Here is a 56,384-nt window from a genome sequence, read left to right as displayed (position 1 = left end):
TGCGCTCGACCATCGCGAAGGAAGTTCGCGCCGCCGCGTTGCCCTGGGATTGGGTGAACAGGGTGGGGCGGCACACCTGACGCTGTTTCATCCGCTGGAGGATCACTACGGGTTCCCTCCGCTGGAGGCAGCGTCGATGGCGCTCGACACGCACAATGCGGCGGGGCGCTGGAACAAGGCGCTGCTCGACAATTCGGCACGGCCCTCAGGCGCGCTGGTCTATGCGCCCAAGGAAGGCGGCAACCTGACCGACGAACAGTTCGACCGGCTGAAAGCCGAACTGGAACAGGGATATTCCGGCCCGACACGCGCGGGGCGGCCACTGCTGCTGGAAGGCGGGCTCGATTGGAAGGCTATGGGGCTGACGCCGAAGGACATGGATTTCGTCGAGGCGAAGCATTCGGCAAGCCGCGACATTGCCCTGGCTTTCGGGGTGCCGCCAATGCTGCTCGGCATTCCGGGCGACAACACCTATGCCAACTACCAGGAAGCGAACCGCGCCTTTTACCGGCTGACGGTGCTGCCATTGGTGGCGCGCACGGCAAAGGACCTCTCGGCGTGGCTCGGGCCAGTCTTCGGTGACGGACTGCGGCTGTGGTTCGACGCGGACCGTATCGATGGTCTGAGCGGTGACCGCGACGCGCTGTGGACGCGCTTGGAAGCGGCTTCCTTCCTGACCGAGGACGAGAAGCGCGAGGCGGTGGGGTATCAGCCAAGGGGCAGGGAATAGGGCAGTAGGGCAGTAGGGCAGTAGGGGAAAGAGGTGGTGTCGGTGACCGCGCGGGCTTCCGCCGTCTCGGGTTCGTCCCGCTTCCTGCCCCGCACCTAAACACCTACTGCCTTACTGCCCTATCCCCCTAACCCCCTCACTTTTCACGATTGGAGCGGACGAACATGAACGACGACACCTGGCTGTGGGTAGCCAAGGGTGCCGGCGCCATCGCGGGTTCGGCGATTTCGCTGGCTTACATTTTGCCGCACGGACGCCGCGAGGCGGCGACGCGCTTTGCGGTCGGCGTGGTGTGCGGGCTGGTTTTCGGCGGCAGCGCCGGACTGAAGGTGGCGACGGAACTCGGCATCGCAAATGCGATCGGCTCGCTCGAACTGATGTTGATGGGCTCGGCTGCCGCCAGCCTGTGCGCGTGGTGGGCGCTGGGCTTCATCATGCGGGCATTTGTCCAGAGCTGGCCGCCCGGGCCAATTCAGGCGACGCAAAAAGGTGCGAATGAACAGGAGACGGCCGATGAGCGCTGACGCCTTGGCAAGAAGATGCGATCGCAAGTTCGTCGATGCCGTGCTGGGGGATGTCGAGCATGATGGCACTTTCTCAGGCTATGCCAGCCTGTTTGGCCGGGTCGATCTCGGCAAGGACGTGGTCGAGCGGGGCGCGTTTTCCAATTCGCTGCTGAGGCGCAAGGCGTCAGGCATTCGCATGCTGTTCCAGCATGATCCGAACGAGCCGATAGGGGTTTGGACCGAAATCAGGGAAGACCAGCGCGGCCTGTTCGTGCGCGGGCGGCTTAACAGCGATGTGGGCCGCGCCCGCGAAGTGCTGAGCCTGATGCGCAGCGGCGCGCTGGATGGACTGTCGATCGGCTTCAAGGCGATCAAGACGCGGCGTGACGTAGCGAACGGCGTGCGGCGTATATTCGAGGCCGATCTTTGGGAAATCTCGGTGGTGACTTTTCCCATGCTTCCCGGCGCACGGATCGAAACGGTGAAGGGCAGGCGCAACCGGTTGCTGCCCACTCTCAAGGAATTCGAAACCTGGCTGCGGCGCGATGCCGGGCTTTCCAGGAATGACGCGCGCACGGTCATGACCAAGGGCTTCGAAAGCCTCGTGCGCACGGTGGATGTCACTCCGGGATCTCCGAAGGACCTCGCCATGCGCATCCGCGCATTCACACGCATCATCAACAAAAGAGGACTGTCCATATGAACGCATTTGAGAGCCCTGAGCCGATCGAAACGAAATCGGCCAGCGGCGACTATCTCGACCTGAAGGATGCCTTCGGTGACTTCATGACCACGTTCGAATCCTTCAAGGAGAGCAATGACGAAAAGCTGGCGGAACTGGAAGGACGCCTGGGCGCCGATGTGCTGACCACCGAGAAGGTGGAGCGCATTTCGCGCGCGCTGGACGAGCAGAAGCGGGCCATCGACACCCTTGCCCTGAAGAAGATGCGGCCAGTGCTGGGCCGCGACGGGCAGCCAGCGCCGTCTGAGCATAAGAGCGCGTTCGAGGCCTATATGCGCCAGGGCGACGACCGCTTGCTGCGCTCGCTCGATGCCAAGGCGATGTCCTACGGGTCGGGCCAGGATGGCGGCTATCTGGTGCCGCCCGAGACCGAAACGGAAATCGGCAAGCGGCTTTCGACGCTGTCGCCGATCCGCGCGATCGCTTCGGTGCGGCAGGTTTCGGCGGCGGTGCTGAAGAAGCCGTTTTCGGTGAGCGGCCCCGCGGTCGGCTGGGTGGCCGAGACGGCGGCGCGCCCGCAGACCAATACGGCGACGCTGGCCGAACTGCAGTTTCCGACCATGGAGCTTTACGCCATGCCGGCAGCGACGGCGTCCTTGCTGGAAGATGCGGTGGTCGATCTCGACCAGTGGATTTCGAGCGAGGTCGAGGCGGCTTTCGCCGAGCAGGAGGGCGCGGCCTTTGTCTCTGGCGACGGCAACAGCAAGCCGAAAGGTTTCCTGAGCTACGACAAGGTTGCCGAAAGTGCCTGGGAATGGGGCAAGGTTGGCTACACGCTGACAGGGGTGGCCGGCGCGCTGCCGGCGGAGGACGCTTCGGACGTTCTGATCGACACGATCTATGCGCTGAAGGCGGGCTATCGGCAAAACGCCAACTGGGTGATGAACCGCAAGACGCAGGCGGCGATCCGCAAGCTGAAGGACGGCGACGGCAACTATCTGTGGCAACCGCCGGCGGCGCCCGGCCAGAAGGCCATGCTGATGGGCTTTCCTCTGGTCGAGGCCGAGGATATGCCCGACATCGGCAACGATGCGACGCCGGTCGCCTTCGGCGATTTCGGGCGCGGCTACCTGGTGGTCGACCGCGCAGGCGTCAGGGTGCTGCGCGATCCCTACTCCGCTAAGCCCTATGTGCTGTTCTACACCACCAAGCGCGTGGGCGGCGGCGTGCAGGACTTCGACGCGATCAAGCTGCTCAAGTTCGGCACCGTCTGAGCATAGGCGGCGCGGTTTGGGCCGCGCTGGCAAGTGCACGAAGCGGCCCCGGTATCACGCGCCGGGGCCACAACTTTTCCCCCTCGCTCCACAAGGCAATCGAATGACATTGATGCGAACCGTCGCTCCGGCGGTCGAACCCGTGACGCTGGCCGAGGTGAAGGCGCATCTGCGCCTCGACCACGCGTCGGAGGATGAACTTCTGGGCGGCCTGATCCGCGCCGCCCGCGAAGAGGTCGAACGTGCGACCGGCCTGGCGCTGATCGACCAGGACTGGCGGCTGGTGTTGGACGAATGGCCGGCCAATGGGTCGATCACTATTGCGCTGCATCCGGTGAAGACGATTACGTCGGTGACCTCATATGGCACCGAGGGCGAGGCTTCGCAGGTCGATCCGGCGAGCTATCAGGCGGATACGGTGTCGAGGCCGGCGCGGCTGCATTTCGAGGCGGTACCGAAGGCGCTGCGCGCCATGAACGGCATCGAGGTGGACTTCAAGGCAGGCTTCGGCGAGGCGGGAACCGATGTGCCGGACCTGTTGCGCCGCGCCCTCGTGCTTCTCGTCGCGCATTGGTACGAATTCAGGGCGAGCTTCGGGCCGAACGACCAGCCGGTGGGCTACCCCGCCGGTTATGAGCGGCTGATTGCCGGCTATCGCCTGCGGAGGCTCTGATGCAGGCGACGTTCCTCAATCCGGGTGTTTTGCGCACCGAGCTGGCGTTGGAAATAGCGGCGCGCGTCGCCGATGATCTCGGCGGCTTTTCCGAGAGCTGGGCCGAAGTGGCAACGGTGTTCGCGCGGATCGAGCCGCTGGCGGCGCAAAGCAGGTTCGGCGCTGACCAGACGCTTGAAACGGTGACGCACCGCATCACGCTTCGACATCGGGACGGCGTGGCAAGCGGCATGCGGTTCAGGCGGCATGCGCGGTTGTTCGATATCCTCACGGTTCACGATCCCGATGAAAGCGGACGTTATCTGGTGTGCAGGGTGAGGGAGAAAGGCGCATGAACCTGACCATGGCGATAACGCTGGACGGGCTGGTTCGCGCCTTGCGCTGGAAGGCCCACGACCTCGCCGAAAGCACCGAAAACGGCTACGCTGGCAGCCGCGATATCCCGCCCGTGGAGCCGTCGGCTCGCTTTGGGATCGATGGTGACCGGGCGGAAGGAGCAGGCGATGAACTCCGCAGCCGCTGACCTGCAAAAGGCGCTGTTTTTCGAACTCAATGACGATGCAACGCTGACTGCCCTTCTGGGCGGACAGAATGTGTTCGACCTGGCGCCGGACAAGACGGCGTTTCCCTATGTGACCTTTGGGCGGACCAGCATTTTCGACTGGAGCACCGGTACGGAAAGCGGCACCGAGCAGCTTTGCACGCTGCACATCTGGTCGAAGGCCAAGGGCAAGAAGGAAGCGTTCGACATCATGGCCGCGATGCGCGCCAGGCTCGATCAGGCACCGCTCGAACTCGGCGCGCATCATCTCGTCAATTTCCGTTTCGAGTTCGCAGAAGTGCTCTTCGACGAGGAGCAGGCCGTCTACCACGGGCTGCTGCGCTTCCGCGCCGTGATCGAAGACATCTGATCCGCGTGATCCGCGCGCGCGGATCATTTTCAATTTCCGGACAAGGAGACCGACATGGTCGCACAGAAGGGCAAGGACCTTCTTCTCAAGATCGATTCCGATGGGCTGGGCACATTCGTCACCGTTGCGGGTTTGCGCTCCAAGCGCATCGCCTTCAACAGCGAGACGGTTGACGTCACCGACGCGGATTCTGCCGGACGGTGGCGCGAATTGCTGGCCGGAAGCGGTGTGCAGCGAGCCGCCGTCAGCGGCTCCGGCATATTCAAGGATGCCCAATCCGACGCATTGATCCGCACGCGCTTCTTCGCCGGCGAGATCGGTAACTGGCAGATGGCAGTACCCGACTTCGGCGTCGTGACCGGTGCGTTCCAGATCACGTCGCTGGAATATACCGGCGCGCATGATGGCGAGGTAACGTTCGAAATGGCGCTCGAATCTGCCGGGCCCGTTACGTTTGCGGTGACGCCATGAGCGCCAACAGACGCCGAGGCGAAATATCCGCTGAACTCGATGGCAGGCAGGTCAGGCTTTGCCTGACGCTTGGCGCATTGGCCGAGCTTGAGGCGGCCTATGCTGCCGATGATCTTGGCATGCTGGTGGAGCGCTTCTCGACAGGCCGGCTTTCGGCGCTGGACATGATACGGATCATTGGCGCCGGCCTGCGCGGCGCGGGCGATGACGTCAGCGACGAGGCGGTCAAGACGATGCAGACAGCAGACGGCGCAGCAGGGTTCGCCGCCATCGTGACCGAACTTCTGACAACGACATTTGGGGCAGGCTCCGCCAAGGATCGGCCCGCAAACCCCTAGCAGCCGCAGCGGGCCGGGCAGCCTTTCCCTGGGACGAGGTCATGGCGGTTGGCTTCGGTCTGCTGCGGCTTTCACCAAGCGCATTCTGGGCGATGACGCCGATCGAGTTCGAGCGGGCGGCCCGACCCTTTTCAAAGCGGGTCGTGGCGCCTGCGCGGGCGGATATGGCCAGACTGATGCGCATATTTCCGGACAATTTAAGCAAGGAGGCGGGTCTTGGCTGAAGACGTGGTCGTGGCGATCAGGGCGGATACCGCGCCCTTTCAGGCTGCACTGGCAAATCTTGAAAAGCTGTCCGGAAGCTTCGGCGATCAACTGGCGGGCGCGCTCAAGGGCGCGACCGTAAATGGCAGGCAGCTTGATGACGTGCTGCGCAGGCTGGGCCTCAACCTGGCAGGGATGGCGCTGTCGCAAGGGTTGAAGCCGCTGACGAACCTGGCCGGGTCGCTGTTTGCCAACCTGTTCGGCGGATTGGCAGGAGCGCTGCCCTTCGCGAAAGGCGGGGTGACGGGTGCGCCAATTCCATTTGCCTCGGGCGGCGTGGTTTCGGCACCGACCTATTTCCCGATGGGCGGCCAGCTTGGCCTGATGGGCGAAGCCGGCAGCGAAGCGATCCTGCCGCTAAGACGCGGCGCCGATGGCAGCCTTGGGGTTGCCGCTTCGGCGGGAAGTACGCCGGTCAATGTAGTGTTCAACGTCAAGGCGCAGGATGCGGCGTCCTTCCGCAAATCCGAGGCGCAGATAACCGGCATGCTGGCGCGGGCGGTATCGCGCGGAACACGAACATTTTGAGGTGAATGGTGTCGGATCTGGCAAGCTTCCATGACGTTCTTTTTCCTCTCGGCGTGTCGTTCGGCGCGACGGGGGGACCGGAGCGGCGCAACGAGATCATTTCTCTGACTTCGGGACGGGAAAAGCGTAACAGCCGCTTCGCGAATTCACGCCGCCACTATGACGCCGGCACAGGGCTGCGGTCGCTGGACGATTTGCAGGAAGTGATCGCCTTCTTCGAGGCGCGGCGCGGCTCGCTGCACGCTTTCCGTTTTCGCGATCCGTTCGAGATGAAGTCCTGTGCGCCAGCACTGGCACCCTCAGCCATGGACCAATCGCTTGGCTTCGGAGATGGCACGGTTTCACGCTTTGCACTTGTCAAAGTGTACGGCTCGGGCGCCGACGCCTATCAGCGGTCGATCAGGAAGCCGGTTGCAGCAACGCTGCGCGTGGCAGTGGCCGGCCTGGAGCGCCCCGCTGCGGACTTTTCGTTCGATCAAACGACGGGCGAAGTCGTTTTCACCGAAGCCGCCAAGCCGGGCGCTGGTCAGCGGGTTACAGCCGGTTTCGAGTTCGATGTTCCGGTTCGCTTCGACACCGAGCGGATCGCCATCAGCCTCAAGGCTTTCAAAGCCGGGCAAATTCCGTCGATCCCTCTTGTCGAGGTTCAGCTATGACCGACTATCCGCAGGAACTTGCTGACCATTTCAACCGCGACGTGACGAGCATATGCCATTGCTGGCGGCTGACCAGGAAGGACGACGCAACGCTGGGCTTTACGGATCACGACCGTAAATTGTTCGTGGATGGCACGTTGTTCGAACCGGAAAGTGGCCTCAGTTCCAGCGAGGCGCGCCAGTCACTTGGCCTTTCCGTCGATACCTTGGACGTGGAGGGCGTATTGTCGTCCGAACGCATCACGGACGAGGACATCGCCTTTGGCGTCTATGATGGCGCGAAGGTCGAGACCTATCTTGTCAATTGGCGGCAGCCGGAGAAGTTCGCCCGCATCAAGGTTGCGACAATCGGCAAGATAACTCGTCGCGATGGCAGTTTCGTTGCCGAACTTGAAAGCCCGGCGCATCAACTGGATCAGTCGAACGGGCGTTATGTGACGCGAAAATGCGACGCGGAACTGGGCGATGCGCGCTGTCGTGTTCTGCTCGACCAGCCGGCTTTCAACGGGCTGGGCGAGGTGGCAGGGTTCGATGCGGCCGAGGAACTTCGTGTGTCCGGTCTGGCCGGGTTCGAGACGGGATGGTTTTCATTCGGTGCGCTGACATGGACGAGCGGAGCGCGGACGGGGCGTGCCGAGCGCATCGTTGACCATAGGCGTGACGGCGATGTGGTGTTGCTGGTTCTGCAACCCATATTCGGGCCGACAGTTCAGACAGGCGATGCATTCAAGGTCGTGGCCGGCTGCGACCACAGCTTTGCGACATGCAAGGCCAAGTTTGCCAATGCTTTGAATTTCCGTGGCTTTCCACACCTGCCGGGAAACGATGCAGCCTACGCCTATGTCTCCGATGGCGGCAATTTCGACGGCGGCCCGGTGGTGCCATGAACGTGGCAAAAACCATTGGTGCGCGACCGGAGGCAGACGAAATCGTTGCGGAAGCGTTATCCTGGTTGGGAACGCCATATCGGCATCAGGCGTACAGCAAGGGCGTGGGTTGCGATTGCCTCGGCCTGATCCGAGGTGTTTGGCGTTCGCTTTATGGCGATGAACTCGAAGTGCCGGCCGACTATGCGCCCGACTGGGCGGAAGCGAGTGGAGAAGAGCGGCTGCTTCTCGGAGCAGGGCGTAATCTCAAGCCCAAGCCGCTGGGTGCATTTGCTGCCGGTGACGTGCTGGTATTTCGCTGGCGGCCGCATTTGCCGGCCAAGCACGCGGGCATCGCGCTGAGCCAAAGCCATTTCGTCCACGCCTACCAGGGCGGTGGATCGGTGGTGAAGTCTGCGCTGGTCTCGCAGTGGCGACGGCGTCTTGCGGGCGTGTTCGTCTTTCCAAATTCTTGAACTTCCTACGCCGGAGCATTTCATGGCGACAATCTTGCTGCAGGCGGCGGGCGCCTATTTGGGCGGCTTTCTTGGTTCGGTCGGTGGTGCTGTGGGCTCTGCTGTCGGCGCCCTGGCCGGCTATGCAATCAACCGCGCGCTGATCAACGGCACGCAGCGGATCGAGGGTCCGCGATTGGCCAATGCGCGGCCATTCAGCGCCGAGGAAGGGGCTGCGATCCCGCGCCTCTATGGCACCGCGAGGCTCGGTGGCACGCTGATCTGGGCGACCCGTTTCGAAGAAAGCCGCACGACAAGGCGGCAAGGCAAGCTGGGGCCGAAGGTCACGGAATTTTCGTACTACGCCAATGCCGCGTTCCTGCTGTGCGAAGGGGAGATCGCCGGCATCCGGCGTGTGTGGGCAGACGGACGGGAAATCGACCGGGAAACTGTCGAGTTCAGGATCTATCGCGGCAGCGAAGATCAGCCGGCCGATCCGCTCATCGAAGCCAAGCAGGGCGAGGGCAATACGCCTGCCTATCGCGGCGTGGCCTATGTCGTGGTCGACCGGCTGGATATCGGCAGCTTTGGCAACCGTATCCCGCAACTGCAATTCGAAGTGATCCGCCCGGTGGGCAAGCTGCGCACGGCGGTCAAGTCGGTGGCGCTGTTGCCTGGCGCAACCGAGTACGGCCTTTCACCGAAGCTGGTGACGCGCCAGAAGCGACCGGGAGAACAGCAGGCGCTCAACCGCAACGTGCTTTTCGCCGGCACCGATATCGCGGCCTCGCTCGACGAATTGCAAATGACATGCCCGAACCTGAAGCACATTGCGCTGGTGGTGACATGGTTCGGCGACGATCTGCGCGCCGGGCATTGCCGAATCCGGCCGGCAGTGATCACGAGCAATGGCGGCGGGCTGTCGAGCAACTGGCTGGTGTCGGGGACGGCCAGACAAGGCGCGATGGTGGTCTCGCAACATGACGGCGGCGCTGCCTATGGCGGTACGCCCTCGGATCGCAGCGTGCTCGACGCCATTGCCGAGATCAAGGCGCGCGGATTTGGCGTGACGCTTTACCCCTTCGTCATGATGGATATTGCCGATGGCAATGGATTGCCGGACCCTTATGGCGGTTCGAGCCAGCCAAGCTATCCGTGGCGGGGGCGCATCAGTTGCGATCCCGCACCTTTGCAAGCAGGGACAGCCGACAAGACTGGAACTGCGCGGACACAGGTCGCGTCGTTTTGCGGCGCTGCGCTGCCATCCCAGTTTGCAGATGGCGGCGATACGGTCTTGTTTTCCGGAACGCCAAGTGATTGGGGCTACCGCCGTTTCATCCTTCACTATGCGCGTCTTGCGCTGAAAGCGGGTGGCGTCGAAGCGTTCCTGCTTGGCAGCGAGTTGCGCGGCCTGACCACGGTGCGCGACGATGAAGGGACCTTCCCGTTCGTCGGCCAACTGGCGGCGCTTGCCGCTGATGTGCGGGCTGTTCTGGGGCCAGCGGTGCGCCTTACCTACGGCGCCGACTGGAGCGAGTATTTCGGCTACCAACCGGCGGATGGCTCAGGCGATGTGCTGTTCCATCTCGATCCGCTATGGGCGCATCCGGCGATCGATGCGGTTGGCATCGACAACTACATGCCGCTTTCGGATTGGCGCGATGGAGACTATGCCGGTGGCAGCCCGGACGGTTTTGCCGGGCCGTATGACCCGGCGGGCCTGAAGGCAGCGATAAATTCCGGCGAGGGGTTCGACTGGTACTATGAGAGCGATGAGGCCCGCGCGGCGCGGCAGCGTTCGCCGATCACCGACGGTGCCTACGGCAAGCCCTGGGTGTTTCGTTACAAGGACATCGTCAACTGGTGGTCGAACGCGCATTTCGACCGGATCGGTGGGGTCGAGGCCGCGACGCCAACTGCTTGGGTGGCACGGGGCAAGCCCATCTGGCTGACAGAGGTCGGCGCGCCGGCGGTGGACAAGGGACCGAACCAGCCAAACATGTTTCCCGACCCGAAATCGGCGGAAAGCGGATCGCCCTACTTTTCCAATGGCGGTCGTTCTGACCATGCCCAGCGCAGCCTGATCGAAGCGCATATGGCGCATTGGGACCCTGCGACATTGGGTTTCAACGAAGCCGGCAATCCGGTTTCGAACGTGTATGGCGGCAACATGCTCGACCCGGAGCGGATATATCTTTGGGCTTGGGATGCAAGGCCGTTTCCGGCTTTTCCGCAGCGGACCGATTTGTGGTCGGACGGTGCGAACTGGTTTTCGGGCCACTGGCTGAACGGGCGGCTGGCAAGCCCGGACCTGGCTTCGCTGGTGAATGCCATCCTGGCCGATCACGGCCAGCCGCCGGCATTGGTCGAAGGCGTCGAGGGAATGGTCCACGGCTATGTCGTGGCCGATCCCTCTTCGGTGCGGGCCGCGCTGGAACCGCTGGTCGACCTCTTCGACCTTGCCGTGATCGAGACGCCGGATGGGCTTGCTTTCGAAAAGGCAGGCGCAGGGCGCTCGGGGGTCATCGAAGTAAATGAGTTGGCGAGCGAAGAAGGGGTGCCGCTGGTCGAGACGGTTCGCAATCCGGATCACGAGTTTCCGGCCGAGGCGTTGCTGACGTTTACCGATCCGATGGCGGAATATCAGGCCGGTACAGCCAGGACGCGGCGGCTAGGTGCGGTTGGCAGACGGCAACGGACGATCGTATTTCCGGGCGTGATCGAGAGCGGACAGGCGAGCGCCCTGATCGAGGACTGGCTGCAGCGGGCCTGGTATCAGCGCGAGGCTGTGAGTTTTTCCGTTGCACAGCCGAATGCGGACATCGTTCCGGGTGCGGTCGTGAGATTGCCGGGCTCAGGGAGCAGTTCGGACTTCCTGGTGACGGGCGTCGAGGACGGCCTCGTGCGACGGGTGTCTGCGCGGCAGATTGCCTTTGCGGCGCCGAGCCCCTGGCGCAGTGTGCTGAGCCAGCCACCGGCAGCTGCGCTGGTGTCCGCTGGCCAACCGCATGCGGTGTTTCTCGACCTACCGAGCGGTGTGGGAGAGGGCACGCCTGCCGAGCAGTTTCGTGTCGCGGTATGGCAAAAGCCGTGGCGCAGCCAGATCCTGTTTACATCCCCGGAATTGACCGGCTTCGCGCCAAGAGGGCTGGTCTTGCGGCCAGCGATGCTGGGCCGTTTGCTCGAACCGTTGGCACCCGGCGTCGAGGGGCGGATTTCCAGCGCGAAGTCTGTAGCGGTCGAGCTTTTCGACGCCGAGGTTTCAAGCGTCAGCCTGTTGCAGTTGCTGAACGGGGCGAATGCGGCGGCGGTTCGATCTCTATCCGGGGCTTGGGAAATCCTGCAATTTCAACAGGCCGAGGAGATTGCGCCGCAGCAGTGGCGCTTGACAGGCTTGCTCAGGGGGCAGCTAGGCACCGGCGACGCGATGGCTGTAGGTTCCGCTGCCGAAGCCGATTTCGTCATTCTAGACGATGGCGTTGTTCCCGCAGGGCTTTTGCCGGGAGAGGTGGGTCTTGAGCTCAACTGGCGGGTCGGCCCGTCCGGTTCGGATATATCCGGTCTTCAATTCGTGACGAGCCGGCAAATCGGAGGGCTACGGGCGCAATTGCCGCTTTCGCCGGTTCATTTGCGGGCAAGTCGGTCTGCCGGAGATGTGCTGCTGTCGTGGGTAAGGCGTGGCCGCATCGGGGCGGATAGCTGGGATGCCGCAGAAATCCCGCTGGGCGAGGAGCGCGAAGAATACAGGCTGGAAATCGCGGGGCCAGGCGGTCCCGTGGTGCGCACAGTGACGGTTGGCCAGCAACAATGGCTCTATCCTGCAGCCGATATCGCTTCGGATTTCGCCGTCTTGCCGCCCACGCTGGACATCACCGTTAGGCAACTGAGCACCTCGGTCGGGTGGGGAATCCCCGCCACCGCGCGCCTTGTGCTCATCTGAAATCGACCATCGACACAAGCAAAGGAGCCGCGCAATGATCGCGATAAAACCATGGTATCTTTCGCGTACGATCTGGGCGTCGATCGTGACCATATTGACCGGCGCTGCCGGCCTGACGGGCCTGCCACTTGACGGCTTGGATGGATCGGCGCTCGCCGACACCCTTCTTCAGGCTGTCAGTGCGATTTCCGGCCTGATCGCCGTCTTCGGCAGGTTGTCTGCCAAGGAGCGAATAGGCTAGGATTGGCTCACGGCATGGCTGGGCGGGAGCCATGCCGTTTCTGGCACGCATTTGCCAAGCCGGGTGGGGGAAAATGTTGAATAAGCATGGTGTTCATTCCGCGTTCAGCCGCAATTGGTTAGGACGTCGAGCATGAAAAAGTTTCGTCACCTCTTGAGATCGGTTCTGCCGGTGATTTGCGCATCCGCACTTGGGATTTCCGAGGCGATTGCGTTGCCGGTAGCCGCGCCTCAGCTGGAAAGCCCCGTCGTCAAGGTTGCCGCCGATTGCTACTCCATCGGCCAGCAGGTCGCCGCACAGGCTGGAGGAACGCTGGCCAAGGCCTCGGAAGCGAACAGGGGCGGCCAGTCGGTCTGCGTTATCGTCGTGCTGATCCCCGGCAAGGACGGGCAGCGCCCGCGCCGCACGGAAATCGTGGTGCCTCAGGGTTGAGCGGCCGCACGTTTCAATGGTTTTGGAATCGCCCTATAGCTGGCCGTGATTTCGGCTAACTGGCCTTTGATCGAAAGGGACCGGTCATATGCGTGTACTCGTCGTCGAAGATGACAAGGACCTGAACAGGCAAATCTCCGACGCCCTGATTGACGCCGGCTATGTGGTCGATCGGGCCTATGATGGCGAGGAAGGCCATTTTCTGGGCGATACCGAGCCATATGACGCTGTCATCCTCGATATCGGCCTTCCGCAGATGGACGGTATCAGCGTCGTCGAGCGCTGGCGGCGTGATGGCAAAAAGACGCCGGTGCTGATGCTCACTGCGCGCGACCGCTGGAGCGACAAGGTTGCGGGCATCGATGCGGGCGCCGACGATTATGTCGCCAAGCCTTTCCACATCGAGGAAGTGCTGGCGCGCTTGCGGGCGTTGATCCGGCGCGCGGCCGGCCATGCCTCGTCCGAACTGACTTGCGGTCCGTTGCGGCTGGATACCAAGGCATCGAAAGCCGACATCAATGGGGTGCCGCTCAAGCTGACCTCGCTTGAATTCAGGCTGCTGGCCTATCTCATGCATCACATGGGCGAAGTGGTGTCGCGCACCGAATTGGTCGAGCATCTCTACGATCAGGACTTCGACCGCGATTCCAACACGATCGAAGTGTTCGTGGGACGCTTGCGCAAGAAGATGGGCATGGACCTGATCGAAACGGTTCGTGGCATGGGCTACCGTATCCGTGAGCCGGAGCAATAAGTCGCCAAGCGCACCCTCAACACGCACGGGGAGTTTCGCGCCGCGTGTGTGGCTGCGCTCGCTGACGTTTCGGGTGATAGCCTTCTCGACTATTTGGGCGGTCGTTGCCTTGGTCGTCATCTTCACTTTGATAACCACGCTCTACCGTCAGGCGAGCGAGCGTGGTTTCGACAGCCTGCTTTCGGCGCATCTGTTCAATCTGATCGGCTCGGTCGGCGTGTCCGAGCCAGGGGTTCTGACAGGGGCGCCTGATCTCGGCGACTTGAGGTTTTCCGAACCTGAATCCGGCTGGTACTGGTCCGTGGAGCCTGCTTCCGACGGACTGACCGGCAACCTCAGCTCATCGTCGATGACCGGACCCGTACCTTCGCCAAGCGTTGCCGAGGTTCCATTCGATTCGGAGTTCCAGCGCAGATATCTGGCCGAAGGGCTGAATGGCGAGCAGCTGCAGGTTTTTGAAAGCGAATTCGTGCTGGATGCGAAGAACCGTATCGCCCGCTTCCGCGTGATGGGTAACGAGACGGAACTCGAACAGGAGATAAGTGCGTTTCAACGTCGGTTGCTGACTTATCTGTCGCTGTTCGGTTTCGGCATGATCGCCATCAATGCCATTGCCATCCTCTACGGATTGCAGCCGCTGCGACGTGTCCGCAACGCGCTGGCAATGGTGCGCCAAGGCACGGCCCAGCGGCTGGGAGGCCGGTTTCCGGCTGAAATCGAGCCGCTGGCCAATGAAACCAATGCACTGATCGAGAACAACAAGCGCATTGTCGAGCGATCTCGAACCCAGGTAGGCAACCTCGCTCATTCGCTGAAAACGCCGCTTGCCGTGTTGCTTAACGAAGGCCGTGCGCTTGGTGGGGACAAGGGCAAGCTGATAACCGAGCAGGCAACGTCCATGCAGCAGCAGGTCGAATATTACCTGCAACGCGCCCGCATGGCTGCCCAGCGCGACAGCGTCGTCTATCGCACGCCGGTCAAGCCGCTGGTGCAGAGAATGGTCCGCGTGATGGAGAAGCTTAATCCGAACATCGACCTCCGGTTAACGCTGCCGCAAGACGAGGTTATCTTTGCCGGCGAGCGCGAAGACCTTGAGGAGGTTCTGGGTAATCTGCTCGAGAACGCCATGAAATGGGCAAAGAGTGTGGTGGCAGTTTCCGTCGGGCTTGTTGCGGACGAAGAAGGAAATGCCAGCCTTTTCGAAATCAACATTGAAGATGACGGTCCGGGAATTCCAGAAGGCAAGGCGCGTGAAGCGCTTAAGCGCGGCAAACGCCTTGACGAAAGCAAGCCGGGCACAGGGCTCGGATTGGCGATCGTCGCGGATCTTGTCAACGAATACGGGGGCAAACTGGCATTGGAGCGAGCCACGCTGGGCGGGCTCAAGGCGGGCATCGTTCTGAGAAACGTGGAATGAGGTTCACGGTCAATTATGAAAGGCGCGCCGATTGCGATTTCTACAGTCGGCGTTCATCGGCCCGAATATAGTAACTATGGATTTCCAAAGGTTGTTTTCGACCTGAATGGCGCTTTTTAAGAAGCTTCCAGTAGGTCAAGATGATACGATTCGGACAAACTTCGGTCAAAGATCGAAACTATCGCGATGCGCGATCCGATGGCGCGGCAATGGGGACCTGTCTGGCATGAACTATCGCATGGTGCTTGTCGTTGGATTGCTTGCGCTTTCAGGCTGTGGCACGACGGGACTGGGCGGCGCCTCGACGGGCTTGGCCACGACAGGGGCAGCTTCGAATAGCGGTCGGGTGGGAACGACGGTGATTTCCGCCATGGGTGGAGGATTGGTCAGCGGTTCAATCGGGTCGGGCCTCTCGGAAGGTGAGAGGCGCAAAGGTCTGGAAGCGGAATACAAGGCATTGGAATATACGGCGGGCGGTCAGCCGGTGGCCTGGAAAGGCGACCAGGCCAACCACTATGGCGAAGTCGTCGCAGCACAGCCCTATCGAGTGGGTTCTCAGGATTGCCGGCAATATACCCATACGGTCGTCTCCGGCGGACCGGCGGCGACGGCTCGTGGTACAGCCTGCCGAAACGCAGATGGCAGTTGGACGCCATTGACGTAGAACGCTGGCCCAATGTCCGGATGGCAGCCTTGTTAGGTTGCGCCAAGGCAAAGATTTGGGCGAGGACGAAGGCTATCTGGTCGCGAGCCAACCGCGAATGCGGCGATCAAGTTGATATCACGAAGATTCGTCAAAGGGTCGCAGCGTGCCCGTGTTGGCAGTCCGACGCACTACGGCTATTTAGAACGCCATGCTATTCTGGGTTATTGCCGCTGTTTTGACGCTGGTTGCGAGCTTGGCGGTGTTGCTGCCCCTCGCGGCGAAGCCAAAGCTTGAAACTGCCGGCTCGCGGCACGATCTCGAAGTTTATCGCGACCAGCTTTCGGAACTGGACCGCGATCTGGCGCGTGGCTTGATTCAACCCACTGAAGCGGAGCAGGCGCGAGCTGAAGTGGCTCGCCGCATTATCCGTCTTGGCGGTGAAGAAAAGCCCGGCGAGCAGGAACCGAGATCAGCGTCGGCTAACCTGCGGCTGATTTCCGCTGCGGCGGTGCTGGCTGTACCGTTGATCAGTTGGGGAACCTATGCCCGCCTTGGGTCGCCGGATATTCCCTCGCAACCGCTTAGCGAGAGGATGGTCAAGAATCCGGCTGAAAGCTCGGTTGACGAACTTGTGGCGCGCGCCGAGGCGCATCTTTCCGCAAATCCGACCGACGGGCAGGGCTGGGACGTTCTTGCGCCGGTCTATCTGCGCATGCAGCGTTTTGGTGACGCGGCAAACGCTTACCGAAACGCCATCAAGTTGCTGGGGCCAACTTCAGAGCGCCAGTCGGGCCTGGGTGAAGCCTTGGTAAATGCTGATGGAGGGCAGATTTCGGCTGAGGCGAAATTGGCGTTTGATGAAGCGTTAAAGCTCGACCCGGCCAACTCCAAGGCATCTTTCTTTGTGGCCATGGAACTGGCTCAGGATGGCCGCAAAGATGAAGCGATAGCCACCTGGCAGAAGATGCGCGCGGGTTTGCCGGAGGGCTCGCCCTGGCTGGACGCAGTGGATCAGGCGCTCGCACGCGCACAAGCGCCTGTGACGAACGGGCCGAGCAAAGACGAGATGGAAGCTGCCGCCGCGATGTCTCCCGAAGACAGGGCATCGATGATCGCCGGCATGGTTGCCCGTCTTGACGAGAAGCTGAAGCAAAATCCCAAGGATGCGGAAGGCTGGATGCAACTCATCCGTTCTTATCTTGTAATCGGCGAAGCCGATAAGGCCAAGGATGCGCTCAAAAGAGCGGTATCGGTTTTCGGCCCCGATAGCGAGCAGGCAAAAGAGTTCGTTGCTTTTGCTTCTTCCAACGGACTTGAGGTTGCGGAGTAAGCGATGACACGCAAGCAGAAGAGACTGTCGGTGATTGTTGGCGGCCTCGCATTTCTCGGTGCAGCGACGGGCCTGACATTCTACGCGCTTGGCCAGAAGGCATCGTACTTCTATATGCCCGGCGACCTGGCGACAGCTAGTCTTCAGCCGGGGCAACGTATCCGCCTTGGCGGCCTTGTCGAAAAAGGCACGATCCAGCGAGGGCAGGGCACGACGGTCGCCTTTGCGGTGACCGATACCGAGAAGTCCGTAAAGGTGACCTATACCGGCATTTTGCCTGACCTTTTCCGCGAGGAGCAGGGTGTGATCACAGAAGGTTCTTTCGGAACGGATGGCACCTTCGTTGCCGACAGCGTGCTGGCCAAGCACGACGAGAACTATATGCCCAAGGAAGTCGCGGACAGCATGAAGGCCAAGGGCATTTGGCAGGAGAGCACGAATGAATAGCGGGTGGTCTCGCCGTGGTTGAAATTGGCCATTTCTCGCTTGTTCTCGCGCTGGCCTTGGCGCTCGTGCAGACAACGGTGCCCTTGATTGGCGCGCGCATCCACAATGAACGGATGATGGCGGTCGCGGGGCCTGTTGCCCTTACCGGCTTTGCCCTTACCGCACTTTCGTTCGTCGTGCTGATGATCGCCTATGCACGCTCGGATTTCTCGGTGCAGACTGTCTGGGAGAATTCGCACTCGCTGCAACCATTCTTGTTCAAGATCACCGGTGTGTGGGGCAATCACGAAGGCTCGATGTTGCTCTGGGTGCTGATCCTGACCTTTTTCGGTGGGCTCGTCGCGCTGTTTGGCAGCAACCTGCCGCCGACGCTCAAGGCCAACGTGCTGGCCGTGCAAGGCGCTGTCGGGACCGCGTTCTTTCTGTTTATTCTGATCACCTCGAACCCGTTCATGCGGATTTCGCCTGCGCCGATTGAGGGGCGCGACCTGAATCCGGTGTTGCAGGATATCGGCCTCGCCGTTCATCCGCCGCTGCTCTATCTGGGCTATGTCGGCTTTTCGATCTGCTTTGCTTTCTCCGTCGCGGCCTTGATCGAAGGGCGGATAGATGCCGCCTGGGCGCGCTGGGTGCGACCGTGGACGCTGGTCGCATGGGTGTTCCTGACGGGCGGCATCGCCATGGGATCGTACTGGGCTTACTACGAGCTTGGATGGGGAGGTTTCTGGTTCTGGGACCCGGTCGAAAACGCCTCGTTCATGCCCTGGCTGGCCGGCACGGCGCTGCTGCACTCGGCAATCGTCATGGAGAAGCGGTCGGCGTTGAAGATTTGGACGCTGCTTCTGGCGATCCTGACGTTTTCGCTGTCACTGCTCGGGACCTTCCTGGTGCGGTCCGGTGTGCTCACCTCCGTTCACGCCTTTGCCACGGATCCGGCTCGTGGCGTCTTCATCCTCGGCATATTGTTGTTGTTCATCGGCGGCTCGCTGGCGCTGTTTGCACTGCGCGCCTCGTCGCTGACGCAAGGCGGGCTGTTCCAGCCAATCTCGCGAGAAGGGGCGTTGGTTCTCAACAATCTTTTCCTGACCACGGCGACCGCCACCGTTTTCATCGGCACGCTCTACCCGTTGTTCATCGAGGCTGTATCAGGCGACAAGATTTCGGTCGGCGCACCGTTCTTCGACCTGACTTTCGTGCCGCTGATGATCCCGCTTTTGCTGATCGTTCCGTTTGGGCCGCTGCTGGCCTGGAAGCGCGGCGATATCTGGGCGGTGTCGCAGCGCCTGGTTTTCGCTTTTGGAGCGTCGCTTTTGGTGGCGCTCGTCACGGGCTTCCTGATCGATGGCTCCTCCGTGCTGGCGGCCTTTGGCACGGGGTTGGCTGCCTGGCTGGTTTTCGGCGCATTGACCGATCTCGCAATCAAGGCGGGCATCGGCAATGTGGCGCCTGCCGTAATGGTGCGGCGTCTTGCCGGCCTGCCGCGTTCGGTCTTTGGCACCGCACTCGCTCATCTGGGGCTGGGTTTTACCGTGCTGGGCCTGGTGGGCACGATTTTCTTTGGCACGGAACACATCTTGACGATGAAGCCTGGCCAAACGGTTGACGTGTCCGGCAGGCTGGTGCGCTTCGATGGTCTTGCCGGATACAAGGGCCCGAATTTCGACGAGGAGCGGGCGCACTTCTCCCTGCTCAACTCGGCCAATTCCGTAGTCGGCGAAATCTACTCGGCCAAGCGGCTCTATCCGGTGCGGCAGACGACAACGACCGAAGCCGGCATCAAGACGATAGGTTTCAGCCAACTCTATGTTTCGATCGGTGACGATGGGGACGATGGCTCACTCGTGGTTCGCCTATGGTGGAAGCCCTTCGTCACGCTGATCTGGGGCGGCGGACTTGTGATGATGGCGGGCGGTGCGATGTCGCTGATGGATCGGCGGCTGAGGGTGGGTGCCCCGTCGCGCCGGCGCAAACCGGTTGGCGCGGCACCCGCAACGGATGCGGCCTGATGCGCAGGCTGGCACTTGCAGGCCTTTGGCTCGGACTAGCGCTGCTGGTCTCATCTCACGTGCAGGCGGTAACGCCGGACGAGATGCTGAAAGACCCTGCTCTGGAGGCGCGGGCGCGGTCGCTCTCCGAAGGGTTGCGCTGCCTGGTCTGCCAGAACCAGTCGATCGATGCCTCGGATGCCGATCTTGCCCGCGACCTACGCATTCTTGTTCGCGAACGCCTCGCAGCGGGCGATACCGACGAACAGGTGATGGACTACATTGTCTCGCGTTACGGCGAGTTCGTGCTGCTGAAGCCGCGCTTCGATCTGCGCAATGCGCTGCTGTGGGGCGCACCTTTCCTTTTGCTGCTGGGCGGCGCCGTCTTTGTCTACGCCGCGTCCAGAAGGAGGCAGCCTGTGGAGGCAGCGAGGCTAAGCAAGGAAGAACAGGACGCACTTGACGACGTCCTGAACCGCAACTGACTTCAGCCACGTCACTGCGCGCTCTCGCACATTACCAAAGTTTCATGCACCGGAAATGGCGCCGTAATGTAGCGGGCTCTATCTCTCTTTCGGAGGATGCGTCGCGCATCTCTTGCAAAGAGGATCGAAATCCATGTCTAGCGCTCCCAAAATCTTCTCCCGCAGCCGCAAGGGTCTGGCTGCCGCTGTCGCATCGCTGGCAATCGCCGGCGCCGTTGGCTTCGGTGCTGTAACCGCCGGAACAGTGCCGGTCCTGGCAGATGCCGTCCGTGTCCAGGCACCGCAGGTTCCAAGCTTCGCCGATGTCGTGGCCAATGTCTCCCCCGCTGTGGTCAGCGTGCGCGTGAAGGCAAAGATCCAGCCCGCGGCTGACGATGGCTCGGGGTTTTCATTCGGCCCGGATGGCTTCGACAATCTTCCGCCCGATCATCCGATGCGCCGTTTCTTCAAGGAGTTCCGCGGTTTCGGTGACCAGAATGACCACCCGCGCCGCTTTGACCGCCGTGGCAACAACGGCAAACCCCGGCCGGTTGCACAGGGTTCCGGCTTCTTCATTTCTGAAGACGGGTATCTCGTGACGAACAATCACGTCGTCGATGAAGGCACCGCATTCACAGTCGTGACCAATGACGGCAAGGAACTTGACGCCAAGCTGATCGGAACCGATCCGCGCACCGACCTCGCTGTTCTCAAGGTCGATAGCGGCGACAAGTTCACCTATGTCGATTTTGCCGACGACGCCTCGGTTCGCGTTGGCGATTGGGTGGTTGCCGTTGGCAATCCTTTCGGTCTCGGTGGAACCGTGACGGCAGGCATCATTTCGGCGCGTGGCCGCGACATCGGTGCCGGTCCATACGATGACTTCATCCAGATCGACGCTGCAGTGAACCGCGGCAACTCCGGTGGCCCGGCATTCGACCTCAACGGTCGGGTTGTGGGTATCAACACCGCGATCTTCTCGCCGTCCGGCGGTAACGTTGGTATCGCCTTTGCGATCCCGGCTTCCACGGCCAAGCAGGTTGTACAGGACTTGATGAAGGATGGCTCGGTAGCCCGTGGCTGGCTTGGCGTGGAAATCCAGCCGGTGGGCAAGGATATAGCCGAGTCTCTTGGCCTGCCTTCCGACAAGGGTGCTCTCGTTTCCAACTCGCAAGATGACGGCCCGGCTAAGAAGGCGGGAATTGTGGCAGGCGACGTGATTACCCAGGTGGATGGAAAGAACGTCGATTCGACAAGGGAACTCGCAAGGCTGGTTGCCGGATACACGCCCGGAAAATCGGTTGATGTCACGGTTTGGCGCGACGGCAAGTCTGAAACCATAAAGGTCAATCTTGGCGAACTGCCGAAGGCTGAAAAGCAGGCCTCGGCGGACGATCAGTCCGCACCTGCCACGCCAACGGATTCGCTTGCCGATCTTGGCTTGACAGTGACCCGGTCTGATGACGGCAAGGGGCTTGTCGTGACGGACGTCGATCCTGATAGCGATGCGGCAGACCGTGGCATTCAGGCTGGCGACATCATCACGGCGGTGAATTCCGAAGAAGTCGGCAGCGCCAAGGATGTCACCGATGCGATGGCGCAGGCCGAAAAGGCCGGCAGGAAATCGGTTCTTGTCCAGATAAGCCGCAACGACAGCAACCGCTTCGTCGCATTGCCCCTCGACAAGGGCTGAACGGTTCGTTCCTGAGCGTGGATCTGTCGTGCCCCGAATTTCCATGCAAAGAGCGGCACCGAAGCCTCCAGTCAGTCTTTCGCCTTTCGGTGCCGGCGGCAGCGGACCAGATGTCCGCTGCCGCGCTGACATGAGGATCCGCGCAACATGCCGTCCACTCGACCAGCAGAAATCGCGTATAATGATCCAATGAAGATTCTCGTCATTGAAGATGATCGTGAGGCCGCGGATTACCTTCAGAAGGCTTTTTCCGAAGCAGGGCATACCGCACATGTGGCCGGCGATGGGGAAACAGGCTTCGCGCTGGCCGATTCCGGCGACTATGACGTCATGGTGGTCGACCGCATGATGCCAAGGCGTGATGGGCTTTCAGTGATTGCAGCGCTTCGCTCCCGCGGCAACACCACGCCGGTGTTGATCCTCTCGGCTCTTGGCGAGGTGGATGATCGGGTGACAGGTTTGCGGGCCGGCGGCGACGACTATCTTACCAAGCCCTACGCATTTACCGAATTGCTTGCGCGCGTGGAGGTGCTGAACCGTCGCGCCGGGGCGAGGGAAAGCGAGACAGTTTACCGTGTGGGTGATCTTGAGCTTGACCGGCTGTCCCATTCCGTGAAGCGCGCGAGCCAGGAAATCACGCTGCAGCCGCGCGAGTTCCGCTTGCTCGAATATCTTATGCGCCATGCCGGGCAGGTGGTGACGCGCACCATGTTGCTCGAAAACGTCTGGGACTACCATTTCGACCCGCAGACCAACGTCATCGACGTTCACGTCTCTCGCTTGCGTAGCAAGATTGAGAAAGGCTTCGACAAGCCGATCCTGCACACCATTCGGGGCGCCGGATATATGCTGAAGCACGGCTGACGCCGCATGGCCCTTTCCATGCCGGCCATCATGAAAACCACGGCAGCGCGGCTTTCAGCGCTCTATCTCCTGCTTTTCGCTCTTTGTGCGATCTTGCTGGTTTTCTATATTACCTCGCTCTCTGCGCGCATGTTGATCACGCAGACGCAGGAAACCATCAACGATGAGGTGCTGGGCCTTGCTCAAGCCTACAAGCGTGGCGGCTTGCCTACCCTTGTGCGCGTCGTGGAGCAGCGTTCTCGCCAGCCAAGCGCCAACCTCTATCTGATTGCCGATGCCAATGGCCAGATACTGACCGGAAACGTGCAGAGTCTCGAGCCAGGCGTGCTGGGCAACGAGGGATGGACGACGCGGCCATTCTACTACCGCCGATATGGAGAAGGCGAACTCGACCGACAGAGGAATGAGACTAGCCAGAGCCAGACCCAGGAGGAAAGCAGACGTGGTCACGACGCGGTTGCGGTTGTCCTCACGCTTCCCAATCAGATGATCATGCTTGTGGGCCGCGATCTTGGCGAACCGCAGCGCTTCCGTGATGTGGTGCGAAGGGCCTTGATGCTCGCCCTTGGCATGATGGGGCTTGGCGGTATCCTGATCTGGTTTTTTGTCGGACGAGCGGCGTTGAAGCGTATCGACGGCGTTTCATCCGCAAGCAAGCGCATCATGGGTGGGGATTTGAGTGGGAGGTTGCCGGTAACAGGCGCCGGAGACGAGTTCGATCGCCTGTCCCAGAATCTCAACACCATGCTGGCGAGGATCGCGACGCTCAACGAGGGGCTGAAACAGGTATCGGACAACATCGCGCACGATCTGAAGACACCACTGACCCGGCTGCGAAATCGGGCAGAAGCGACGCTTGCCGGCAAGCACAAGATCACTGACTACCGCGAAGCGCTTGAAGCGACGATTTCTGAATCCGACCAACTCATCAAGACATTCAATGCCATTTTGATGATCTCCCGCCTTGAGGCCGGCTATTCGTCGGAAAATCTGGCGAAAGTCGATCTGTCGGCGGCCATTCGCGATGTTGTGGAACTCTATGAACCGGTGGCGGAAGAGGGTGGTGTGACACTCGAAGCAGCGCCGATGGAGAGCATCGAGATTGACGGCAATCGCGAACTGATTGGCCAAGCCCTATCGAATATCGTTGACAACGCCATCAAGTATTCGACCGACGCCAGTGAAAAGCCAGCGGTTCTCGTGAAGCTGGAAAGGGCTGACGGGCAAATCCGGCTGGTGGTGACCGACAATGGACAGGGCATACCCAACGAAGAGGATCGGGCGCGTGCCACGGAGCGTTTCGTAAGGCTGGAGAAAAGCCGGTCACAGCCCGGATCTGGGTTGGGCCTGAGTCTTGCCAAGGCAATCATGAAATTTCATCGCGGGAGGCTTGATCTTTTGCCCGCCAATCCCGGATTATCGGTCGTGATGAGTTTTCCCGAACAAGACAGGCCGTGATTTCCGATGGCGTCACGCATGGCAGCAGATCGTGCCCAAGCAGATTGGCTCTTGCAGCCAGTGGCGCAGTTGAAACCGCTCGACAACGAGCGCGCCGAACAGGAAATCTCGGAACTGGCGACCATCGCCGATGACGAGGGTTTTTCGAGGCTTGCGCAACTGCTGAGGGCCGATAGTGTCGCGCGCCGGTTTCTTCTGGCTGCCTTCGACCTTTCGCCGTTCCTGCGCGATCTGGCCCGCCGGCGCCCGCAAATGCTCGACTTTCTTTTTGACCAGTCGGTCGAGGAGCGGCTGCATACGATTGCTGAAGAGATCGCCGCTTCCTGGCGTGCGGAAGGGGCAAACGAAGCCGGCCTGATGACGGGGCTGCGCCAGCTCAAGACTGAAGCGCACTTTCTCATTGCCCTGGCCGATCTCTCTGCGCTGGTTAGCACGGACGTGACCGTGCGCCGCCTGAGCGACCTTGCCGATAGTTGCACCGCTGCTGCGGTCAATTTCCTGCTTGTCGATGCACATCGGCAAGGGAAACTCGAACTGGTGGACCCAGCGAACCCATCGCTGAAATCCGGCTGGATCCTGCTCGGAATGGGTAAGCTCGGTGCGCATGAGCTGAATTTCTCTTCCGACATAGACCTAGTCGTGTTTTTCGACCCCGATGCGCCGGCAGTCATCGATCCGATGGAAGCTACCGACACATTTTCTCGATTGACCCGCAGGCTGGTGCGCATTCTCCAGGATCGGACGGAAAACGGCTATGTGTTCCGCACTGACCTGCGGTTGCGGCCGGACCCCGGTTCGACTCCTCTGGCGATTCCGGTTGAGGCGGCGCTGAACTACTATGAAGCCCGCGGCCAGAATTGGGAGCGCGCCGCGATGATCAAGGCGCGGCCCGTCGCCGGAGACCTGGAGGCGGGCGAGGCGCTCCTTAAGGAACTGCAGCCCTACATTTGGCGCAAGTACATGGACTATGCAGCCATAGCCGACGTGCACTCCATCAAGCGCCAGATACATGCGCACAAAGGCCACGGCGAGATCGCCGTGAAGGGTCACAATGTCAAACTCGGGCGCGGCGGTATCCGCGAGGTCGAATTTTTCGTGCAGACACAGCAACTGATCGCTGGCGGGCGCTTTCCCGAATTGCGCGGCCGTGAAACAGTTCCGATGCTTGCAAAACTTGCGGACCGCAACTGGATCACTGCGGATGCGCGCGATGCACTTACCCAGCAATATTGGTTCCTGCGCCGCGTCGAGCATGCCATCCAGATGGTGGCCGACGAACAGACGCACATGCTCCCCGAAGACGACGAAGGCCTGGAGCGCATCGCTCACATGCTTGGTTACGCTGACAGCGACGCTTTCTCGACCGAATTTCGCGCCTCGCTGCAGCAGGTGGAGCGCCACTACGCGGCGCTGTTCGAAACCGCGCCGGAGCTTTCGGCAGGTATTGGTAATTTGGTATTCACCGGCGATGTCGATGATCCAGATACCTTGCAGACACTGAATCACCTCGGTTTCCAGCGGCCAAGCGACATTTGCCGCGTTATCAGGGCATGGCATTTCGGGCGCTACAGGGTTACCCGCTCGGCCGAGGCGCGTGAGCGCTTGACTGAGCTGACGCCGGCCCTGCTCGAGGCTTTCGGCAAGACGCGGCGCGCCGACGAAGCCTTGATGCGCTTCGACGAGTTCCTGGCGGGTCTTCCCGCCGGCATCCAGCTTTTCTCTCTGCTGCAATCCAATCCGGCCCTGCTGAAGTTGCTTGCCACAATCATGGGGGCAGCGCCTCGATTGGCGGCGGTGATTACGCGCCGTCCGCATGTCTTCGATGGATTGCTCGATCCGGCTTTGCTGAGCGAACTGCCTGACCGCAAGTATCTTGCCGCGCGGCTTGCCGCCTTCATCGATGGTGACCGCCCTTATGAGGATGTGCTTGACCGTCTGCGTATCTTTGCCTCGGAGCAGAAGTTCCTGATCGGTGTCAGGCTATTGGCCAGATCTATCGACGCAAGGCGGGCAGGGCGGGCCTTTTCGGATCTTGCCGATCTCACCATTGGTGCCGCGCTCGATGCGGTTGCAGCAGAGTTTGCGGCGCGCCATGGCCGGGTCGCGGGCGCAAAAGTTGCTTTGCTGGGCATGGGCAAGCTGGGCAGCCAGGAGCTGACAGCGGGATCCGACGTCGATCTCATACTGCTTTACGACCACGAAGTGGATGCTGACGAGTCCGATGGCGACAAGCCGCTGGCGCCAGCGCATTACTACAGCCGCATGACCCAGCGGCTGATTGCGGCTGTATCGGCGCCGACGGCCGAAGGCGTGCTCTACGAACTGGATCTTCGCTTGCGCCCTTCGGGCAACAAAGGGCCCGTGGCGACGCATATCGAGTCGTTTCGCAAGTACCAGCGTCAGGATGCATGGACTTGGGAGCAGATGGCGCTTAGCCGTGCCCGCCCGATTGCGGGGGACCCGGGTTTGTGCGACGAACTCAGGGCCGAAGTCGCCGCGATACTGGCTTTGCCACGTGACACGGCGAAAGTGCGCCGCGAGGCCTTCGACATGCGCAAGCTTATCGAAGAGGAAAAACCGCCGCGCGATCTCTGGGACATCAAGCTGATCCCCGGCGGGTTGATCGATCTGGAATTCATAGCACAGGTGGCTGTCATAACCGGCCAGTTCGACGGTTCGCCGGGCACCACCGGAACAGCCGATGTTCTCGCGCATCTTTCTTCTGGTTATGCCGATGGCCAGATGCGCCAGGAGTTGGGCGATGCCTATGCGTTTTATCTGGCCGTGACCCAGATGACGCGGTTATGCCTGACCGGCGCATTCGACAGGAACGATGTGCCGCCTGGCCTTTCCGATCTTCTGCTGGCCGCGACAGACCTGCCGGACTTTTCGGTGCTGGAAGCGCATTTGAAAGACGTGTCGACCGGGGTCAGGAAGAGTTTCGACCAGCTTTTCCGGACAAAGCGGAAATAATCAGGCCGCCGCCTTCATCTGGCGGACAGGTTTTTTCAACGGAATGCGGACGGAAACGATTGTCCCCGATCCTTCGGTCGAGCGAATCTTAAGCGCTCCGCCATGCAATTCTGCCAGCGATCTCGAAATTGCCAGCCCAAGCCCCGAGCCATTGTGATTTTTTGAGAACTGGTTCTGGACTTGCTCGAAGGGCCTACCCAGCTTGCTCAAGGCGTGCTTGGGAATTCCGCAGCCATTGTCTTCTATGGTCAGGATCAGGGCGCCGGAAGCGTTGCGCGCCCTGAGCGAGATGCGACCGCCTTGCCCGGTGAATTTCACCGCGTTTGAGAGAAGATTGATGACGATCTGCTTGATGGCGCGCCGGTCAGCCACCAAGGTCAGCGCTTCAGCGATGTTGGTTTCAACGGTGATGGCTTTCGCCGCAGCCTGCAGGGAAACGACTCGGACCGTCTCACGGATAAGCGGGCAAAGGTCGATGGCCTCGCGCTCCATCGAAAACTGGCCGGCCTCGATCTTGGACATATCAAGGATGTCATTGATGACGCCGAGGAGGTATTTACCACTGGAATTTATGTCGCCGGCGTACTCGTCATAGCGATCCGAACCAAGCGGGCCGAAAAGCCGCTGCTGCATGAGCTCGGAAAAGCCGATGATGGCATTGAGCGGCGTGCGCAGCTCGTGCGACATGTTGGCAAGGAATTCGGACTTGGCCTGGTTGGCCGCTTCCGCCCGCTCCTTTTCCTTCACATAGTTGCGGTTGAGCTCTGCAAGTTCGCGCGCTTTTTCCACTTCTGCTCTGCGAGCAAGGCTGAGATCGTGAATGGTCGACATGAGTCTGCGCTCGCTGTCGACCAGCTTGTCCTGATGCTGCTTGATCTGCGTAATGTCGGAGCCAACAGAAACTGTGCCGCCGTCGCGGGTCTTGAGTTCGTTGACCTGGAGCCATCTTCCGTCGGCAAGCTGGCGTTCGTATGAGGCGCCGCCATGCATGCCGTTGACATTGGCCAGACGCCGTTCCGATGCGAAAGCCAACATGCGTTCTTCCAGAATTGCGCGAGATGCGCCGGGCATCACATCGCGATCGGAAAGACCGTTGTCCTTCTGGTATTTCGAATTGCACATGACCAGGCGGTTGGCCGAATCCCAGAGGACGAAGGATTCGTTGATGTTCTCGATCGCCGTGCGCAGCCGAAGGTCGGCTGCTTCCGAGCGCAGGGCAAGATGCCGCTGCTCGGTGACATCGACAGCGATGCCGATGAGCTGGATTTCGGAAGCGTCGGGATCCATGACCTGTGCGCGTGCGCGCATCCAGATCCATTGTCCATCGGCATGACGCATGCGGAAGACCTGGTCAATGTGATCGATTTCCCGCGCCACAACCCGGTTTGCGATCTCGAACAGGTTGCCGTCATCCGGGTGGATGATGCCATCGACTTCACCAAAAGACAGCATGGCTTCGCAGGGCTCGTATCCAAGCATGTCGTACATGGATGACGACCAGTACATCTTGCCGCGGACCATATCCCAGTCCCATAGCCCGCAGCGGCCGCGCACCAGCGCCATGTCGATGCGCTGGTGGCCTTCGAGGTAAAGCCGGTCTGCGGCCTCAGCTCGCGCTGCCTGGCTGAAATAGGCGTAGAGGATAACGATGAGGACGCCTGCGGTGAGTGCAAAAAGCGTAACGTTGAGCGAAACGGTCTTGCGCCAGTCGGCAAAAACGGCGTCTTGCGGCACTAATGCCGCCGCTGCAGCGCCGCCGTCCTGAAGCGCTACCGCAGCATACCAATCCTGGCCGTTCACCTTGACTTCGAGAATACCGGCCTTTTCACCGAACAGGAACAGTGGCTGCCCACCGGAGACAATGCTGTCCAGGTTGCGGCCATACCAGCCCGTCGAACGCGGCGTTACGGCGGTAATCTTGAATTTGCCGTCGGTGATGACAAGGACGTGGCCCGGTGCCATCGCTGCTTGGCGACCAACCGTCTCCAACAATTCCTGTGCGGTTTCGTTTGACGCTGCGAGGTCGTCTGCAGAGGCCAATTGCCCGGCAGCGAGTGTCAGAAGCGCCTTGGCGCTGCGGTCGACATCGTCGTGCCAGTTCATCAAAGAGACACAGCGCACGGCTGCAATGACGACAAGAAACAGGATTATCAGCGCAGGAATGAGCCTGCGCAAAAAAGGTTCGGCGGCAAGCAACCTTTGGTAGGCGGGTTGAGCGATGAGCCGCGTATTGCCCGCAAGGCCGCCGCATCGCTCAAAAGCCGTCCCACCGGGCGCGCTCCACGCGTCCGCCTTGGCCATGAAATGGCTCTCCCCAAAAGCTCTGTTATGCTTGTCGACCCGGTTACACCGCACGTCCGAATCGCCATTAAAGAATCAAAGGTGATTCGCCTTGTCCAGTGGCCGGACAAAAAAAGATGAAAAATCGGCAAACAATATTCGGGTGAAAGCCAATAATGCTCAATTTGACCTGCCTTTCGCAGGCCAAATCAGGCCAGCGTGCGGTCGATGATATCCCTCAGGTCAGCTGAAAGGTTTGGAGTATTGGCCATGGTCAAAAGCGCCTCCCTTGCTTTTGCCTGCCGCCCTGTCTCCAGAGAGCGCCAGGATCGCAGCGCCGTCGCCAATCTTGCCGCAACTTGTGGGTTGCGCTTTTCGATCTCAAGCACCGTCTCGGCGAAGAACCTGTAGCCCGCGCCGTCAGCACGATGGAAGCCTGTCTGGTTCCCGCTGGAAAAGGTTCCGATCAGCGAACGCAACCTGTTGGGGTTAGTGGAAGAAAAGGCAGGATGCGTCATCAGCGCCCGTACTGTTTCGACCGCTTGAGGTCCTGGCACGCTGGCCTGAATCTGGAACCACTTGTCCATTACCAGGGGATCGGATGCGAATTTCGCTGCAAACGCGGCGATCGCGGCGTCTGCCTGCGGCGACCCCGGATGACGGTGCGCAAGCACCGTCAAGGAGGCTGCAAGGTCGGTCATGTTGGTGGCCGCCTTGAAATGGCGTGCGGCGCTTTCCACTCCTCCGTTCAGTCGCGACAGATAGTCGAGCAGCACGTTGCGTAGTGCGCGACGGCCAGCGCTTGCGGCGTCGGGACTGAATGGGCGGTTGTCAAGCAGGCTTGCGTAAAGCGCCTCGAACCGCTGCTTGTTGGTGGAGGCGACGAAAGTGGCAAGTGCCTCGCGTGCCGCAAAGATTGCGTCTGGATCGATATCCTTGCCGATCTCGCGCGCAATGTCGGCCTCGCTTGGCAGCGTCAAAGCGAGCGCACGGTAAGCCGGCTCCAGATCATCATTTGCAGCTATGCTACCGGCGAGTTCGCCCAGCCTGGCTGTAAAATCGGGTTTCTTGCCTCCGCGCTGGCGGCGGAAAGCGGCGATCAAGGCATCGCTCAGAAGCGTGTTCACAGCTTGCCAACGAGAGAATGCGTCCTTGTCGTGCGCAGCCAGGAAGAACTGATCGTCAGTCTTTTGCGCGACAGACAACGTGACCGGAGCCGAAAAACCGCGATTGAGCGATAGCGCCGGTCTTTCGGTTACACCGCTGAAACGGACCGTATGTCGGCGCTTGCGCACATGGATGACACCGTTTTCGACCGTCGCGCCGTCAGCCGCCTTGTATGGCAGGTCCTTGCCGTCTTTTCCGACAAGACCGAACGCCAGTGGGATGTGCATAAGTCGCTTGCGGCTTTCGGACGGTGTCGGCGGAACCGACTGTTCGATCTCAAGGGTGAGTACTTTTTCACCAGCGTCATAGTGCGAACTGACCGTCAGGTTCGGCGTGCCCGCCTGATTGTACCAAAGCGCGAACTGCGACAGGTCACGCCCGGATACGTCCGCGAACACCTGCACGAAATCCTCGATTGTCGCCGCTTGTCCGTCGTGGCGCAGGAAATAGAGATCCATGCCGGCCCTGAACGTTTCGGCGCCGAGCAGGGTGCGGATCATGCGCACCACCTCTGAGCCCTTCTCGTAGACGGTGGCCGTATAGAAGTTGTTGATTTCTCGATAACGGCGGGGCCGCACGGGATGCGCCAGCGGTCCCTGGTCTTCCGGGAACTGGAGTGCTCGCAAAGTCCGCACTTCAGCAATGCGTTTGACGCCGCGCGAGCGCTGGTCGGCTGAGAATTCGTGATCCCGGTAAACAGTCAGCCCTTCCTTCAGGCAAAGCTGGAACCAGTCGCGGCAAGTGATTCTGTTGCCTGTCCAATTGTGAAAATACTCATGCGCGATGATCGCCTCGATGTTGGCGAAATCGGCATCTGTCGCGGTCTCCTCGTCAGCCAGCACATATTTGTCGTTGAAGATGTTGAGGCCCTTGTTTTCCATTGCTCCCATATTGAAATCGGAGACGGCAACAATGTTGAAAACATCGAGATCGTATTCGCAGCCGAAGAGGTCCTCATCCCATTTCATGGAGCGCTTCAAAGCGTCCATTGCGTAGCCGGCCAGCCGCTCTTTGCCATGCTCGACATAGATGCCCAGCGCGACATCGCGGCCTGACATTGTAACGAAGCGATCTTCGATTTTGCCGAGATCACCCGCCACAAGCGCGAAGAGATAGGACGGTTTCGGGTGGGGATCTTCCCAAACCGCGTAATGCCAACCATCGGCAAGGTTGCCGCTCTTAACAGGGTTGCCATTCGACAAGAGCAGCGGAGCTTCTTGGCGCGATGCCTCGATGCGCACCGTATAGACGGACAGGATATCCGGACGGTCGAGGAAGTAAGTTATGCGCCGGAAACCTTCGGCTTCGCACTGCGTGCAATAGACGTTGCTGGAACGGTAGAGCCCCATCAACGCTTCGTTGTGCGCCGGATCGATCCGGGTTTCTGTGACGAGCGTGAATTTCGCTTTTGCAGGCGGCGCATTCAAAACAAGCTGGTCCGGGCCAGCGACATAGGCGGATAAAGGCACTGCCTTGCCATCCACCTCGATGCGCTGGAGCGTCAGCCCGTCCCCATCGAGGGCAAGCGGCGTGACCGTCTTGAGTTCGGCGCGGCGCTCGATCGTCAGTTCAGCGACGACGACGGTGGCTTCTGGCGAAAGGCGAAAGGTCAGCCGCGTTTGCGGAATGAGATAGTCGCTTGGCCTATAGTCCTCCAGCTTGAAGACCTGGCCTGTATCGGTGCGCATCCGATTGCTTTCCTTTCGTTTTTGGTTAGGCGAGGCAAAGCCGTTGGCCCAAGACACCCAAAGCCCGGTTCTTTACATGAAACGAGGCCACGTCAACATGCTTGCAACTCCGGCGCATATCCGCTCGGCAATACAGGACGCCACTTCAACGTGACTTCATCCGAAGTCCCCGGCTCGCGGGGCGCTCTCACCGCAATCGCGCTGAAAGTCATGTCAGTAACGATTTTCGTTGCGATGTCGTCGCTGATCAAGGCAGCAGGGCCGTTGCCCGCAGGCCAGATCGTGTTCTTCCGGTCCTTCTTTGCTGTTTTCCCGATCCTGATTTTTCTGTTCTACAAGCATGAACTTCGCACGGCCTTTGCAACCAAGCGTCCGATTGGCCACATCCTGCGTGGCGTCGTCGGCGTGTGCTCGATGGGCTTCACATTCTTTGCCCTGACACGGCTGCCGTTGCCCGACGCGATAACGCTCAACTACGCGCAGCCGTTGCTTATTGTCGTGTTCAGTTCGCTTTTCCTTGGCGAGGCGATCCGGTTTTACCGCTGGAGCGCGGTCGCGGTCGGATTGCTGGGCGTCGTCATCATCTCATGGCCGGAATTGACGCTGCTGAGCTCCGGGTCGGGGATGGACGATAAGGAAGTGTTGGGCGTGATGGCAGCTCTGGCCGGCGCGGGCAGTTCTGCGGTGGCAGCACTTCTGGTTCGGAATCTGGTTCACAGCGAGCGCACGGCCACCATCGTCCTGTGGTTTTCGATGATGGCGAGCTTGCTCGCGCTTTTGACTTTGCCATTTGGCTGGGACGCGATGAGTTCGACGCAGGTCATGCTGCTGATCGCTGCCGGCTTTTGCGGCGGCATCGCGCAAATCCTCATGACTTCCGCCTACAGGCATGCAGAGGTTTCGGTGGTTGCCCCATTCGAATACACCTCAATGATCCTTGCCATCATCGTCGGCTATGTCGTTTTCGGCGATGTTCCAACCGCCTACATGCTGGTGGGTGGCCTGATCGTTGTCGCGGCAGGGATTTTCATCATCTTCCGCGAGCGCCAGCTTGGGCTGGAGCACGCACGAGCCCGGAAGGTAACGCCCTCCCAAGGGTAGCCAATTTGGCCCAGCCCTATTGCAGTGATCGCAGTTTCATCTTCACTTCGAGGAAGTCACGCCAGGCCAGTCGCTTGTGAGCAGGTGTTCTGAGCAGGTAGGCGGGATGCAGCGTCGGCATAGCCGGGATGCTTGCACCGGACGCAGCAGCGTAGCTGCGCCAGTTGCCGCGCAAGCGCAGGATGCCCTCGGTCGTATTGAGCAGCGTCTTGGCCGAAGCTCCGCCAAGATGAACCAGTACTTTCGGGCCGACCAGTTCGATCTGCCGCTCGATGAACGGACGGCAGATTTCAGTTTCGTGCGGTGTCGGTGCGCGGTTGCCGGGTGGACGCCAGGGGATGACATTGGCAATGTAAGCTGAACCTCTGTCGAGCCCGATCGCGGCCAGCATCCGGTCAAGAAGCTGACCGGAACGGCCAACGAAAGGTCGCCCTTCCAGATCCTCGTCGCGCCCCGGCGCTTCGCCAACAAACATGATGTCCGCTTGCGGGTTGCCGTCGGCAAACACCAGATTCTTGGCGGTGAATTTGAGGTTGCAGCCATCGAAAAAGGCCATCCGTTCACGCAGTTCTTCCAGACTGGTCGCCCCGGAAGCCAACTGCCGCGCCATCGCCGCCTGTTGCTCATCCGGCACTGTGATCGCAGGCGGGCGTTGAGGCGGAGACGCCGGCTGCGCTGCAGCAGGCTGGAGGCTGCGCCTCGGCTCGCGCGGTTGGGCCGATGTATGCGATGTCGCGCGCGGCGCATCGACCCGGCCGGCAGCCTGTGCGAACCGGTTTACTGTCTCGTCGCCCAGCGGTTCGTCTGCCCCTGCTTCAGCATAGAAAGCAAGAAGGGCATTCAAATCGGACAGGGGATCGGGAGCGGCAGCAGTCATGGCGGCACATTCGGCGTATAGATCCCGGTTTGCAAGTTCGCATTGGGTGGATTGTGGTTTTTCAGGTCGAGGGGATGCGCGGGTCCTGCACCAGGTAGAACGTCCAACGGGGCGTGTAGTCGGTAATGAGGAACTGGAACGATACCGATGCCAACGGATCGACCTGTCCTACGGTGAAAAGCAATCGGTCATAGGGTTCGAAATCGCGGTCAAACTTGGCGAATTTGCTGGATATGATGTTGGTGGGTGACTTGTTGCGCTGGTCGAATGAAAGCCCGTCACCGAAGACGCTCGGCCGGTCGAGTATCTCCTGCAGTTCGAATTCGAACTCGATCCAGGGATGGCCGCTGTTGTTGAGCGCCTCGATGCGCATGTAGAGGACGCCGTTGACATAGTCGCCCGACGGCTCGAATGGCCGTATCTCCCGCCGCGCGCGAATTGTGAGCGTTACCGGCGTTGCCGATTGGAATTCTTCGACAATGACAATCGGGTCGTCTTGCGTGCCTTTGCCCGTTACGCCCGTGATCTCGAATCCACCGAGTTCATCCGAGAATGTGTAGGCCCCGGCCGGCCACATTTTTTGCTCGTCTGCTCCTGCCGGCGATCCGTGTGACGCCGCCACCAGGAAGACCAAAGCTGCCAGCAGCCCTGCGTGGCCGGGCAACTGCGTAAAGCGCGTCAATGACAAGCTCTGCCGTCCAAAGGTGCGCATTCGTCCACTATGGCCGATAAGCATGCTGTCGCACACTCAAAAAACTGCGATGGCCTCACAGGTAACAGAGTGTGGTAATTTGACGTTTACGTGAACGTAAAATATTGTGTCCCCATAGTTTGGGACGGAAAACAGCGGTGTTCTGACGCCACCGGTTTTCCGTCGCGATTTGATGCGCTATTGAGCGCAAGAGCCAGCAAAGTACCGGCCAGCCAGTGCGGAGGGATTGATGAGCGAAATCGAGCGCGAGAGCATGGAGTTCGACGTGGTTATCGTCGGCGCGGGGCCGGCTGGGCTAGCCGCTGCGATCCGTCTCAAGCAGGTCAATCCGGATTTGTCTGTGGTGGTGCTGGAAAAGGGTGGCGAGGTTGGCGCTCACATCCTTTCAGGCGCGGTCGTCGATCCGATCGGCATCGATCGCCTGCTGCCGGGCTGGCGCGACGAGAGCGATCATCCCTTCAAGACACCGGTGACGGACGATCATTTCCTCGTGCTAGGGCCTGCCGGATCGGTGCGGCTGCCGAATTTCCTTATGCCGCCTCTGATGAACAACCACGGCAACTACATTGTTTCACTGGGCAATGTATGCCGTTGGCTTGGCGCAAAGGCAGAGGCGCTTGGCGTCGAAATCTACCCCGGGTTCGCCGCGGCTGGCCTGCTGTACAACGAGGCCGGTGCCGTCACCGGCGTCTATACCGGCGACATGGGCGTGGAGAAAGACGGTTCGCATGGACCCGCCTATGCGCCCGGCATGGCGCTGATGGGAAAATATGTGCTGATCGGGGAGGGCGCTCGGGGCTCGCTCGCCAAGCAACTGATCGCCAAGTACAATCTGGCGGAAGGGCGCGACCCCGCCAAATTCGGCATTGGCCTTAAGGAATTGTGGCAGGTCCAGCCGGAAAATCACCGACCCGGGCTGGTGCAGCACTCGTTCGGATGGCCTCTCGACATGAAGACCGGCGGCGGTTCCTTTCTTTACCATCTGGAGGACAATCAGGTCGCCGTCGGCTTCGTCGTCCACCTCAACTACAAGAATCCCTACCTTTCGCCGTTCGAAGAATTCCAGCGCTTCAAGACGCATCCGGCGATCCGTGGCACTTTCGAAGGCGCCAAGCGCATCGGCTACGGCGCGCGCGCCATTACCGAAGGCGGTTGGCAATCCGTGCCAAAGCTGTCTTTCCCGGGTGGTGTGCTGATGGGATGTTCGGCTGGCTTGGTGAACGTGCCGCGCATCAAGGGTTCGCACAATGCCGTGCTGTCGGGCATGCTGGCCGCGGACCACGTTGCCGAGGCAATAGCTGCGGGCCGCGCCAATGATGAGCTGTCGGCTTATGAAGATGCGTGGCGCGGCAGCGCCATCGGCAAGGATTTGAAGAGGGTTCGCAACGTCAAGCCGCTTTGGTCGCGCTTTGGTACGATTGCCGGCGTTGCCGTTGGCGGGCTCGACATGTGGCTGAACACGCTGTTTGGTGTCTCGCCATTCGGCACGCTTAAGCATGGCAAGACAGATGCGGCATCGCTGGAACCAGCGTCCAGGCATCAGAAGATAAACTACCCGAAACCGGACGGCGTGCTGACTTTCGACCGCCTGTCTTCGGTCTTCCTCTCAAACACCAACCATGAGGAAGATCAGCCAGTACACCTGCAGGTGAAGGACATGGCTTTGCAGGAGCGGTCGGAGCACGACGTTTTTGCGGGCCCCTCGACGCGCTATTGCCCAGCCGGTGTCTATGAATGGGTGGACGCCGACGGCAATTCGGCCGCCGATCCATCGGCCAAGGATGTGCATTTTGTCATCAATGCGCAGAACTGCGTTCACTGCAAAACATGCGACATCAAGGATCCGAACCAGAATATCAACTGGGTTCCACCGCAAGGTGGGGAAGGCCCCGTCTACCAGAATATGTAGTTGACCACGGTGAGCCGTCTAGAACGTGGACGGCGAGAGCAGTGGGGACAAGCATAGCTAACCGCGCATCTGTTCGGCGGATACCGTCGCAGTTTCGTTTTCGTCGTCTGGCTGGTCACCTCCAGGCTTGATGGAGAATTCGACCAAGATGGGAAGATGATCTGACCCGACGCTTTCCAGGCGTTCAGCAGAGTGGATGACGATATCGCCCTTGCTGAACACATTGTCGATCGGCAGCCCGGCAAAGCGCACTGAATCGGGCAACTGTAAGAACAACCAGGTTGCGCCTACCGAGGGCATCAACGTCAGTCCACCAGCATCGGCAATGTTGCGGGCCGCAGCGCTCCACGGCGTTGCATTCAAGTCGCCGGCCAAGATGGTGGATGGAGACAACGAAGCGATAGAAGGCGATAGCAGTGCGATCTGCCGCGCCTGCTCGAAAGGCCACGGCCAGCCGAGGTGGATCGCGGCAACGTCTATCTCAGCCCCGGCAAAATCGACGGTTGCCGTGGCAAGCGCGCCGCGCTCGAAACAATGGGTTTCCTTACCTTCTGCAAAAGGTCGGCGTGAGAGGATCGCGGCCCCGAAGACCCCATTCGGTCGCGGGCAGATCACACGATAGGGGTAGGCGTTTTTGAGCAGCTCGAATTTGCCGTCCCACATTGCCGAGACTTCGTCGAGAGTCACCACGTCTGGTGTGGTCCGCCCGATCAGCGACAAGACTTTTTCTGGCGAGCGGTTATCGAAGCGAAGATTAATCTGCAGAAGCCGATAGACTGCCCGGTCCGCAGGTTTGGCCTCGAATGCGGCGTGCACCGGCTTCAAGCCAACAAGATTCAGCGTATCTGTGGTGGTTGAGAAAGCTGCGATGGCAAATACCAGAGCCGAGAGGGCTTGCACCAGATAGGTCGTGGCCAACAGTGGCAGCGCCAAAATGGCCACGACGATGGCAAGATGCACGCGGAAATGGCCAAGGGAATCGAACGCCGGGTGCAACGGTCCAAAAAATCCCAGCAGTAGCGGGATGGTTGCCGCGGTCAGGCAAAACAGGATCGAAGACTGGAAAAAGGGGGGAACCCGGCTCATGCGCGTTGATTGGCCAAGGAATTGCGGCTCATTGATGGTAAGGCCCGTTGTCCTTATGTTTCTGCCGAATTTTTGCCGATGACGATGGGAAATGAAATGAGACCAGCCGCGAGGTGGGGGTTAGTCTTGCTGACGACCGCTCTAGGAGCCAGCATGGTGAACACCCATGCGAGGGCAGAGACAATTGAGCGTATCGAGAATTATACCATCGCAGGCAATTCGGGCATCGAGCTCTACCGGTCTATCGGTGAGCGTGGTCCAAAGGTTGGCGTTGCGAGAGCCATCGCGCACACAAATTTCAAGCTGACCTGGTCGAGGAAGTATGAGCCTCAGGACGATGGTGGCTGCACCTTGGTGTCTGCGCGTCCAAAATTGATCATCACTTACACATTGCCTAAGCCCGCCGGCAGTTTGCCAGCCACTGTCAAGAAGCAGTGGGACACTTTCATTGAAGGCGTTCGGCTTCATGAAGAAGTGCACGGCGTTCATATCAAGGAGATGCTGGCGGAAATCGAGACGGCCACAATCGGCTTTTCGGCTGCTGACGATCCGAAATGTCAGAAGGTAAGAAAAGCGATCATTCCGTCGCTTTCACAGGCATCGGTTCGACAGAGAGAGCGCAGCCGGAACTTCGACCAGGTTGAGATGGCCAATGGCGGCAACATGCACCGGCTGATCCTGAAGCTGGTGAACGGAGAATAATGGCCGTTCGAGCTGACCTCTACTGGAATGCTGTTTCTGAGAAACTTCGCAATTTGCGCGAGTGCAGCCGTTCCATCGGCATCTCAGCCAGCTTTTCCATTGCCCGGATGCCGATCGTGAGATGCTGGGCCACCTGTCGCTTGTAGAATTCTGTTGCCATGCCCGGCAGCTTCAATTCGCCATGCAGAGGCTTGTCGGAAACGCACAGCAACGTGCCGTATGGCACTCGGAAGCGGAAGCCATTCGCCGCAATTGTCGCGGATTCCATATCGAGCGCAATGGCGCGTGATTGTGAAAGTCGCTGGACGGGGCCGCGCTGGTCGCGCAGTTCCCAGTTGCGGTTGTCGATGGTGGCGACGGTGCCGGTGCGCATGATGCGCTTGAGGTCGTAGCCCGAAAGCCCCGTAACTTCCTGCACGGCCTCCTGAAGCGCTACCTGGATTTCCGCCAGGGGCGGGATCGGCACCCACACGGGCAGGTCGTCGTCAAGGACGTGATCCTCGCGCACATAGGCGTGGGCAAGCACATAGTCGCCCAACGCTTGCGTGTTGCGCAGGCCCGCACAGTGGCCGAGCATCACCCACGCATGCGGCCGCAGCACAGCTATATGGTCCGTAATCGTCTTGGCGTTTGAGGGGCCGACGCCGATATTGACCATGGTGATGCCGCCATGGTTCGGCTTCTTCAGGTGGTAGGCAGGCATTTGTGGCAGCCTGAATGCGGTGATGTCGCTTGAGTGGCTCTCACCGGCTTTTGTTACCGTGTTGCCTGGCTCGACAAACTCGGTGTAGCCGCCGCCACCCGCCGCCATCAGCTCGCGAGCCCGGGCGACGAACTCATCTATGTAGAACTGGTAGTTGGTGAAGAGTACGAAGTTCTGGAAATGATTTGGCGTGGTCGCCGTGTAGTGCGACAGCCGGTGCAGCGAGTAGTCGATACGCTGCGCGGTGAAGGGAGCCAACGGCCGTGCCTCGCCGAGCGCTACCTCGAAGGTGCCGTTGGCGATCTGGTCGTCGGTACCGTCGAGGTCCGGCACGTCGAACAAGTCGCGGATCGGGCGGCGGATACGCTCGGCCGCTGCTCCATCGACATAGCTGCCTTCGAGGAAGGCAAAATGCAGCGGTATAGGCGTTCTCGATTCCGAAACCACTACCGGAACGCCGTGATTGCGCATGATCAGGCGAAGCTGCTCCTCGAGATAGCTCTCGAACAGGTCCGGTCGCGTTATCGTGGTTGAGAAGTGGCCCGGCGTCGGCATATGTCCGTAGGCTTGGCGTGAATCGACCTGCGTGAAGGAATTGGTGACGACGCCAACTTCCGGATAGAAAGCCCGATAACGGGTGTTGATGTCGCCGCCAGACGCCAGTGCGGAAAATGAGTCTCGCAGGAATTTTGTATTGCGCGCGTAGAGCATTTGCAGGGCTGCGACTGCTTCTGCGGGGTCGTCGAAATTTTGCCGGGCAAAAGGCTCCGGCATCACGACGTTTTCAATGGCTTGCGGATAGATTCGATTTTCCATGGCTCACTATAGAGCCTTGTCCAGACGGTTGGGAGGGGGTGGCATTCCTCCGTTGATGTCTTGGTTCACTCTTTCCCTTAGCCGCGTTGCAAGCTCACAAGAAGGACGAAACCGACGCCGTTCTTCTTCAGGGCTGGAGCTTCGATGGTAGAGCCTGCATGGTCACGCATGCTGGGCACCGCCAGAACTGGAGCCGCCAGCACGAGCAGAATGCAAATAGCGCGCGGCAGCAACCGCAGGGCTTTTCTGGCATTGTTGAAGAAGTTGTTCATGACGGCGATCCAGATCTTGGTTAGCGGCCGAACGGGCCGCAGGCGGTGAAGCAAGTGCCTGACCGGGCCTCGTCCCAATGCCTGGGCTGGCGGCTGGCTTCCGCAACGATGATCGCAAAGCCAATGCCGAACAAAGTCGTGAGCAGACAGACGATGGTGAAACGGCGAGCAAGCATGTCGGTCCCCTTTGTTAGGTTCGACAATGCTCCCCTGGCCCTGAACCGCCTCTGAGAGGGCCGTTCATCTTCGGTTCAAATTTATTGACGCGGTTTTGACGGCCATGCGCCTTGCGTCAACCGGCACGAGGCCTATGTGCAAGAACACCTGTTAATTCGGAGAAACTGGAATGACATCGCAGACAATGCCAATTGAGCTCTACTACTGGCCAACTCCGAACGGCCACAAGATTTCGATCATGCTTGAGGAACTTGGCGTTCCCTACGCGATCAAATACGTGAATATCGGTCGTGGCGAACAGTTCGAGCCGTCGTTCCTGAAAATCTCTCCGAACAACCGCATGCCGGCGATTGTCGACCCGGAAGGGCCGGATGGAAAGCCGATTTCCGTTTTCGAGTCCGGGGCCATCCTGCAGTATCTGGGCCGCAAGTTCGGCAGGTTTTATCCTGCTGACGAGCGCGGCCGCAGCGAAGTCGATCAATGGCTGTTCTGGCAAATGGGCGGGCTTGGTCCGATGGCCGGACAGGCACATCATTTCCGCCAGTATGCTCCGGAAAAGATCCCCTACGCCGTCGATCGGTACACCAATGAGGTCAACCGGCTTTATGGCGTCATGAACAAGCGCCTCGCTGATCGGGATTTTCTTGCCGGTGAGTACTCGATCGCCGACATGGCCGCATTTCCGTGGGTGCGCCCCTACAAGAACCAAGGCCAGGACCTTGCGGATTTTCCCAACCTCAAAAGGTGGTTCGAGGAAACAGCGGAGAGGCCTGCCGTGGTGAAGGGTGTCGAAATCGGCCAGGAACACCGCCGCAACTTGGCCGACGACAAGGAAGCGCAGAAAGTTTTGTTCGGTCAGAAGGCGCGAGCATAGCCAAACAGGCGTAAAGCTGTCGGCGAAACCGGCAGCTTTGCGAATTCAACTGCCACTCACTGGCGGGCGAGATTCTCGCTCTTGCAGATCAGGCCACCGAGCACACAGCCGGACAATGACAAGGTGTTTCCCGACACACTTGCCTTGCCATTGTAGGTCTTGCCTTCGTCAAGCTTGTTGACCGTGCCCTTGTAGTCGCCATTGCTGCCATTCATGCAGCCTATCGACTTACCTTTATATTCACCGGTCATCACCGTGCCACAGAATTTGGTTCCGCTGCCGGCATAGGAGATCAAGGTGCCGTTCGGGCGTTTCCACGTTCCTTCAATGGGATCGGCCCAAGCCGATCCAGCCGCCATGAGAATGGCGATTGCTGCCAAGCAAGACTTATAAAACATCGTCTCCTCCCTGTCGGCCAGTGCGGTTCAACCCGCTTTGCCTCTTACGCAAACGTAAGCTAATTCAGTCTTCACCAAAGAAAAAGCGGTGCCGCAACGGAAAGCGGCACGTTTTTTTTGAGCTCTTTTTGCCCCGCATTGCCATTGGATTGTATCCGTTGCGATGGGCTCATGCTTTTCTGTGGTTAGCGAAGTCTTGAACTGCACTTTGAGCATTTTCATCAATCTGGACGAAAAACCGCACGGTTGCTGGATTTCTATCCTTAACGAATTCCCACGTTTACCTATTGTTTTAGCTTTGTTTTCTTCAAGTTAAGCACGTCATTTAACGACGGATTCAAGCACCTGCTGCATTCTCCAAACCATCGAACGGGCAGCCTCCACGGACCAAACAAGGCGGCGCTCAGGAGCAGGACAGGGGATTGAAATGGCACGTTTTGAAATGCTTGAGGCTGGCTTCGGCACGATGGGCGCCACGGCGCAGGCCGACATCCTTTTTGAACTCGGCATGATGTACGCAACTGGTCGCGATTGCGAGGTCGATCCGGTTGCTGCCCACAAATGGTTCAACATCGCAGCGATCAAAGGTTCGGCCCGAGCGGCAGAATTGCGCTCCGAATTGTCGGCGACCATGTCGAAGATGGAAATTGCCCAGGCGCTGCGCGAAGCGCGTGAATGGATGACGATGCACTGACAATTGCCATGCCGGGCTGCTCCAACAGCCCTGGCCAGGAACAGGGAAGGCAAACGGGATTTCGTGGCGCGGGGGCGTCGGGGAAGCTTGTGCCAGCAAGGCCGCGACCGATCGAAACAAGATCGGCGCGGCTTTTGCTTTTTGCCGCAGTCGCTGAAATCGCCGTCTCTGGACAGCCATGATGAAACAGGCAAATGTTGCGCAGCATCGAACCAGCGCAGCCGTCTTTGGCGTTGCGCAAGCAAGGGAGAGCAACGCGATGAAGAGCAAGTTTCTGGCCGGCGCCATTCTGGGCCTGGCTCTTGGCACTACGGCAGCCTATGCCGAAGACATTACAATTGCTGTTGTCGGGCCGATGACGGGGCAACTCGCCACCATTGGCGACCAGTTCAAGCACGGCGCGCAGGCGGCTGCTGATGCCATCAACGCCGCCGGCGGCGTCAACGGAAATCAGATCAAGCTTTCCATCGAGGACGACGTTTGCGACCCGAAGCAGGCGGTTTCGGTTGCCAACCGCATTGTCGCCAACGGCGTCAAGTTCATCGATGGCCACGCCTGCTCCGGTTCGAGCATTCCGGCTTCTGCCGTCTATGCCGAATCGGGCGCGTTGATGATGAGCCCGGCTTCGTCCAACCCGGTTCTGACCGATGACGCGGCAGCCAAGGGCTGGCCGACGATCATGCGCCTCTACACGCGCGACGACGCACAGGGCAATTTCATCGGGCCGTGGATCGCCAAGAAATATGCCGGCAAGAATGTTGTCATCCTGCACGACAAGAGCGCTTACGGCCAAGGCATCGCCGATGCTGTTCGCGCGACGATGAACGCCGGTGGCCTGAAGGAAGTCATGTATGAGGGCATCAATGCGGGCGAGAAGGACTATGCCGCGCTTGTCACCAAGTTGAAGGAATTGAAGGCCGATGTCGTCTATTTCGGCGGCTATCATCCGGAGGCCGGCCTGATCCTGCGCCAGACGGCGGAGCAGGGCTTCAAATTCCAGCTCATCATGCCTGACTCCATTGCATCGCCGGAATTCTGGCAGATTTCCGGCCCGGCGGGCGAGGGTACGATGTTCGTGTTTCCGTCCGATCCGCAGGCAAAGCCTGAGGCCAAGGAGGCGGTCGAGAAGATCAAGGCCGGCGGCTTCACGCCGGAGGGCTTCACGCTGTTTTCCTACGCTGTCGTCCAGGCCGTCGCCGAGGGTGTGAAGCGTGCGGGCACCGATGACCCGATGAAAGTTGCCGAAGCGCTGAAGAATGGCGAGCCGATCAACACGGTGGTCGGACCTGTCACCTTTGACGAAAAGGGCGACCTGAAAAATGCCAGCTATGACATCAACCAGTGGCACGACGGCAAATACGCCCCGATCCCACAGGATTGATACTGTCGCGAGACAGAAAAGAAATGGCCGGGGCGACCCGGCCATTTTCGTTTTCCCAGTCTGCTCCTGCGAAAGCGCCGCCTGTCAGGCCTCTTCCACAAACTTGACCAGAACCGTGCCGTCGCTGACCTGCTCGCCCTCAGCGGCTATGTCGGCAATTAGACCATCGTGCGGAGCCGCGATGGTGTGCTCCATCTTCATCGCTTCAAGGATCAGCAATGGCTGGCCCTTGGTCACGTTCTCACCTTTGGCTGCCCGTACGACCTTCACCAATCCCGGCATGGGTGCGCGCAGGCTGCCCGTTCCAGCCAACGCTTCGTCGGCACGGCCCAATGGATCCGACACTGAGAACGTGTGGCCGACTGCCCCCTCGAACACGGTGACGTGCCCCGGCCAGCGCGCCACGCGCTGATCCTTGACGGCAGCACGCTTGACGATCTCACCGTACAGCCTGACGGCAGCGCCGTCGGTTCCAGTCATGAGCCTGGCCGGAACCTCATGCTCGCCATACTTCAAGCGGATTTCACGCTCGAGCCCGTGGAAATGGGCATATCCGCTGATTCCCGACCATGGGTCATTCGAAGCCTGCCGTTCATTGAGACCCGATGCGGCAAACGCCGCAGCGGCCACCGCAGTGGAGTCCGGCAAGGGGAGGGCCGTCAACGCGTCCTGATGCCTGCCGATCAAGCCGGTATCGACATCGCCGGCCGAGAAATCCCGGTCGCTTGCCAATGCGGCAAGGAAGGCGGTGTTCACCGTCGAGCCGGCAACTTCCGTTCCAGCCAGTACGTCTCGCAACGCCGCAAGGGAGGTTTCCCTGCTGCTGGCGTGGACGACAAGCTTGGCGATCATCGGGTCGTAGAAGGGTGATACGCTGTCGCCAGCACGCACACCGGTCTCGATGCGCATCGAAGCGTCCTGCGGGGGAACATCGGGGAATTTCAGGTGATGCAGCGTTCCGGTAGCCGGAAGGAAACCTTTCGTGGCGTCTTCGGCATAGAGGCGCGCCTCAAAAGCGTGGCCGTTGAGCGAGATTTCATCCTGCGTCTTCGGCAATGTCTCCCCGGAAGCAACCCGCAACTGCCATTCGACGAGATCAACGCCGGTGACCATCTCGGTCACCGGATGCTCCACTTGCAGACGCGTGTTCATCTCCATGAACCAGAAGCGGTCGGCTTGCAGGCCCTGCGAAGCATCGACAATGAACTCGATGGTGCCGGCTCCGGAATAGGAAATGGCCTTGGCCGCCGTCACCGCCGCCTCGGTCATGGCCGCACGCAGTTCCGGGGTCATGCCGGGAGCCGGAGCCTCCTCGATGACCTTCTGGTGACGGCGCTGAGCCGAGCAGTCGCGCTCGAAGAGGTGGACAGCATTGCCATAGTTGTCGCCGAACACCTGCACTTCGATATGGCGCGGCTTGTCGACATATTTTTCGACCAGCACCCGGTCGTCACCAAAGGCGGTCTTGGCTTCACGACGCGCGCCGGATAGCGCCTCGGCAAAATCGTCCGGGTCATCGACGCGCCGCATACCCTTGCCGCCACCGCCGGCTCGCGCCTTGATTAGTACGGGATAGCCGATCTCGCGTGCCTTGGAGGCCAGCACCACGATCTCCTGAGCCTCGCCGTGATAGCCGGGCACAACTGGCACGCCAGCTTTTTCCATCAGTCGCTTGGCTGCATCCTTGAGGCCCATCGCGCGGATCGAGGTGGCTGATGGGCCGATGAAGGTGAGGTCTGCCGCCACCACCTGATCGACGAAATCGGGGTTTTCGGACAGGAAACCGTAGCCGGGGTGGATTGCTTCCGCACCCGTCTCCTTCGCGGCCGCAATGATCTTGTCGCCGCGCAGATAGCTTTCTCCGACCGGGGAAGGGCCGATATGAACTGCTTCGTCCGCCATCTGGACGTGCAAGGCGCGAGCATCGGCATCGGAATAGACGGCCACTGTTTTCACGCCCAGCCTGCGAGCAGTGCGGATGACCCGGCAGGCGATCTCGCCGCGATTGGCAATCAGGATTTTAGAGAACATTAGTGCAAACCTCCCGAAGCCGTTTGCAGGGATGAAAGGGCGTGGGCGAAGTTCATTTGTAAATCTTGTTCAAGGCGCATCGGTCACATCCTGAACACGCCGAACTTCGTTTCCGGGATCGGCGCGTTGAGCGCGGCGCTGAGGCTGAGAGCCAATACATCCCGCGACCTTGCCGGATCGACGATGCCGTCGTCCCACAGCCGCGCAGAAGAGTAGAGCGGATGGCCTTCGCGCTCGTATTTCTCCAGCGTCGGTTGCTTGAAAGCGGCTTCTTCCTCGGCACTCCAGGTGCCGCCCTTACGCTCAATGCCTTCGCGCTTGACCAGGGCGAGCACCATCGCCGCCTGCTCGCCGCCCATGACCGAAATGCGCGAATTCGGCCACATCCACAAAAACCGCGGGGAGTAGGCGCGGCCGCACATGCCGTAATTGCCGGCGCCGAACGAACCACCAATAATCATCGTGACCTTCGGCACTTGCGCGGTCGCGACCGCCATCACGAGCTTGGCGCCGTCCTTGGCGATGCCGCCAGCCTCGTATTTGCGGCCGACCATGAAACCGGTGATGTTTTGCAGGAAGACCAGCGGAATACCGCGCTGGCAGCAGAGCTCGATGAAGTGCGTGCCCTTAACTGCCGACTCGGAAAACAGCACGCCATTGTTGGCGATGATGCCGACCGGCATGCCGTAGAGGTGGGCGAAGCCCGTGACCAACGTAGTTCCGTAATTCTGCTTGAATTCATCGAACTCCGAGCCGTCGACAATGCGGGCAATGACTTCGCGCACGTCGTAGGGCTGGCGCATGTCGGTGGGTACAATGCCGTAGATTTCATCTGGTGCATAAAGCGGCGGGGCAGGTTTCTGCAGGCTGAGGCCTATCGTCTTGTTCCGATTCAAGTTCTTCACGATGCGGCGGGTGATGGCGAGCGCGTGCTCGTCATCGACGGCGAGATGGTCGGCAACACCGGATTCGCGCGTATGCAGGTCGGCGCCGCCAAGGTCTTCTGCGCTGACTTCCTCGCCCGTCGCAGCCTTCACCAGCGGCGGGCCGCCGAGGAAGATGGTCGCCTGCTTGCGAACCATGATCGATTCATCCGCCATCGCCGGAACATATGCGCCGCCGGCAGTGCATGAACCCATGACGCAGGCAATCTGCGGGATGCCCGCCGCCGACATGGTGGCCTGGTTGTAGAAGATGCGACCGAAATGATCGCGATCGGGGAATACCTCGTCCTGGTTGGGCAGGTTGGCGCCGCCGGAATCGACGAGGTAGATGCAAGGCAGATTGTTCTGAAGGGCGATTTCCTGCGCCCGCAGGTGCTTCTTCACGGTAAGCGGATAATAAGTGCCGCCTTTCACCGTGGCATCGTTGACCACCACCATGACTTCACGGCCTTCGACGCGGCCTATGCCGGCGATCATGCCGGCGGACGCGATGTCGCCGCCGTACATGTCGAAGGCGGCGAACTGGCCGATCTCCAGAAAAGGCGAGCCGGTGTCGAGCAGTTGCGCCAGCCGGTCGCGCGGCAACAGCTTGCCGCGGGTTACATGGCGGTGGCGGGCTTCCTCCGAGCCGCCACGCTGTACATGCGCGGCTTTTTCCGAGATGTCGGCGACGAGCGCCCGCATCTTTTCGGCATTGCTGCGAAAGGTTTCGGAGGAGGGGGAGAGTTGCGAATGCAGGACGGCCATTGCTAGACCTCTTCGGACATCATCTCGCGGCCAATCAGCCAGCGGCGGATTTCAGAGGTGCCGGCACCGATCTCATAGAGCTTGGCATCGCGCAGCAGGCGGCCGGTCGGGTAATCGTTGATGTAGCCGTTGCCGCCCAGGAGTTGGATGGCGTCGAGCGCGCACTGCGTCGCCTTTTCCGCTGCATAGAGGATGCAGCCGGCGGCGTCCTTGCGGGTGGTCTCGCCACGGTCGCAGGCGGACGCCACGGCATAGACATAGGCGCGGCAGGCGTTGAGCGTGGTGTACATGTCGGCAAGCTTGCCCTGGACGAGCTGGAAGTCGCCGATCGGACGGTCGAACTGCTTGCGCTCGTGGACGTAAGGAACGGCGACGTCGAGGCAGGCGGCCATGATGCCCAGCGGCCCGCCGGCAAGCACCGTGCGCTCGTAGTCGAGGCCGGACATCAAGACTTCGACGCCGCGCCCTTCTTCACCGAGTACGTTCTCGAACGGCACTTCGACATTGTCGAACACCAGTTCGCCGGTGTTGGAGCCGCGCATGCCGAGCTTGTCCAGCTTCTGCGCCACGGAGAAGCCCTTGAAGCCCTTCTCGATCAGGAAGGCGGTGATGCCGCGCGATTTCCGTTCCGGGTCGGTCTTGGCATAGACGACGAGCGTGTCGGCATCCGGTCCGTTGGTGATCCACATTTTTGAGCCGGTGAGCACGTAACGGTCGTTTTTCTTCTCGGCGCGCAGCCGCATCGAGACGACGTCGGAGCCGGAGCCCGGTTCGGACATGGCGAGCGCCCCAACCGCTTCGCCCGAGCAGAGCTTCGGAAGGTACTTTTCCTTCTGCTCCTGAGTGCCCCAGCGGTTGATCTGGTTGACGCACAGGTTGGAATGCGCGCCGTAGGAAAGGCCGACCGAGGCGGAGGCGCGGGAGATTTCCTCCATCGCCACGACATGGGCGAGGTAGCCCATGCCGGTGCCGCCGAAGGCGGGGTCCGCCGTCATGCCGAGCAGGCCGAGCGCGCCGATCTCCTGCCACAGATGGGCCGGAAACTCGTTGCTGCGGTCGACTTCCGCCGCCAGCGGCGCGATCTTTTCCTGGGCAAAGCGCTGGACGAGATCGCGAAGGGCGGCGACGTCCTCGTCAAGCCCGAAGTTCAGCGCGTGTGTGTACATGGTTTTGCTCCCGGCTCGTTGTTGCGCCGACAAGGCGCCCAACGAGGCGCATTGTCATGGAAAGATAGGTCTCTGTCACGCCGGCCACCGACAGCCGCTCGCCCGGCCGGAACCAGACGATGACGCCGGTCATCATCTGGATCAGCGCCATGGCCGTCAGCCCGGTGTCCTCGATGGTAAAGCTGCCGTCTTCGCTGCCCTCGCGCAGGATGGTGCGCAGTTCCTTCTCGTAGGCGGTGCGCAGCTTGAGGACCTGCGTCAGCCGCTCGGGCGAGAGGCTGCGCAATTCCATGTTGGAAATGTGCGTGGATGGCCGCCGTTCAATATGGAACGCGATGTGGTTGGTGACATAGGCGATGAGGCGCGTCGTCGGGTCCGAAGTTGCGGGGCGAGCATCGTTCCAGGCGCCAAGCAGGGCGTCCATATGCTCGTGCATCAGGCTGAACAGAAGGTCTTCCTTGGTGGGGAAGTAGCGATAGAGCGCCGCCGCCTGTACGCCGACCTCGGCCGCGAGCTGGCGCATCGACACGGCCTCGTAGCCGTAGCGCGCGATCAGCTCGACCGCTGCCTCGCGGATCGCCGCTTCGGTCTTTTCGCCGTCTGAACCGGTCGTGCGTGCCATTATTTCTCCAATGGCGAAATAATAAAACGAACGTTCAATTAATTCAAGAGGCGATAGCTATTTCGCGGGCAAGCCGGGTTTAGCCGAGGCGGTTCGCGGCGTCGGGTTTTCGTCTTGTCATGCCGGCAAGGACAAATGGTCCGGCTACAAGCACCGCAGCTAGGCCTGAAAAGGCAGCTAGGCTAGGCAGATGAGCGGGCACTTCACCCAGGTCAGGGCGGACGAGGCTTGCCGTGTTGAAGGATTCCGCGCTGTACTGGCACTGCACGAAAGAAGCCTGGTTGCGCACCATGTCGACATCGATACGCGAAATCAGGTCTTCGACGGCCTGCCTGTCGGGCGATGTCTGGCGCATATAGGCGAGTAGTTCGCGTGCCGCTGACAGATATGCGTGGCTGCATTCGTTGAAGGGGCTGGTTTCGTCCTTCAGGCTACCAGGTACCAAACCCCAAAGGCAGTATGTGTACTGGATGGCGCCGAAGTTCTTCAGTCGGTGGAAGGTTTCGTCGGTGCGGCTTTGACGCTCGGCCAAGTCAAGTATTTCGTTGCGATAGTCCGAAATCACGGCCATCTGGCCGTGCGAAAGGCTGGCTATTGGGATGCCGCTCATGTCGCCATCGGATGTTCGCCGGTGGGCAAGTGCCTCTGCGGACGCCAGCGCGGTGAGGCCGAGGCAAAGGATGGCAGCGGTGCATTTCGAGTGGGAAACGCGCCGCCGCATAGTTCTAGCGCAAGGTTGCGCGGTGGCTTGAACGGCTTGCGAAGCTCTTTTCTGCAAGAGCTCCGAATGCCAAGCCGATGACAGTCCAAAGCACGGCGTGCATGCCGAGCGAGGAGGTGCGGAAGCGCCACAAAAGATCGGCCGAATAGCCTTCCGGGATCTCGTTGATCGTCGGCAGCGCGCACTGGACGACGACCATGATGGCGATGAAGGCCGCAGCGCCGGCAATTCCGGCATTCCAGGCACCATGTTGGGCCCACAACCGCCGGGCAAGTGCAACGGCGGCAACCGAAGCTGCAATCGAGATCAGCAACATCACGAAGAACAGTTCCGTTCGTGCGCCGATGGTTTCAGGATTGCCTACGGCCGGCGGCGTTGCCGGGTATTTCAATGCGGGCGCAAGGACGATCGCAATGAAAGCGCCCAGTGCGAGCAGGGCGGCTGTGGCGCGCGGCCCAAGCGGACTAATCCGCCCGTAGACATAGGCAAAGACCAGCGCGAACAATCCGCCGATGGCGGCGCCATAGATGACGGAACCCGTCAGCAGGCCGATGCCTGCCTGCGTACCGCGGCTGACCAATTCGGGCTCTTCTTCAGCCGCTTGCCCGGAAGCAGCTGCTTCCGCCGAAGCCATCTGCTCTTCATAAGCAATGGCGCGGTCGATTTGGGGTTCACCGAAAATACGTGCAAATCCAAATGCAAACAGCCCTGCCAGGATGCCGACCAGCATCCCGCGCAACAATAGACTTCCAACCATTTTCAGTCTCCTAGTGGCAGGGGAAACCGAGCAAATGGCGGGCGTCATGAACGAATTCATGCGTGTTCAGCCCCGAGACAAGCGTCATGGCGCCCTCTTCGGAACCAATGAAGTAAATCGCGATCAGCAAGAGCAGTCCGCCGAAAACCGCCCAAGGCAGGATTTCGCGCACAGGAATAGGCTGAGGTAGCGCACTTGGTGCGTAGGCGATATCGGACATTTCATAGCTCCTGGGATACTGCGTCCCGTTGATTCAGTGCCTGGTAGCGAGAAAAGTCCTGACTCTCGGCAATTTGCCGATCACAGTGGCGCGACCGTGCCGGATTTCCACCGGCTTCCAAACCCGTTACCTGTCAAAACAGTACCGGTGCAGTCCATGACTGTCAATGAAATGCGCAGTTGATAGGAGATAGAAGGTTCAAATCCCCGGGCGCGTAACTCATTAGGGTCTTTGGGATAAAAGCCGGAGTCATCATGACTACGCGATTGACCTTTTTGTGCAGTGGGGCAACCGAGGCTAATCGGAAGGGAGCCTTTCCGCTGGACGAACCGTTGGAGCCAAAAGCTGCCGAAGCCGCAGCAGTGCTCGCAGTCAGGTTGCGCAGGGCCGAGCGTGTGTTGACCAGCCCGCTGGTGCGAGCGACCCAGACGGCAAAGGCGTTCGCATTGGCAAGCGAGCCAGTTGAAACGCTGCGCGATCAGGATTTCGGCCGATGGGCAGGAAAGAGGATTTCCGAAGTACAGCAGTCGGAGCCGGAAGCGCATGCGATTTGGCTAAACGATCCGGAAGCCGCGCCACATGGCGGCGAATCGCTGGCCGAAATGGCGGCAAGAGTTGTGCCTCTCTTGGATGAACTCATGGCACTGAAGGGACATACGGTTGCCGTAACGCATCCGGCCGTGATTCGCTTGGCGGTTGTCAGTGTTCTGGGAGCGCCTATGCCTGCCTTCTGGAAGATCGATGTCGAACCGCTAAGTATTACCGAACTCACCGGCGACGGCAGGCGCTGGGCACTGAGGATGAGCGGCCGGAACAGCTAACTGGCTGAATCGAAAATGTAACCCGACACGCCTAAACCGGCGTCAGTTGCCCCGTGCGGTAGCCAGAGCACCCGGCAATTCTTCGGAAAAAATATCCAGTTCGTGATCGAGGCCGACACTTACACGGATGCAGCGGTCGAGACCGGGTGCCATCGGTTTGCGGATGAAGACATCCCGCGCGAGCATCGCTTGCAGCAATTTGAGGGCGAAAGCGCCATCGCGCCCGCAATCGATGGTGACGAAGTTGGTGGCTGACGGGAGAGGAACGAGCCCGTTATCCATAGCAGCCGTAGCAATCTTCTGCCTACCGGCAGCGACACGATCAACAACTGATGCAAGGTAAGCTTGGTCTGCCAGTGCGGCTTCGCCGGCGATCTGGGCCATGCGGCTGACACCGTAGTGATTGCGGATCTTCTCGAAAGCGGCGATTACCTGAGCTTCGCCAACCGCATAACCGCAGCGGATGCCCGCGAGACCGTAGGCCTTGGAGAAGGTCCGCATCCTGACCACGTTGGGTCGCGCGACATCGATCGGCGGCACAGCGGAGGCTGGGCCTAGTTCGCAATAGGCTTCATCAAGGATAAGCATGGTCGTTTCAGGTAGCGCTTCGATGAAGCGTTCGATTTCCGCTGCCTCCCACCAACTCCCCATCGGGTTGTCGGGGTTGGAGAGGTAGACCAGCCGTGCATTTTCCTTGCGCACCGCGGAAAGCAGTCCGGCAAGGCTTTCCCTGTCGTTCTCATACGGAACTGCAACCAGCCTTCCGCCGACGCCAGCGACATGGAAATTGAAGGTCGGATAGGCACCGAGTGATGTAACCACCGGCTCGCCGGGGGCGAGATACATACGCACAATCAGGCCGAGCAGGCCGTCAATACCTTCGCCAACGACAACATTTTGCAGTTGGACACCGTGGTGTGCCGCGGCAGCGACTTTGAGGTCATAATTGTCCGGGTCGCAATACATCCACATGTCGCGGGCGACTTCACTCATTCTGGCTATGACAGCGGGGGACGGGCCGAAACTGCTCTCATTGGCACCGATGCGAGCCTTGAAAGCCCTGCCGCTGGCACGCTGCTGCGCCTCTGGCCCGACAAAGGGAACCGTGGAGGGCAGTGCTTCGATGAGCGGGGTAAGGGGCGGGAGCATGAAATACCTGTTCGGCTTGGGTCAGTTCAATGGCTGGCAGTTTCCAGCTGGCCTTTCCGGTCCTGCGATATTGCTGCGCCGTCAAGGTTCGGGGAAAAATACCTAAGCCGTCCTTAAGTTACGGGCACATACTGGATCTAGGTCAATCTCTCGATCAGAGGTTGGAGCCTGTCGCCATAGCGCTTCCACAGGTTGACCGAGCCCTTGTACATCGGCTGGCGAACCTGTACGGCCGAGGCCGTGCGTACTGGCCGGTCGGTTTCATGGAAATTCAGGCAGGCTTCGTTCCACGGCAGCCCGAGGTGGCCAATCAGCGTGCGCGTTTGAGCCTCCTGATCGGCAACAAAATCCTCATAGCGCACGTCGTGGATCACACCTGGCAATACTCTGCGCCAGTGCGCCATTATGTCGGTGTAGAGGTTGTGGAAGTCCGCCAGTTCCTCAAGATCATAGCTGTAGGCGTGGCTATCACCGCGGAAATGCGTTTTGAAGATCGACAGGCATGTCGCAACGGCATCGCGCGCGCAGTGAACGATCCTGGCGTTCGGTAGCATCATGTGCAGGAAACCGATCAACATGAAATTGCCCGGCATCTTGTCGGTGACGTGCTTGCTGTCCGGATAATGCGCATGCAGCATTTGGAGATAGTCATTGCCTGCGTCGGCAAAAACTCTGTCCGGCATGTTTGCAATACCGGCCGGGAAGCCACCTTTCATATCCAGCGGAAAATTCCCGCCCACTGCCATTTTCAGGATCGATAACTCGCCGGCACCGCAGACTTCGGGGTGGCTGGCGATGATCTGTTCCACCAAGGTTGTTCCGGAGCGTGGCATTCCAACGATGAAGATCGGCGTCTCGTCGCGGATTGTGCTCGGTTTCCGCTCCCCGAAAAACTCAGCATTAAACGCTGCCTTCATTGCCTCGAAATCGGCACGGGTACGTGCCTTGTCGTATTTCACCCGCTTACGGTAAATGGCATTGCCTTCGGTGAAGAAATCAAAGGCACGATCATAGACCTTGAGGTCGTCATGGGCCTTGCCGAGCCCGAATGAGAGTTGCATTCGCTCGAGGCTGTCAGCGGCGGACCGCTGGTGCTGTGCCTGCATCGCGGCAAGTTCAGCATCGGCGTTCTCTTGCTGCTTGACCCGGGAAAGCATGAGCCAGGCTTTTGCCAGACCCGGCTGCACCGATAGGGAAGCACGAAACTGCATTATTGCTTCGGCAATCTGGCCTTTTTCCATCAGGCAGACGCCAAGCCCGTACAGAAGGTCGGCATCCTTGGGCCGAATAGACAAGGCTTCGCGGAACACCTCGATAGCGGTGTCCAACTTACCCGCTTCCTGCAGCGTTTCAGCCAACCCGATTCGGGCGCGCATATGAAATGGATGCAGGCTGATCGTGGCGCGAAATGTCTCTTCAGATGCCTCGAATTGACCGAGCTGCCGTTGCATGGAGCCGAGATTGTCTCGTGCGCCAAGATGGTCCGGCCTTTGCGCGATTGCTTTGCGGAAGGCTTCCGCGGCGGCATCGAGATTGCCCACGTCGCGCAGGACTGTGCCGTAGTTGTTCAGGAAATCGGGATTGTTCGCAGCTCCTTTGACGGATCGTGCGACCAAAGTCACGCCTTCCGGGCGGCCGGCCTGGTGCAGGAGAAGGCCGAGGAAATGCTGTGCGGCGACGTGATTTGTCTGTTGGGCGAGAACTCGCCGGTAGAGCGCCTCGGCATCTGCCAATCTGCCGGATTGATGCAGAGCCAGCGCCTGCTTTACCTGCTGGTCCAAAGCTCCGCCGACCGGCGGTTGTCCACCTGCTCCCCCCGTGGTGCTCCTGGCACCCTGCTGTCGTCTCAAAGCCCGGTTTATGATCGACCTGCCGCGTTTGGTGAGCCTTTAGCGGGTCTAAGCCAATACGCCGGAGGCTTCAAGGTCGGGGAGGGCGCTTCGCAGCCTTTCCCGAAAATGGAAACGGCCCGTGATCCGAAGATCACGGGCCGCAATTCAGATCAGCTTGTCAGCTGATTAGAACGAGCGCTGGAAGCGCAGGATGCCGCCGATGCCATCATCAACAGGCGTATCGTAGTAGTCAACTTCAGCCGTGACGACGAAGCCCGGGACAACCGTGTAAGCAACGTTGGCAACGACACCAAGGGTCTCAGCGTCGTCATACGAAGCCTGAAGGTTGAGCGCGGTCTTGTCGTTGACCTGGTAAGAGGCACCGCCCCAGACAGCCCAATCGCCACCCCAGTTCTTGTAGAAGTTCTGGCCGCCGTTCAGAGCATCGGTGACGTCATCCGACGTACCCCAACCGCCCATCACGAAGAGCGAGAGCTGCTCGGAAGCGTTCACGTCCAAGCGAACCTTGCCGGTGAACTCTTCCCAGTTGCTGTCGTAAGCGCCGACAGCCGAGNAGTACGAAGCCGCTTAGCCCCGTTAACAACTGCATTGCCACCCATCACGAAGAGCGAGAGCTGCTCGGAAGCGTTCACGTCCAAGCGAACCTTGCCGGTGAACTCTTCCCAGTTGCTGTCGTAAGCGCCGACAGCCGAGATGCCGCCCCAGCCCTGCGTGTACTTCGCGCCGACAACAACGTGCGGAACGTAGCTATCAAGCGTGTCAACACCAGCGCCTTCTTCGAGCGAAACCACGGCGGAGAAGCCGTTGCCAGCGTCGAAGTAGTAGCTGATCAGGTTGGTGCCGAAGGGACCGTAAGGAACGATCGTATCGTCGATGACGTTGCCAGCGTAGCCGGTGAAGGTCGAGAACACCGACTCGTCCTTACCAACGCGGAGACCGCCGAGCTGGATCCAGGCGAAGTTCAGGGACCAGCCTTCGCCATCGTAACCGTCGCGGCTGTTGAAGCGGTTTTCGGTGTAGGTCTTCAAGGTGCCGAGCTCGGTTTCCGAACCGGTCCAGGTGCGCAGCGNCCGACTCGTCCTTACCAACGCGGAGACCGCCGAGCTGGATCCAGGCGAAGTTCAGGGACCAGCCTTCGCCATCGTAACCGTCGCGGCTGTTGAAGCGGGTCTCAGTGTAGGTCTTCAAGGTGCCGAGTTCGGTTTCCGAACCGGTCCAGGTGCGCAGCGAGAGACGAGCCTGCTTGTGGTAGGTGTCGTTCAAGCCATCGCCACGCAGGTCGAGGACGTCATTGTGGCCTTCACGGTCACCAACGCCGATGTCGTAACGGACGTAGCCACCGATGCGCAGGCAGGTCTCGGTGCCGGGAATGTAGAAGTAGCCAGCGCCGTACACGTCGCAGATCTTGACGTATTCAGCCGGTTCCGGCTCGGCGACGACGACAGCGTCGGCGGCGCGCGCACCGGAGACTGCGAACAGGGCCGCAGCGGAGCCAAGAAGAAGGCTCTTAATGTTCAT

At 60.2% G+C, this 56,384-nt stretch carries 56 protein-coding genes, 1 pseudogene and 1 riboswitch (1 of these 58 running past the window's edge); of the genes and pseudogenes, 36 read left to right on the top strand and 21 right to left on the bottom strand.

The features are described 5' to 3' along the window. The 29 genes from ASD50_RS20545 to ASD50_RS20405 form a co-directional block, all read left to right on the top strand. Positions 1 to 730, top strand: partial view of a phage portal protein gene (locus ASD50_RS20545; protein WP_056245599.1) — the 3' portion only. The gene continues 452 nt to the left of window position 1, outside the view; the window shows 730 of its 1,182 coding nt (coding positions 453–1,182); its start codon lies beyond the left edge, outside the window; its stop codon occupies positions 728 to 730. Between the two features lie 164 nt (positions 731 to 894). Beyond that, entirely contained in the window at positions 895 to 1,254 is a 360-nt protein-coding gene (locus ASD50_RS20540) for a DUF6107 family protein (RefSeq protein ID WP_056245596.1), read from the top strand. Continuing rightward, positions 1,244 to 1,939: an HK97 family phage prohead protease gene (locus ASD50_RS20535; RefSeq protein ID WP_056245593.1), complete on the top strand. Its 696-nt coding sequence runs from the start codon at positions 1,244 to 1,246 to the stop codon at positions 1,937 to 1,939. Before ASD50_RS20540 ends, ASD50_RS20535 begins: the two co-directional genes overlap by 11 nt. Continuing rightward, entirely contained in the window at positions 1,936 to 3,192 is a 1,257-nt protein-coding gene (locus tag ASD50_RS20530; RefSeq protein WP_056245591.1) for a phage major capsid protein, read from the top strand. Before ASD50_RS20535 ends, ASD50_RS20530 begins: the two co-directional genes overlap by 4 nt. A gap of 103 nt (positions 3,193 to 3,295) precedes the next feature. Then, positions 3,296 to 3,865 (top strand): head-tail connector protein, encoded by a 570-nt coding sequence (locus tag ASD50_RS20525; protein WP_056245588.1) that lies wholly within the window; start codon positions 3,296 to 3,298, stop codon positions 3,863 to 3,865. After that, positions 3,865 to 4,200, top strand: a complete 336-nt coding sequence (locus tag ASD50_RS20520) for a phage head closure protein (protein ID WP_056245585.1) — start codon at positions 3,865 to 3,867, stop codon at positions 4,198 to 4,200. The genes ASD50_RS20525 and ASD50_RS20520 overlap by 1 nt, the downstream gene beginning before the upstream one ends. Then, positions 4,197 to 4,388 (top strand): hypothetical protein, encoded by a 192-nt coding sequence (locus ASD50_RS20515; RefSeq protein WP_056245581.1) that lies wholly within the window; start codon positions 4,197 to 4,199, stop codon positions 4,386 to 4,388. Before ASD50_RS20520 ends, ASD50_RS20515 begins: the two co-directional genes overlap by 4 nt. Then, on the top strand, positions 4,369 to 4,776 hold the full coding sequence (locus ASD50_RS20510; protein ID WP_056245577.1) for a DUF3168 domain-containing protein: 408 nt from the start codon (positions 4,369 to 4,371) through the stop codon (positions 4,774 to 4,776). The genes ASD50_RS20515 and ASD50_RS20510 overlap by 20 nt, the downstream gene beginning before the upstream one ends. A 54-nt stretch (positions 4,777 to 4,830) precedes the next feature. Further along, positions 4,831 to 5,247, top strand: coding sequence for a phage major tail protein, TP901-1 family (locus ASD50_RS20505; protein ID WP_056245574.1), 417 nt, complete (start codon positions 4,831 to 4,833; stop codon positions 5,245 to 5,247). Beyond that, entirely contained in the window at positions 5,244 to 5,585 is a 342-nt protein-coding gene (locus ASD50_RS20500) for a gene transfer agent family protein (protein WP_056245571.1), read from the top strand. Before ASD50_RS20505 ends, ASD50_RS20500 begins: the two co-directional genes overlap by 4 nt. Positions 5,586 to 5,626: 41 nt before the next feature. Next, complete coding sequence (locus tag ASD50_RS20495) at positions 5,627 to 5,809, top strand: phage tail assembly chaperone (RefSeq protein ID WP_056245568.1); 183 nt, start codon at positions 5,627 to 5,629, stop codon at positions 5,807 to 5,809. Then, complete coding sequence (locus tag ASD50_RS20490; RefSeq protein ID WP_056245565.1) at positions 5,802 to 6,377, top strand: phage tail tape measure protein; 576 nt, start codon at positions 5,802 to 5,804, stop codon at positions 6,375 to 6,377. The genes ASD50_RS20495 and ASD50_RS20490 overlap by 8 nt, the downstream gene beginning before the upstream one ends. Positions 6,378 to 6,394: 17 nt before the next feature. Then, positions 6,395 to 7,033, top strand: a complete 639-nt coding sequence (locus ASD50_RS20485; RefSeq protein ID WP_244484602.1) for a DUF2460 domain-containing protein — start codon at positions 6,395 to 6,397, stop codon at positions 7,031 to 7,033. Next, on the top strand, positions 7,030 to 7,920 hold the full coding sequence (locus ASD50_RS20480) for a DUF2163 domain-containing protein (protein ID WP_056245559.1): 891 nt from the start codon (positions 7,030 to 7,032) through the stop codon (positions 7,918 to 7,920). Before ASD50_RS20485 ends, ASD50_RS20480 begins: the two co-directional genes overlap by 4 nt. Beyond that, complete coding sequence (locus ASD50_RS20475) at positions 7,917 to 8,375, top strand: NlpC/P60 family protein (RefSeq protein WP_056245555.1); 459 nt, start codon at positions 7,917 to 7,919, stop codon at positions 8,373 to 8,375. Before ASD50_RS20480 ends, ASD50_RS20475 begins: the two co-directional genes overlap by 4 nt. A gap of 22 nt (positions 8,376 to 8,397) precedes the next feature. Beyond that, on the top strand, positions 8,398 to 12,294 hold the full coding sequence (locus tag ASD50_RS20470; protein WP_056245553.1) for a glycoside hydrolase/phage tail family protein: 3,897 nt from the start codon (positions 8,398 to 8,400) through the stop codon (positions 12,292 to 12,294). A 34-nt stretch (positions 12,295 to 12,328) separates the two neighbouring features. Next, a complete protein-coding gene (locus tag ASD50_RS20465; RefSeq protein WP_056245552.1) occupies positions 12,329 to 12,535 on the top strand; it encodes a hypothetical protein in 207 nt (68 codons plus the stop codon). Between the two features lie 132 nt (positions 12,536 to 12,667). Beyond that, positions 12,668 to 12,967, top strand: coding sequence for a hypothetical protein (locus ASD50_RS20460; protein WP_056245550.1), 300 nt, complete (start codon positions 12,668 to 12,670; stop codon positions 12,965 to 12,967). Positions 12,968 to 13,055: 88 nt separating this feature from the next. Further along, positions 13,056 to 13,721, top strand: coding sequence for a response regulator transcription factor (locus ASD50_RS20455; protein ID WP_056245547.1), 666 nt, complete (start codon positions 13,056 to 13,058; stop codon positions 13,719 to 13,721). After that, positions 13,705 to 15,138 (top strand): ATP-binding protein, encoded by a 1,434-nt coding sequence (locus ASD50_RS20450; RefSeq protein ID WP_056245544.1) that lies wholly within the window; start codon positions 13,705 to 13,707, stop codon positions 15,136 to 15,138. Before ASD50_RS20455 ends, ASD50_RS20450 begins: the two co-directional genes overlap by 17 nt. Before the next feature lie 226 nt (positions 15,139 to 15,364). Continuing rightward, positions 15,365 to 15,802, top strand: a complete 438-nt coding sequence (locus tag ASD50_RS20445) for a hypothetical protein (protein WP_056245542.1) — start codon at positions 15,365 to 15,367, stop codon at positions 15,800 to 15,802. Between the two features lie 190 nt (positions 15,803 to 15,992). Then, entirely contained in the window at positions 15,993 to 17,114 is a 1,122-nt protein-coding gene (gene ccmI / locus ASD50_RS24345) for a c-type cytochrome biogenesis protein CcmI (protein WP_056245540.1), read from the top strand. A 3-nt stretch (positions 17,115 to 17,117) separates the two neighbouring features. Further along, positions 17,118 to 17,561: a cytochrome c maturation protein CcmE gene (gene ccmE, locus ASD50_RS20435; protein WP_056245537.1), complete on the top strand. Its 444-nt coding sequence runs from the start codon at positions 17,118 to 17,120 to the stop codon at positions 17,559 to 17,561. Positions 17,562 to 17,575: 14 nt separating this feature from the next. Next, positions 17,576 to 19,567: a heme lyase CcmF/NrfE family subunit gene (locus ASD50_RS20430; protein WP_056245532.1), complete on the top strand. Its 1,992-nt coding sequence runs from the start codon at positions 17,576 to 17,578 to the stop codon at positions 19,565 to 19,567. Then, the gene (locus tag ASD50_RS20425; protein ID WP_244484600.1) at positions 19,564 to 20,031 is read left to right on the top strand and encodes a cytochrome c-type biogenesis protein; all 468 of its coding nucleotides are present in this window, start codon (positions 19,564 to 19,566) and stop codon (positions 20,029 to 20,031) included. Before ASD50_RS20430 ends, ASD50_RS20425 begins: the two co-directional genes overlap by 4 nt. Before the next feature lie 133 nt (positions 20,032 to 20,164). Next, positions 20,165 to 21,703 (top strand): Do family serine endopeptidase, encoded by a 1,539-nt coding sequence (locus ASD50_RS20420; protein WP_056245527.1) that lies wholly within the window; start codon positions 20,165 to 20,167, stop codon positions 21,701 to 21,703. A gap of 189 nt (positions 21,704 to 21,892) precedes the next feature. Continuing rightward, positions 21,893 to 22,567, top strand: a complete 675-nt coding sequence (locus tag ASD50_RS20415) for a response regulator transcription factor (protein ID WP_056245524.1) — start codon at positions 21,893 to 21,895, stop codon at positions 22,565 to 22,567. A gap of 6 nt (positions 22,568 to 22,573) precedes the next feature. Further along, positions 22,574 to 24,025 (top strand): sensor histidine kinase, encoded by a 1,452-nt coding sequence (locus ASD50_RS20410; RefSeq protein ID WP_056245521.1) that lies wholly within the window; start codon positions 22,574 to 22,576, stop codon positions 24,023 to 24,025. 18 nt (positions 24,026 to 24,043) lie between these two features. Continuing rightward, positions 24,044 to 26,998, top strand: a complete 2,955-nt coding sequence (locus tag ASD50_RS20405; protein ID WP_413813910.1) for a bifunctional [glutamine synthetase] adenylyltransferase/[glutamine synthetase]-adenylyl-L-tyrosine phosphorylase — start codon at positions 24,044 to 24,046, stop codon at positions 26,996 to 26,998. Here the strand turns inward: ASD50_RS20405 and ASD50_RS20400 are convergent, their stop codons facing one another. Both ASD50_RS20400 and pepN read right to left on the bottom strand, forming a co-directional pair. Continuing rightward, positions 26,999 to 29,299, bottom strand: a complete 2,301-nt coding sequence (locus ASD50_RS20400; RefSeq protein WP_056245513.1) for a PAS domain-containing sensor histidine kinase — start codon at positions 29,297 to 29,299, stop codon at positions 26,999 to 27,001. It abuts the gene before it with no gap. Between the two features lie 188 nt (positions 29,300 to 29,487). Continuing rightward, a complete protein-coding gene (pepN, locus tag ASD50_RS20395) occupies positions 29,488 to 32,133 on the bottom strand; it encodes an aminopeptidase N (protein WP_056245510.1) in 2,646 nt (881 codons plus the stop codon). A 150-nt stretch (positions 32,134 to 32,283) separates the two neighbouring features. Here pepN and ASD50_RS20390 point away from each other — a divergent pair, with 150 nt between their 5' ends. After that, positions 32,284 to 33,234 carry a DMT family transporter gene (locus tag ASD50_RS20390; RefSeq protein ID WP_056245508.1) on the top strand — a complete coding sequence of 317 codons (951 nt, stop codon included), beginning with the start codon at positions 32,284 to 32,286 and terminating at the stop codon, positions 33,232 to 33,234. A 16-nt stretch (positions 33,235 to 33,250) separates the two neighbouring features. Here the strand turns inward: ASD50_RS20390 and ASD50_RS20385 are convergent, their stop codons facing one another. Continuing rightward, positions 33,251 to 34,111, bottom strand: coding sequence for a uracil-DNA glycosylase (locus ASD50_RS20385; protein WP_056245506.1), 861 nt, complete (start codon positions 34,109 to 34,111; stop codon positions 33,251 to 33,253). Positions 34,112 to 34,172: 61 nt separating this feature from the next. Beyond that, positions 34,173 to 34,823 (bottom strand): hypothetical protein, encoded by a 651-nt coding sequence (locus ASD50_RS20380; RefSeq protein WP_056245503.1) that lies wholly within the window; start codon positions 34,821 to 34,823, stop codon positions 34,173 to 34,175. 229 nt (positions 34,824 to 35,052) lie between these two features. Here ASD50_RS20380 and ASD50_RS20375 point away from each other — a divergent pair, with 229 nt between their 5' ends. After that, a complete protein-coding gene (locus ASD50_RS20375) occupies positions 35,053 to 36,732 on the top strand; it encodes an electron transfer flavoprotein-ubiquinone oxidoreductase (protein WP_056245500.1) in 1,680 nt (559 codons plus the stop codon). A gap of 57 nt (positions 36,733 to 36,789) precedes the next feature. Here the strand turns inward: ASD50_RS20375 and ASD50_RS20370 are convergent, their stop codons facing one another. Further along, positions 36,790 to 37,818: an endonuclease/exonuclease/phosphatase family protein gene (locus tag ASD50_RS20370; RefSeq protein WP_056245498.1), complete on the bottom strand. Its 1,029-nt coding sequence runs from the start codon at positions 37,816 to 37,818 to the stop codon at positions 36,790 to 36,792. Positions 37,819 to 37,827: 9 nt separating this feature from the next. Between ASD50_RS20370 and ASD50_RS20365 the strand changes: the two genes are divergently transcribed. Beyond that, complete coding sequence (locus ASD50_RS20365) at positions 37,828 to 38,520, top strand: DUF922 domain-containing Zn-dependent protease (RefSeq protein ID WP_244484593.1); 693 nt, start codon at positions 37,828 to 37,830, stop codon at positions 38,518 to 38,520. A 19-nt stretch (positions 38,521 to 38,539) separates the two neighbouring features. Here the strand turns inward: ASD50_RS20365 and ASD50_RS20360 are convergent, their stop codons facing one another. The 3 genes from ASD50_RS20360 to ASD50_RS23565 all read right to left on the bottom strand — a co-directional run bounded on the left by ASD50_RS20360 (position 38,540) and on the right by ASD50_RS23565 (position 40,487). Next, positions 38,540 to 39,997, bottom strand: coding sequence for an AMP nucleosidase (locus tag ASD50_RS20360; RefSeq protein WP_244484598.1), 1,458 nt, complete (start codon positions 39,995 to 39,997; stop codon positions 38,540 to 38,542). 119 nt (positions 39,998 to 40,116) lie between these two features. Continuing rightward, positions 40,117 to 40,311: a hypothetical protein gene (locus ASD50_RS20355; RefSeq protein ID WP_056245493.1), complete on the bottom strand. Its 195-nt coding sequence runs from the start codon at positions 40,309 to 40,311 to the stop codon at positions 40,117 to 40,119. Positions 40,312 to 40,331: 20 nt separating this feature from the next. Further along, the gene (locus ASD50_RS23565) at positions 40,332 to 40,487 is read right to left on the bottom strand and encodes a hypothetical protein (protein ID WP_164480452.1); all 156 of its coding nucleotides are present in this window, start codon (positions 40,485 to 40,487) and stop codon (positions 40,332 to 40,334) included. A 170-nt stretch (positions 40,488 to 40,657) separates the two neighbouring features. Between ASD50_RS23565 and ASD50_RS20350 the strand changes: the two genes are divergently transcribed. Next, positions 40,658 to 41,362, top strand: a complete 705-nt coding sequence (locus ASD50_RS20350) for a glutathione S-transferase N-terminal domain-containing protein (protein WP_056245490.1) — start codon at positions 40,658 to 40,660, stop codon at positions 41,360 to 41,362. Between the two features lie 56 nt (positions 41,363 to 41,418). On the opposite strand, the gene ASD50_RS20345 is transcribed toward ASD50_RS20350, so the two are convergent. Beyond that, positions 41,419 to 41,760, bottom strand: a complete 342-nt coding sequence (locus tag ASD50_RS20345; RefSeq protein WP_056245487.1) for a DUF2147 domain-containing protein — start codon at positions 41,758 to 41,760, stop codon at positions 41,419 to 41,421. A 427-nt stretch (positions 41,761 to 42,187) separates the two neighbouring features. On the opposite strand from ASD50_RS20345, the gene ASD50_RS20340 reads away from it, so the two are divergent. Then, a complete protein-coding gene (locus ASD50_RS20340; RefSeq protein ID WP_056245483.1) occupies positions 42,188 to 42,454 on the top strand; it encodes a sel1 repeat family protein in 267 nt (88 codons plus the stop codon). Positions 42,455 to 42,713: 259 nt separating this feature from the next. Further along, positions 42,714 to 43,835, top strand: a complete 1,122-nt coding sequence (locus ASD50_RS20335) for an ABC transporter substrate-binding protein (protein WP_056245824.1) — start codon at positions 42,714 to 42,716, stop codon at positions 43,833 to 43,835. 84 nt (positions 43,836 to 43,919) lie between these two features. On the opposite strand, the gene ASD50_RS20330 is transcribed toward ASD50_RS20335, so the two are convergent. From ASD50_RS20330 to ASD50_RS20300, 7 genes are all read right to left on the bottom strand, one after another. Further along, the gene (locus ASD50_RS20330) at positions 43,920 to 45,866 is read right to left on the bottom strand and encodes an acetyl/propionyl/methylcrotonyl-CoA carboxylase subunit alpha (protein ID WP_056245481.1); all 1,947 of its coding nucleotides are present in this window, start codon (positions 45,864 to 45,866) and stop codon (positions 43,920 to 43,922) included. 83 nt (positions 45,867 to 45,949) lie between these two features. Next, positions 45,950 to 47,557 (bottom strand): carboxyl transferase domain-containing protein, encoded by a 1,608-nt coding sequence (locus ASD50_RS20325; RefSeq protein WP_056245479.1) that lies wholly within the window; start codon positions 47,555 to 47,557, stop codon positions 45,950 to 45,952. 2 nt (positions 47,558 to 47,559) lie between these two features. Further along, the gene (locus ASD50_RS20320; RefSeq protein WP_056245476.1) at positions 47,560 to 48,723 is read right to left on the bottom strand and encodes an isovaleryl-CoA dehydrogenase; all 1,164 of its coding nucleotides are present in this window, start codon (positions 48,721 to 48,723) and stop codon (positions 47,560 to 47,562) included. Next, a complete protein-coding gene (locus ASD50_RS20315; protein WP_056245473.1) occupies positions 48,692 to 49,345 on the bottom strand; it encodes a TetR/AcrR family transcriptional regulator in 654 nt (217 codons plus the stop codon). The genes ASD50_RS20320 and ASD50_RS20315 overlap by 32 nt, the downstream gene beginning before the upstream one ends. Positions 49,346 to 49,424: 79 nt before the next feature. Next, positions 49,425 to 49,955: a hypothetical protein gene (locus tag ASD50_RS20310; protein ID WP_244484592.1), complete on the bottom strand. Its 531-nt coding sequence runs from the start codon at positions 49,953 to 49,955 to the stop codon at positions 49,425 to 49,427. A gap of 115 nt (positions 49,956 to 50,070) precedes the next feature. Beyond that, on the bottom strand, positions 50,071 to 50,823 hold the full coding sequence (locus ASD50_RS20305; protein WP_056245467.1) for a CbtA family protein: 753 nt from the start codon (positions 50,821 to 50,823) through the stop codon (positions 50,071 to 50,073). Positions 50,824 to 50,833: 10 nt separating this feature from the next. Then, positions 50,834 to 51,043 (bottom strand): CbtB domain-containing protein, encoded by a 210-nt coding sequence (locus tag ASD50_RS20300; protein ID WP_056245463.1) that lies wholly within the window; start codon positions 51,041 to 51,043, stop codon positions 50,834 to 50,836. A 2-nt stretch (positions 51,044 to 51,045) separates the two neighbouring features. Further along, positions 51,046 to 51,189: riboswitch (adenosylcobalamin (AdoCbl) riboswitch) on the bottom strand. A gap of 108 nt (positions 51,190 to 51,297) precedes the next feature. Between ASD50_RS20300 and ASD50_RS20295 the strand changes: the two genes are divergently transcribed. Beyond that, on the top strand, positions 51,298 to 51,864 hold the full coding sequence (locus ASD50_RS20295) for a histidine phosphatase family protein (RefSeq protein ID WP_056245461.1): 567 nt from the start codon (positions 51,298 to 51,300) through the stop codon (positions 51,862 to 51,864). 42 nt (positions 51,865 to 51,906) lie between these two features. On the opposite strand, the gene ASD50_RS20290 is transcribed toward ASD50_RS20295, so the two are convergent. The 5 genes and pseudogenes from ASD50_RS20290 to ASD50_RS20270 form a co-directional block, all read right to left on the bottom strand. After that, positions 51,907 to 53,013: a pyridoxal phosphate-dependent aminotransferase gene (locus ASD50_RS20290; protein WP_056245457.1), complete on the bottom strand. Its 1,107-nt coding sequence runs from the start codon at positions 53,011 to 53,013 to the stop codon at positions 51,907 to 51,909. A 137-nt stretch (positions 53,014 to 53,150) separates the two neighbouring features. Then, entirely contained in the window at positions 53,151 to 54,746 is a 1,596-nt protein-coding gene (locus ASD50_RS20285; RefSeq protein ID WP_244484591.1) for a tetratricopeptide repeat-containing sulfotransferase family protein, read from the bottom strand. 285 nt (positions 54,747 to 55,031) lie between these two features. Then, positions 55,032 to 55,358: a porin gene (locus ASD50_RS20280; RefSeq protein ID WP_413813913.1), complete on the bottom strand. Its 327-nt coding sequence runs from the start codon at positions 55,356 to 55,358 to the stop codon at positions 55,032 to 55,034. A 62-nt stretch (positions 55,359 to 55,420) separates the two neighbouring features. After that, a partial coding sequence (locus ASD50_RS20275; protein WP_244484590.1) for a porin occupies positions 55,421 to 55,933 on the bottom strand: 513 nt, incomplete at its 3' end. A gap of 3 nt (positions 55,934 to 55,936) precedes the next feature. Continuing rightward, positions 55,937 to 56,384, bottom strand: a pseudogene (locus ASD50_RS20270) (porin); the annotation flags it as partial.

Origin of the sequence: Mesorhizobium sp. Root552 (assembly GCF_001427285.1) — a bacterium.
Lineage (GTDB): Bacteria > Pseudomonadota > Alphaproteobacteria > Rhizobiales > Rhizobiaceae > Mesorhizobium.
The sequence above is the reverse complement of the archived record's forward strand: the minus strand, read 5'-3'. Positions and strand labels throughout refer to the sequence as shown.

Excerpts from the sequence above, each read along its gene's own strand:
- ASD50_RS20540 (WP_056245596.1), top strand. The coding sequence starts at position 895 with ATGAACGACGACACCTGGCTGTGGGTAGCCAAGGGTGCCGGCGCCATC.
- ASD50_RS20535 (WP_056245593.1), top strand. The coding sequence starts at position 1,244 with ATGAGCGCTGACGCCTTGGCAAGAAGATGCGATCGCAAGTTCGTCGAT.
- ASD50_RS20530 (WP_056245591.1), top strand. The coding sequence starts at position 1,936 with ATGAACGCATTTGAGAGCCCTGAGCCGATCGAAACGAAATCGGCCAGC.
- ASD50_RS20525 (WP_056245588.1), top strand. The coding sequence starts at position 3,296 with ATGACATTGATGCGAACCGTCGCTCCGGCGGTCGAACCCGTGACGCTG.
- ASD50_RS20520 (WP_056245585.1), top strand. The coding sequence starts at position 3,865 with ATGCAGGCGACGTTCCTCAATCCGGGTGTTTTGCGCACCGAGCTGGCG.
- ASD50_RS20515 (WP_056245581.1), top strand. The coding sequence starts at position 4,197 with ATGAACCTGACCATGGCGATAACGCTGGACGGGCTGGTTCGCGCCTTG.
- ASD50_RS20510 (WP_056245577.1), top strand. The coding sequence starts at position 4,369 with ATGAACTCCGCAGCCGCTGACCTGCAAAAGGCGCTGTTTTTCGAACTC.
- ASD50_RS20505 (WP_056245574.1), top strand. The coding sequence starts at position 4,831 with ATGGTCGCACAGAAGGGCAAGGACCTTCTTCTCAAGATCGATTCCGAT.
- ASD50_RS20500 (WP_056245571.1), top strand. The coding sequence starts at position 5,244 with ATGAGCGCCAACAGACGCCGAGGCGAAATATCCGCTGAACTCGATGGC.
- ASD50_RS20495 (WP_056245568.1), top strand. The coding sequence starts at position 5,627 with ATGGCGGTTGGCTTCGGTCTGCTGCGGCTTTCACCAAGCGCATTCTGG.
- ASD50_RS20480 (WP_056245559.1), top strand. The coding sequence starts at position 7,030 with ATGACCGACTATCCGCAGGAACTTGCTGACCATTTCAACCGCGACGTG.
- ASD50_RS20475 (WP_056245555.1), top strand. The coding sequence starts at position 7,917 with ATGAACGTGGCAAAAACCATTGGTGCGCGACCGGAGGCAGACGAAATC.
- ASD50_RS20470 (WP_056245553.1), top strand. The coding sequence starts at position 8,398 with ATGGCGACAATCTTGCTGCAGGCGGCGGGCGCCTATTTGGGCGGCTTT.
- ASD50_RS20465 (WP_056245552.1), top strand. The coding sequence starts at position 12,329 with ATGATCGCGATAAAACCATGGTATCTTTCGCGTACGATCTGGGCGTCG.
- ASD50_RS20460 (WP_056245550.1), top strand. The coding sequence starts at position 12,668 with ATGAAAAAGTTTCGTCACCTCTTGAGATCGGTTCTGCCGGTGATTTGC.
- ASD50_RS20455 (WP_056245547.1), top strand. The coding sequence starts at position 13,056 with ATGCGTGTACTCGTCGTCGAAGATGACAAGGACCTGAACAGGCAAATC.
- ASD50_RS20445 (WP_056245542.1), top strand. The coding sequence starts at position 15,365 with ATGAACTATCGCATGGTGCTTGTCGTTGGATTGCTTGCGCTTTCAGGC.
- ccmI (WP_056245540.1), top strand. The coding sequence starts at position 15,993 with ATGCTATTCTGGGTTATTGCCGCTGTTTTGACGCTGGTTGCGAGCTTG.
- ccmE (WP_056245537.1), top strand. The coding sequence starts at position 17,118 with ATGACACGCAAGCAGAAGAGACTGTCGGTGATTGTTGGCGGCCTCGCA.
- ASD50_RS20420 (WP_056245527.1), top strand. The coding sequence starts at position 20,165 with ATGTCTAGCGCTCCCAAAATCTTCTCCCGCAGCCGCAAGGGTCTGGCT.
- ASD50_RS20415 (WP_056245524.1), top strand. The coding sequence starts at position 21,893 with ATGAAGATTCTCGTCATTGAAGATGATCGTGAGGCCGCGGATTACCTT.
- ASD50_RS20410 (WP_056245521.1), top strand. The coding sequence starts at position 22,574 with ATGGCCCTTTCCATGCCGGCCATCATGAAAACCACGGCAGCGCGGCTT.
- ASD50_RS20405 (WP_413813910.1), top strand. The coding sequence starts at position 24,044 with ATGGCAGCAGATCGTGCCCAAGCAGATTGGCTCTTGCAGCCAGTGGCG.
- ASD50_RS20400 (WP_056245513.1), bottom strand. The coding sequence starts at position 29,299 with ATGGCCAAGGCGGACGCGTGGAGCGCGCCCGGTGGGACGGCTTTTGAG.
- pepN (WP_056245510.1), bottom strand. The coding sequence starts at position 32,133 with ATGCGCACCGATACAGGCCAGGTCTTCAAGCTGGAGGACTATAGGCCA.
- ASD50_RS20385 (WP_056245506.1), bottom strand. The coding sequence starts at position 34,111 with ATGACTGCTGCCGCTCCCGATCCCCTGTCCGATTTGAATGCCCTTCTT.
- ASD50_RS20380 (WP_056245503.1), bottom strand. The coding sequence starts at position 34,823 with ATGCGCACCTTTGGACGGCAGAGCTTGTCATTGACGCGCTTTACGCAG.
- ASD50_RS20375 (WP_056245500.1), top strand. The coding sequence starts at position 35,053 with ATGAGCGAAATCGAGCGCGAGAGCATGGAGTTCGACGTGGTTATCGTC.
- ASD50_RS20370 (WP_056245498.1), bottom strand. The coding sequence starts at position 37,818 with ATGAGCCGGGTTCCCCCCTTTTTCCAGTCTTCGATCCTGTTTTGCCTG.
- ASD50_RS20360 (WP_244484598.1), bottom strand. The coding sequence starts at position 39,997 with ATGCCGGAGCCTTTTGCCCGGCAAAATTTCGACGACCCCGCAGAAGCA.
- ASD50_RS20355 (WP_056245493.1), bottom strand. The coding sequence starts at position 40,311 with ATGAACAACTTCTTCAACAATGCCAGAAAAGCCCTGCGGTTGCTGCCG.
- ASD50_RS23565 (WP_164480452.1), bottom strand. The coding sequence starts at position 40,487 with ATGCTTGCTCGCCGTTTCACCATCGTCTGTCTGCTCACGACTTTGTTC.
- ASD50_RS20350 (WP_056245490.1), top strand. The coding sequence starts at position 40,658 with ATGACATCGCAGACAATGCCAATTGAGCTCTACTACTGGCCAACTCCG.
- ASD50_RS20345 (WP_056245487.1), bottom strand. The coding sequence starts at position 41,760 with ATGTTTTATAAGTCTTGCTTGGCAGCAATCGCCATTCTCATGGCGGCT.
- ASD50_RS20340 (WP_056245483.1), top strand. The coding sequence starts at position 42,188 with ATGGCACGTTTTGAAATGCTTGAGGCTGGCTTCGGCACGATGGGCGCC.
- ASD50_RS20335 (WP_056245824.1), top strand. The coding sequence starts at position 42,714 with ATGAAGAGCAAGTTTCTGGCCGGCGCCATTCTGGGCCTGGCTCTTGGC.
- ASD50_RS20330 (WP_056245481.1), bottom strand. The coding sequence starts at position 45,866 with ATGTTCTCTAAAATCCTGATTGCCAATCGCGGCGAGATCGCCTGCCGG.
- ASD50_RS20325 (WP_056245479.1), bottom strand. The coding sequence starts at position 47,557 with ATGGCCGTCCTGCATTCGCAACTCTCCCCCTCCTCCGAAACCTTTCGC.
- ASD50_RS20320 (WP_056245476.1), bottom strand. The coding sequence starts at position 48,723 with ATGTACACACACGCGCTGAACTTCGGGCTTGACGAGGACGTCGCCGCC.
- ASD50_RS20315 (WP_056245473.1), bottom strand. The coding sequence starts at position 49,345 with ATGGCACGCACGACCGGTTCAGACGGCGAAAAGACCGAAGCGGCGATC.
- ASD50_RS20310 (WP_244484592.1), bottom strand. The coding sequence starts at position 49,955 with ATGAGCGGCATCCCAATAGCCAGCCTTTCGCACGGCCAGATGGCCGTG.
- ASD50_RS20305 (WP_056245467.1), bottom strand. The coding sequence starts at position 50,823 with ATGGTTGGAAGTCTATTGTTGCGCGGGATGCTGGTCGGCATCCTGGCA.
- ASD50_RS20300 (WP_056245463.1), bottom strand. The coding sequence starts at position 51,043 with ATGTCCGATATCGCCTACGCACCAAGTGCGCTACCTCAGCCTATTCCT.
- ASD50_RS20295 (WP_056245461.1), top strand. The coding sequence starts at position 51,298 with ATGACTACGCGATTGACCTTTTTGTGCAGTGGGGCAACCGAGGCTAAT.
- ASD50_RS20290 (WP_056245457.1), bottom strand. The coding sequence starts at position 53,013 with ATGCTCCCGCCCCTTACCCCGCTCATCGAAGCACTGCCCTCCACGGTT.